Source organism: Pantoea sp. X-Soil-TKNS-1279, assembly GCF_059730565.1.
The window spans coordinates 2,642,791-2,700,461 of record NZ_AP035948.1 but is presented as its reverse complement, the minus strand read 5'-3'; the positions used below and the strand labels follow the sequence as shown (position 1 = coordinate 2,700,461).

Below are 57,671 nucleotides of genomic sequence, written 5' to 3'. Positions count from 1 at the left end.
ATCTTTCTGGCAGGCGACCGCACCGCAATTCCGTGGCGCAGCAACGGGTGCGCTGCCCGCGACCGCCTCGGTGGTGGTGATCGGCGGCGGGTTCACCGGCGTCTCGGCGGCGCTCAACCTGGCACGCAGCGGCATTGATGTGGTGCTGCTGGAGAGCGGCGACATCATGAGTCAGGCCTCGGCGCGCAACGGTGGTCACTGCAATACCGGCGTATCACAAAACTTTGCCTCGCTGGTTGCCAGCCAGGGACTGGAGCAGGCCAGCCGCTTCTACCGTGCGTTTGACGGTGCCGTGAGCTACGTCGAGCAACTGGTGCGGGAAGAACAGATCGATTGCGATTTCCGTCTGTGCGGCAAGTTGAAACTCGCCAGCAAAGCCACGCACTTTCCCGGCTTACGCAGCGCCTGGCAGTTGATGCGCGATACCGTGGACCCGGAAATCGAGCTGATTAGCAAAGATGAGATCCGCCGGGAAGTGGGCAGCGATGCCTTTCACGGTGGCCTGCTGCAAAAACGTGGCGGTCAGATGCATATGGGGAAATTTGGTGTCGGTCTGGCGGAAGCCGCGGCACGCAGCGGGGCGAAGATTTTCCCGCACCATGCGGTGACCGGGTTGACGCGTCTTGACGGCTACCGTCATCGCGTTACCACCGCTAAAGGCGAGATTGTGGCAGACAAAGTGCTGATGGCGACTGGCGTGTCCAATGAAGGTCCGTTCCCGTGGTTCCAGCGCCGTATTGTGCCAGTCGGCAGCTTTATCGTGGTGACAGAACCGCTGGGCGATGCGTTGCTCAGCCAGGTACTGCCAAAAGATCGTACCTATGTCACCTCGCTGAATATCGGTAACTACTTCCGCACCACGGCGGATCGTCGTCTGGTGTTTGGTGGCCGCGCCCGTTTTGCCGTCAGCAATCCGACCTCGGATTCGCGCAGCGGCGAGGTATTACGTGCTGCGATGACCGCGCTGTTCCCGCAGTTAGGGCAAGCGCGCATTGATTACTGCTGGGGCGGCATGGTCGATATGACCGCCGACCGGCTGCCGCGTGCCGGTGAGCACGACGGCGTGTTCTATTCCCTCGGCTACAGCGGGCATGGCACGCAAATGTCAACCTGGATGGGGCGGGTGATGGCCGATGTACTGGCAGAAAAAAGCAACGACAACCCGTGGCAGCGTGAGGCCTGGCCTGCGTTGCCCGGTTACCACGGGAAACCCTGGTTTTTGCCTCTTGCGGGCTTGTATTACAAAGCTAAGGACCGGCTCTCCTGATCGTCTGGCGCGATAAATCGCGCAGCTACAAAGCATGGCACCAACGGCATTGCGCAATTTATTGCGCAATGCCGCGAGGTGCGGGCTTTCAGTGACGATGATCGAATTAAACAACATTTCATATTGAGGGTGTGCAGATGAGTAAATTTAAGAAAGAATCTGACGCTGTAAATCCGGCCCTGACGCGCGCACTGACCGAAGGGTCGCTGTCCCGTCGTAGCCTGATGAAGTTGTTGTCCGCCGGTGCGGTGATGAGCACCGGTCTGATCGGTTTTCCGGAAATGGGTTTTGCGGCGGAAACGCCGGTTAAAGGGGGGAAACTGCGCGCGGCGATGTCTAACGCCTCGGCTACCGATACCCTCGACCCCGCTAAAGGCAACAACAGCGGCGATTACACCCGTCAGTTTATGTTTTACAGCGGCCTGACCGAGCTGGATAAAAACCTGCAAGTGCACCCCGCACTGGCCGAATCGGTGGAGTCAAGCGATGGTGTGACCTGGCAGATCAAACTGCGCAAGGGCGTCACCTTCCACGACGGCAAACCGCTGACGGCGAAAGACGTGATTTACTCCCTGAGCCGCCATAAAGATCCGGCGGTAGCCTCTAACGCCTTCAAGCTGGCGGATCAGTTTAAGACCTTCACCGCCGTCAATGACAACGAAGTACAGCTGGTGTTGAGCCAGGCTAACTTTGACGTGCCTTATATGCTGGCGGCCGCGCCGTTCCTGATCGTGCAGGATGGCACCAAAGATTTCAGCAAAGGCATCGGCACTGGCCCGTTCAAACTGAAAGAGTTTACCCCTGGCGTGCGTTCAGTGGGGGTGAAGAACCCGAATTACTTCAAACCAGGTCTGCCGCACCTCGACGAAGTGGAACTGTTGGGCGTCACCGACCAGGCTGCACGCGTCAATGCCCTGATGTCTGGCGATCTGCACATCATCTCCACCCTGGGCGCTGCCGACTGCAAACGCATCAAAGCCACCTCCGATTTCGCCGTGCTGGAGAGCAAATCCGGCATGTACACCAACCTGATTGTGCGTACCGACATGAAACCGGGTAGCAACGAAGACTTCGTGCTCGGCATGAAGTACCTGCAACCGCGTGAGATGGTGGTGAAAACCGTGTTGCAGGGCTACGGCGATGTGGCGAACGATACCCCAGTACCGCCGTGGCATCCGTTCTACAACGCCGATCTCAAGCCGCGTCCGCTGGATGTGGAAAAAGCCAAATTCCACTTCAAAAAAGCCGGAATGGTTGGAGCCAACGTCGAGATCATCACCACGCCTAACATTGAAGGCGCAGTGGAAGGCGGTCAGTTGATTCAGCAGGTGGCACGCAACACCGGCGTGAACTTTAAAGTACGCCGCGTGCCGTACGACGGCTACTGGTCCACCCACTGGACCAAAGACCCGGTCGGTTATGGCTCGATCAACCCGCGTCCAACGCTGGATATGTTGTTCTCACAGTTCTATCTCTCCAGCGCCTCCAATAACGAATCCGGCTGGAAGAACGATCAGTTTGACCAACTGGTGGTGGCAGCCCGTGGCGAACGTGACCAGGCGAAACGCAAGCAGATGTATGGCGATATGCAGACGCTGATTTATGACCACTGCGGCACCATCATCCCAACCTTTATCAGCTCAACCGATGGTTACAGCAAGAAGGTGAAAGGGGTGGAAGCCTGGCCGTCAGGCATGATGATGGGCTATCGCTTCCATGAGTTCGCCTGGCTGTCTGCCTGATCCCTAAACCGTAAGAGGAGCACGCCGATGAACCGATACATGATGTTCCTGATTGCCCGCCGCGCAGGCGCGGGCATCCTGACCTTGCTTATCGTCTCGGCGGTGGTGTTTTTTATCACCAGCCTGCTGCCCGGTGACGCGGCGCAGATGATTCTGGGGCAAAACGCCACACCGGAAACGGTGGCGGCGTTACGCCAGCAGTTGGGGCTGGATCAGCCGCTGCTGGTGCGTTATTTCAGCTGGCTGGGCGGGATGCTGCATGGCGACTTTGGCATCTCTTTTGCCAGCCATTTACCGGTAGCGCAGTTGGTGGCGCAACGTATTCCGGCCACCTTTGAACTGGCGGCGATCACCACCCTGATCTGTGTGCCGCTGGCGCTGGTGATTGGTATCGCCGCAGCGATGAACCGGGGTTCGTTGATTGACCGCTTCCTGGTGGTCAGCACGATGGCGACCGTGGCGGTGCCGGAGTTTCTCGTCGCCACCGTGGCGGTGCTGATTTTTGCCGTCAAATTGCATTGGGTGTCGGCGATGTCGTTCGGCAGTCCGAATATGGATCTGCTCAGCTACCTGAAATCCTATGCCTTGCCGGTGTTGACGCTGTGCTGCGTGCTGGTGGCGCAGATGGCACGCATGACACGCGCAGCCATCATCAACCAGCTCGACAGCCCGTATCTGGAGATGGCGCGCCTGAAGGGGGTCTCGCCGTTGCGGGCGGTACTGCGCCACGCGCTGCCGAATGCTGTCGGACCGATTGCTAACTCCATCTCACTCAGCCTGTCGTATCTGTTTGGCGGCGTGATCATTATCGAAACCATTTTCAGCTATCCCGGCCTTGCCAGTGCGCTGGTGGATGCGGTGAGCAACCGCGACCTGCCGGTGGTGCAGTTCTGCGTGATGCTGTTCGCTGCCTGTTACCTGCTGTTGTTGCTGGCGGCTGACATCCTGACCATCGCCTTTAACCCGAAATGGAGGAGCTGATGAATAGCTTGCTACTTCCCTGGCGCTTTTTTCAGTCGCTAACGATCTCTGGCCGCTTCGGCCTGCTGATCTCGCTGTTCTGGGTGTTTATGGCGATATTCGGCACCCAACTGGCACCGCACAGCGTTGAAGATATTGGTGGTGGCCCGATGCTCGGCGGTATGACCGCGGATAACTGGCTCGGCACCGACTATCTCGGGCGCGATATCCTCAGCCGCATTCTGTACGGTGCGAAGTTCTCTATCGGTCTGGCGCTGACCGCCGCGCTTGGGGCCAGCCTGATTGGCACCCTGCTGGCGCTACTGGCCGCGGTAACCGGACGTTGGCTGGAGGAAGTGCTGGGACGTGTCAACGATGCACTGCTGGTACTACCGGGCAAAGTGCTGTCGCTGATGATCGTTGCGGTGTTCGGTTCCTCATTGCCGATGCTGATCCTCACCGCCATCTTCACCTACTGGCCGGGTGCCTTCCGTATTGCCTTCGCTATGGCGAGCAGCCTGCGCAATATGGATTACGTGCGTGCGTCGAAGCTGCGTGGCGAAAGCCGCTGGTATATCGCAATCCACGACATCCTGCCCAATATGGTGCATCCGATGCTCACCGACTTCGGTCTGCGGTTCGTCTATATCGTGTTGCTGTTGAGCGGCCTGAGCTTTCTCGGCCTCGGCGTTCAGCCACCGTATGCCGACTGGGGCACGCTGGTACGCGAAAACATTCAGGGCTTGTTTGATGGATCACCGGCGGTACTGATGCCTGCGGTCGCCATCGCCAGCCTGACCATCGGTGCCAACCTGTTTATCGACAGCCTGCAAGCGATGCGTCCACTGACCCTTGCGAAGGAGGGAGCATGAACGTGACACCCCATACCGCCATGCCTGTGATTGCCGTTGAGAATCTGCGTGTCACCGCGCAGACCGACAAAGGTGAAGAGATTGATCTGGTTTCTGATGTGCGTTTTACCGTGCAGAAAGGGGAAGTGCTGGCACTGATTGGTGAGTCCGGCTCCGGCAAAACCACCATCGCAATGGCGCTGATGGGTTATGCCCGCCACGGCTGCCGCATTGCTGACGGCATGATCCATGTTGCTGGCACCGATGTACGCAGCCTGTCACCGGGGCAACTGCGTGAATTTCGCGGTAACAAAGTGGCTTATATCGCCCAGAGCGCGGCGGCGTCGTTTAACCCGGGTATGCGTATTCTTGACCAGGTGATTGAACCGGTGGTGATCCACGGCACCATGAAACGCAAAGCGGCGAAGGAGAAGGCGATAGCGCTGTTTCGCGAACTGGCGTTGCCGAACCCGGAAACCATCGGCGATCGGTTCCCGCATCAGGTATCTGGCGGTCAATTGCAACGTCTGATGACGGCGATGGCGTTGATTGGCGATCCAGATGTGGTGATCCTCGACGAACCGACCACCGCGCTGGATGTGACCACCCAGGTCGAAGTGCTGAAAGCGTTTCGCCGCGTGGTGGCCCAGCGTGGCGTGACTGCCATTTACGTCAGTCACGATCTGGCGGTGGTGGCGCAAATGGCCGACCGTATTCTGGTGCTGTTACAGGGCAAAATGGCGGAGTACGGCACCACCGAACGGCTGATTGGCGCGCCACAGGCGGAATACACCCAGTTGTTGATGAATGCGGCGCGTCAGAGCGAGCGTCCCAGTAACTGGAGCTGCGCTACCGCAGAGATGCAACCGCTGCTGGAAGTGCGCGATCTCTGCGCCGGTTATGGCCCGCGCGACAAAGAAGGTCAGCCGAAAATCCGCATCCTTGAAGATATCAACCTGAAGCTGTGGAAAGGGCAGGCGATCGGCATCATTGGGGAATCCGGTTCCGGTAAAACCACGCTGGCGCACGCCATTGCCGGGCTGAATGCCCCGAGCCAGGGACATATCCTGTTTAACGGCCATTACATCAACGGCGATATGCACAAACGGCCTGATAACGAGTTGCGCCGTATTCAATACGTCTTCCAGATGGCTGACACCGCACTTAATCCGGCACACAGCGTCGAACGCATCCTGTCACGACCGTTGGCGTTGTTTCACGGCCTGAGCGGCGCGGCGCGCGAACAGCGGCTGCATCAGCTGCTTGACCTGGTCAAGCTGCCGCGCAGCGTGTTGTGGCGACGTCCGTGGGCGTTATCAGGCGGGCAGAAGCAGCGCGTTAACCTGGCGCGTGCGCTGGCTGCCGAGCCGGATCTGATTTTGTGCGATGAAGTAACTTCCGCACTCGATACCGTGGTGGCCGCCGCCGTGCTGGATCTGATCAGCGAGCTGCGACGCGAGCTGGGATTGTCGGTGCTGTTTATCAGCCATGACATGCACGCGGTACGCGCAGTTTGCGACGATATCGTGGTGATGAAAAGTGGCCGTATTATCACCCAGATTGCACGAGCAGATTATGCCTTGCCGACCAGCGAGTTGTATTTCGAACGCCTGAAACGCGCCGTTCCCGAGCTGCGTCAGGGCTGGCTGGATGAGCATGAAGAGGTATTGAAGGCGGAGTAGGTGCGGTCTGTGGCCCTCACCCCGGCCCTCTGGGCAGGTGCGGGCTGTGACCCTCACCCCGGCCCTCTCCCATAAGGGAGAGGGAGATGTGCCATATGCTCGATCTGTTCCCTCTCCCGCTTGCGGGAGAGGGTTAGGGTGAGGGAAAACGCTCACCAACCCAAACCAAAAGAGGTCGTTAAGTTATGCCTGCGCCGATTCGCTATGTACAGGACAGTGCAAATTTCCCTGAGTCTGCCGATGTGGTGGTGATCGGTGCCGGTATTGCCGGTTCGGCCGCCACCTGGGAGCTGGCAAAGCAGGGTTTAAACGTGGTGTTAGTGGAAAAAGGGCTGGTCGGTGCCGAGCAGTCGAGCCGTAACTGGGGCTGGTGCCGCCAGCAGAACCGTGACGAGCGCGAGCTGCCGCTGATCATCTATGCGCTGCAACGCTGGGGTGAACTCAATGCGGAAACCGGTGAGGAGCTGGGCTTTCGCCGCAGCGGCCTGGTGTATGCCACGCGCAACGAAGACGATATCGCCGCCTGGGAAAAATGGGGCCAGATGGCGAAACAGTACGGCGTGCGCAGCGATATGCTCAGTGCCGAACAGGCCAAAGCGATGACGCCGGGCAGCACCACCCACTGGCTGGGCGGCGTTTCATCCCCGACCGACGGCCATGCCGAACCGCGTCTGGCGTCTGCCGGTCTGGTCATCGGTGCCCAGCGACTTGGTGCGCTGGTGTTCCAGCAGTGCGCGGTGCGCGGGCTGGATATTGCCGGTGGTGTGGTGAGCGGTGTCTGGACCGAGCGTGGTTTGATCAAAACCAGCCGGGTGATTTGTGCCGCCGGTGCCTGGACCTCGATGTTCTGCCGCCGCCACGGTATCGACCTGCCGCTTGGCAACGTGATCGGCACCGCTTTCCGAACTCAGCCGATTGAACAAGCCATCGCCATGCCGCTGTATACCCCCGGCTTTGCCTGCCGTCCGCAAATTGATGGCAGCTACACGGTGTCAGTGTCGGGACGTGGTCGTCTGGAACCCGGCGCGCAGGGCATTCGCTATGCCCGCCAGTTCTATCCGACCTTCAAAAGTCGCCGTAAAAACCTTAAATTCAGTTTGAGCTTCAAACCGTTCCTGACTGGCCCGGAAGCGCTGGGCGGCTGGGAATTCGATCGCCAGTCACCGTTTGAGCGGGTGCGAATTCTTGACCCGGCAGCGGATGCCAGCCTGGTACAGGAAGGACTGGCGGCGATGCGCAAAGAGTATCCGGCACTCGCCAACCTGAAACTGGCGCAGGCCTGGGGCGGCATGATCGACAGCACGCCGGATGCGATTCCGGTGATCTCCACCGTGGCGAAACTGCCGGGGCTGGTGCTGTCGGCGGGCTACAGTGCACACGGTTTTGGTATCGGTCCGGGGGCCGGTCGGCTGGCGGCCGATCTCGCCACGGATACGACGCCGGTGGTCGATCCGACCCCTTATCGCTATTCCCGTCTGGTTGATGGCAGCGGCCTTGACGCGCCAGGCATGATGTAAGGAGCACAGCATGAGTATCACATTACGCGCGATGACGGCAGACGACATCGAACAGGGTTTTGCCATGACGCAACACCTCAAGTGGCCGCACCGCCGTGAGGATTGGTTGCAGGCGGTGACGTTGGGTGAGGGCGTGGTGGCCGAAGAACACGGCGCTTACCTTGGCAGCGCCATTGGCTGGCGTTGGGGGGAGCAGGCCGCCACTATCGGGCTGGTGATCGTTAACGACCAGTTTCAGGGACGTGGCGTTGGCAAGCAGCTGATGCTGGCGTTGCTGGAAAAATTCCCCGGCTACAATGTGCGGCTGCATGCCACTGAAATGGGTAAAGGCTTGTACGCCAAACTGGGTTTTAACGTCACCGGCCATATCCAGCAGCACCAGACGCGTGCGCTGACGACTGTGCCGACCGTGACTATCCCAACCGGGCTGACGCTGCGTAACGCCACCGCTGCCGATGCCAGCGTGCTGACCGAACTGGACCAGCAGGCGCATGGCATGTGGCGTCCCAGGATGATTGCAACCCTGATTGCCGACAGTCAAACGGTGATCTTGCAGGATGCGCAACAACGTATTCATGGTTTTGCCAGCCTGCGCCGCTTTGGACATGGCTGGGCGATTGGCCCGGTGATTGCGCTCAACCTGCCGGTAGCACAGGCGCTGGTATCGGCGCTGATGCAGGGGTTAAACGGTGAGTTTGTGCGTATTGATACCGACGGCGCACAACCGCTGGCTGCCTGGCTGGAAACACTGGGACTGGCGCAGGTCGATGCGCCAACCACTATGATTCGGGGAACGCCGTGGTCACCGCAGGTCGGTGGCATGCAGGCGTTCGGGTTGATGACCCAGGCGATGGCCTGATGCATATCGCCTACAAATCAGATCCGGTGCGCGGTGCGCACTGGCAACGCTGGCTGGCGCAACATGCGCCAGATATTCAGCTACATATTTGGCCTGACATTGATGACGCTGAGCAGGTTGAGGTGTTGGTGGCCTGGCAGCCGCCAGACGATGTCATGGCGACCTTTCCCAACCTGAAAGCGTTGATGTCGGTTGGCGCAGGGGCAGACCAGTTTGACCTCAGCAAACTGCCGCCGGAACTCCCGGTCGTGAGGATGATCGAACCCGGCCTGACCCAGGGCATGGTGGAGTACGTTACCTTTGCCGTGTTGGGGTTGCATCGTGACATGCCGCGCTATTTCCAGCAGCAGCGTGAACAGCTGTGGCAAACCCATCGCATCTATACCGCCGGCGAACGCCGCGTCGGGGTGATGGGGCTGGGAGAACTGGGCCAGGCATCGCTAAAACAACTGGTTTCGCTTGGCTTCAATTGCGCGGGCTGGAGCCGTACACCGCGTGACATCGACGGCGTGCGCTGCTGGCACGGCAGCGAGCAACTGGCGGAGTTCCTCGCCTGGAGCGACATTCTGGTGTGTCTGCTCCCGCTTACTGACACCACCCGTGGACTTCTGAACGCCGAACTTTTCGCGCAACTGCCATCAGGAGCCGCATTGGTGCAGGTTGGGCGCGGGCCGCAACTTAACGACGATCATCTGCTGGCGGCGCTGGCGAGTGGCCAGCTCAGCGCGGCGGTGATTGACGTAACCGATCCCGAACCGCTGCCAGCCGGGCATCCGTTCTGGCACCACCCGGCTATCTGGCTGACACCGCATATCGCCAGCCAGACGCAAACCGACAGCGCTGTGGCGGCACTGGTGGAAAATCTGCGTCGCTATCAACGCGGCGAACCGATGGTCGGCGTGATCGATCGCAACCGGGGATACTGAGATGCAACTGGAACAATTAGTCGCACTGCGACGGGATCTGCACGCCCATCCCGAGCTAGGATACAAAGAAACCCGCACCAGCGACATCGTGGCGCGGGTTCTCACGGAGCAGGGCATTGAGGTGCATCGCGGTCTTGGCGGCACCGGCGTGGTAGGGGTGCTGAAACGTGGATCGGGATCGCGGGTGATTGGCCTGCGTGCCGATATGGATGCGCTACCCATGCAGGACAACGGCAGCCAGCCGTGGAAAAGCACCCATGATGGTATCTGCCATGCCTGTGGTCACGATGGACATACGGTGATGCTGCTGGGGGCCGCCATGCAACTGGCGCAACAGGGCGATTTCGATGGCACGCTGGTGTTTATCTTCCAGCCGGCGGAAGAGGGGCTGGCAGGGGCGAAAGCGATGATCGATGACGGTCTGTTCAGCCGTTTTCCCTGTGATGCGGTCTATGCGCTGCACAACTGGCCGGAACTGCCGCTGGGTGAGGTGCAAACCCGTCCGGGGCCGATTATGGCGGCGGCGGATCGTTTTGATATCACCGTGCAAGGGGGCGGCGGCCATGCTGCGCAGCCGCACCTGACGCACGACACCCTGTTGGCGACCAGCGAGCTGGTGGTGGCGCTCAACACTCTGGTGGCGCGCGCACTGGACCCCTGTGAACCGGCGCTACTTAGCGTGACGCGGATGCAGGGCGGTTTCTCGCACAACATGATCCCGGCGGAAGCCAGCATCACCGGCACCGTCCGTACCTTCAGCCCGGCGGCGCAGGACATTATCGAAAGCCGGTTGCGCGCAATGGCGCAGCACGTCAGCGCCGCGCACGGTTTGCATGCCGAGGTCAACTACCTGCGTTATTACCCGGCCACCGTGAACAGCGCGCCTGAAGCGCAGCTGGCACTGACTGCGGTACAGCAGGCCGGAATGACGGCGAGTGAAGCCAGACAACCGGCGCTCACCTCGGAAGATTTCGCCTTTATGTTGCAGGCAAAACCGGGTGCGTATCTGTGGATTGGCTCCGCGCCGAGCCAGCCGCTGCACCATTCAGCCTACGACTTTAATGATGCACTGATTCCGCAGGGTATTCAGGCGTTGACCGCCATTGCCCGCCATGCGATGCGTACAGAATTTCCCTGCTGAATGGCAGACGATTTTGACAGGAAATGCCGCTGCCCCGGCAATTACGGCAGCGTGAGAAACCAACGGGTTGCGATACTTGAGCCAACAGAACGTTACGTGGATGAGGGTTAAAAATGCAGAATGTCATGGCGGAACAGCAAACATATTCCGATAACAGCCTGTTACTGGATGCGCGTGAGCAGCATGTGCCGCGTGGCGTGGTCACCGCACATCCGCTGGTGATCGAGCGGGCTAAAGGAAGCGAAGTATGGGACGTTGAGGGGAATCGTTACCTCGATTTCGTTGGTGGTATCGGCGTACTGAACGTTGGCCATAACCATCCGGCGGTGGTAAATGCGGTTACCAAACAGCTCGGTCTGGTTTCGCACGCCTGTTTCCAGGTGGTGGCGTATCCGGGGTATATCGAACTGGCGCAGCGCCTGAATCAACTGGTGGGCAATGGCCAGCCGTTTAAGAGCGTGTTTTTCACCAGCGGTGCAGAAGCGGTAGAAAATGCGGTGAAGATCGCCCGTGCGCATACTCAGCGCTCCGGCATCATCGCTTTTGATGGCGCGTTTCATGGCCGTACCTTGCTGGGTTGTACCCTGACGGGCATGAGCCAGCCCTACAAACAGAATTTCGGTCCTTTCCCTGGCGAGGTGTATCGCCTGCCGTTCCCGAACGCGTTTTACGGCGTAAGTGATGACGATTGTCTGCAAGCGCTGGACCAACTGTTTGCGGTGCAGATTGCGCCGGAACGTGTGGCGGCGATTATCATCGAGCCGGTTCAGGGCGACGGCGGCTTCCTGCCAGCAGGTGCCAACTTTATGCAGGCGCTGCGCCGCGTTACTGAAAAACACGGCATTCTGCTGATTTGTGATGAAGTGCAGACCGGCTTTGGGCGTACCGGCAAAATGTTCGCTTTCCAGCATTCGGAGATTACCCCGGATCTGATCACCGTGGCGAAAAGCCTCGGCGGCGGCTTGCCGATTTCCGGTGTGGTAGGGAAAGCGGCGATCATGGATGCGCCATTACCTGGCGGGCTGGGCGGCACCTATGGCGGTAATGCGCTGGGCTGTGCAGCGGCGTTAGCGGTGCTCGATCTGATGGAACACGACAACCTGCTGGCGCGCAGTAATCAACTGGGCGAGAAACTCAATGCGCACCTGCATCAGCTGGCGGAAAAATACGCCTGTATTGGTGATGTCCGTGGCGTGGGCTTTATGCAGGCGGTGGAAATCATCGATTTTGAGACCAAACGTCCTGATGCGGCGATGACGCAAAAGATTCTGGATTGCGCCTGTCAGGAAGGATTGCTGTTGATTAAATGTGGTCTGCACCGCAGCACCATCCGCTTCCTGGCTCCGCTGGTCACCACCGATTCTCAGCTGGAAGAAGCGTTGCATATCTTTGATATCGCGCTGGCCCGCGCCAGTGGCCGACTCGGATAAATCCGGCTTCCTCATTGATATTGCTGGAATTATTAACAGGTTCCCCGAAAAACGTGGCGTGCGTCAGTGCTGGCGCAGCCACATTAAAGCGTGATATACCATCGGGATAACCTGCACGGTTGGTCAACAATGAGGGGTGCTATGAACGGCTTAATGAAACTCGACCGCATCGATATCAATATCCTGGTGCAACTACAAAAAGATGGCCGTATCAGCAACGTCAATCTGGCCGACGCCGTTGGACTTTCACCCAGCCCTTGCCTGCAACGGGTGAAACGTCTGGAGCAGGCTGGTTTTATCACCGGTTATGAAGCACACATCAACCTCACCAAAATTACCGACTCGGTGACGGTATTTACCGAAGTCACGCTGTCTGGTCATCGCCGCGAAGATTTTATGAAGTTTGAAAACGCCGTGCGTGATGTGGACGAGTTGATGGAGTGCCACCTGATTACCGGCGGTTATGACTATTTGCTGCGGTTTATTACCCGCAGCATTGAACATTACCAGGAAGTGATTGAGAAGATGCTGGATGCGCAAATCGGCATCGATAAGTACTTCAGTTATATCGTGATTAAATCACCGATTATGAAAAGCAGCGTGCCGTTGAGGTCGCTGATTGCGAAGCAGAATTCGGTGGAGTTTGGGGTGTGATTTCGTTCACCGTGCCGGTTTCGTTCGCCTTGGGCTGATGTAGTTTCAGCTCGCCGGTGCGGCGACCGAGCAAAGGGTGCCTTGCCGCACCCTTTGCCCGTCCGCCTGCACGTTGCAGCTGAAACTGCCTAATGCCTGGCGGGCGGAACCTTCTCGATGTCTGCCCGCAGCCCCCCACAGCATAAAATTTCCCCACCGCACAAAATTCCCTTTATCTTAGCTGTTCCGGCTCTCGCTTCAGCCGCTACGCTTGCCCGTACGCCCTTACACTCAATTTATCCCTTTACAAGGAGTTGCCATGACCGCCTTGAACCTTGCCGATCACCTGTGGCAGCGCGATGACTTCATCATCTCCACCGAACGTCAGCGCCTGGATGTTGACTGGATTCATTATCAACTGGCCGAGCGCTCTTACTGGGCCAAAGGTCAGCCGCGCGCGAAAACCGAGCGCGCAATCAACGGATCGCTGCCCTTTGGTTTGTATCAGCAGAACCAGCAAATCGGTTTCGCCCGGCTGATCACCGACTACACCCGTTTTGGCTGGCTGTGTGATGTGATCATCGATGAAAACTGGCGTGGTCACGGCCTGGGTAGTTGGCTGGCAACCTGCGTGCGGGAGCACCCGGAATTGCAAACCGTGCACCGCTGGATGCTCTCAACCAATGATGCCCATCAGCTGTATCAGCGCCTTGGCTGGCGCGTAGTGCAGGACCCGCACAAGCTGATGGAATTTCCTCTCTCCTGATAACGGATAAAAACCATGTACCGTGTTGGCGTAGATATTGGCGGTTCCTTTACTGATTTTGCCGTGCTGAATGAGCAAACCAATCAGATCCACACTTTAAAAGTTCTCTCAAGGCCAGATCAGCCCGGCAGTGAGATTCTTACCGGGTTGGCGCAACTGGAGCAGCGTGACGGTATCGCGCCGCAGCATATCGAATACTTCACGCATGGCACCACGGTGGGCATCAACGCGGTGATCCAGCGGCGTGGGGTCAAACTGGCGCTGTTTGCCACAGCAGGTTTTTGTGATGTGCTGGAACTGGCACGCCTGAAGATTCCGCACATTCATGATCTGTTCTCGCGGCGACCCGCTCCACTGATTTCCCGTGACCGGGTGTTTGCTATCAAAGAACGTACCGATCGCCACGGCGAGGTGGTGCAGGCAGTGGATCGCCAGAGCGTGCTGGAGGCCATTGCTGGTGCAAAAGCGGCGGGTTGCCAGGGGATTGTGGTGGCGTTACTGCACAGCTATCGCAATCGCCACAATGAAGCCGCCGTCAAAGCCATTATCAATGAACAGGCACCGGAACTGCTGACCTCCTGCTCAGCCGATATCTGGCCAATTATCCGCGAGTATGAACGCACCATCACCGCCACTATCAATGCCTATGTGCAGCCGATGGTGATCAACTACCTCGAATCCTTTGAACGTGCGCTGAAGACGATGGGGGTGCTGCCGCCACCGCGCATCACCAAATCCAACGGTGGGGTGATGGGGGTGGAGCAGGCGAAAAGCGAATGCGTGCAGATGGTGCTGTCCGGTACGGCCTCCGGGGTGATCGGTGCCAGCTTCCTCGCCAGCGCTTGCGGTTTTGACAAAATTCTCAGTCTGGATATCGGCGGCACCAGCGCGGATGTGGCGGTGATTATCGACGGCCAGGTGGCGCAGGGTAACGGCGAAATTATCGGTGATTTTCCCATCTACATCCCGTCCGTGGCGGTGACGTCCGTGGGACAAGGCGGCGGTTCGCTGGCGTGGATCGATAATCAGGGCGTGCTGCAAATGGGACCGGACAGCGCCGGTTCACTGCCGGGACCGGTGTGTTTCCAGCGGGGCGGTACGCAACCGACCGCCACCGATGCCTTTGCCGCCTGCGGCATGATCGGCCACGGTGATTTGGGCTACAACGCGGTGAAGGTCGATGTCGCGGCGGCGCGTGCAGCCTGGCAGCCGCTGGCAGATAAGCTCGATATTTCCGTGGAGGAGACGGCTGAAACCGCCATCGAACTGGCGATCTCCAGCATGTACAGCGATACCAGCGGTTTGCTGTCGCGTTTTGGTCTTGATCCGCGAGAATTCTGGTTCCTCGCGTTTGGCGGGGCTGGCCCGATGATGGGCTGCTTCCTCGCACGCGAATTGAATATGAAAGGGGTGATCGTGCCGCCGACGCCGGGCGTGTTGTCGGCGCTGGGTGGGCTGGTGGCGGACATCCGTAACGACTTTATCCGCACGCTGTATAGCGAACTGGACAGCACGCTGGCAGATAAACTGGCCACTGAGGCTGAGGCGCTGAGCCAGCGCGCACGCGGTTGGCTCACTGAGCAACATGGCGAGGGTATGCCGTTTACCCTGCACTACAGCGCGGATATGCGTTATCGCGGCCAGTCGTTCGAAATTGAAGTGGCACTGGAGGCGTCCTGGCTGACGGAGGCCAACGTTAATGCGCTGCATGAGGCCTTTGATCGCCAGCATCAGCAGTTATTTGGTCATTGCGATGCCAGTGCCCCGGTGCAGGTCATCAACCTGCGGCTGGTGATTGCGTCACCGACGCCGAAACCCACGCTCAATCGTCTGGCAGCGGCGCAGGGGCCGGTTGCGGTGGCGAAGCAAGTTAGTGCCTGGATCGATGGTGCACCGCATCAGGTCGATGTGGTGCTGCGTGCCAGCCTGGGCGCGGGACATCAGCTTTCCGGCCCGGTGATTATTGCCCAGGACGACTGCACCACCTGCGTGCCGCCGCAGATGGTGGTGCGGGTGGATGAATTTGGCAACTTACTGATTACCCCGCTGGAGAGCAACTAAGATGGCGATTGACGGACGTAACCTGCAAATCCTCGCTAACTACTGCGCCGCAGCGGCCGATGCGATGGCGTTTACCCTGATGCGCACCGCGCACTCCACCTTCGTGAAAGAGACGGAAGATTTCTCCTGTCAGATCGTTAGCCGCGATGGCATGGCGTTTGCCTCGCCGCGCAGTTTCGGTGCGCCCTGGTACAGCGGCATTGACTACGGCCCGGTGCTGGCGTTGATCGACCACTACGACGAGGGGGATATCTGCATCACCAACGATTCGTATGCCGGTAACGTGGCGACCCACTCACCGGATATCCATATCTGGAAGCCGGTATTTCATCAGGGGGAAATCGTCTGCTTTGTCGTCGGGCATATCCATAACACCGATGTCGGCGGGGCGGTGCCCGCGTCGCTGTCGCGTTCCCTGACGGATATCGTGCAGGAAGGCATCCGCATTCCGCCGCTGAAAATCGTACGCAATGGCGAACTGAATGAAGAAGTGGCGCGCATTATGCGCCTTAACGTGCGCGTGCCGGACCAAAACTGGGGTGATTTCAAAGCGCAACTCGCTTCGGTCAACGTGGGTGAACGCAAAATCCATGAGATCATTGCCCGTTTTGGCGTTGAAGATTTTCTTCAGGGCATCGAAGGGATTCTCGATTACGCCGAACGCCAGGCGCGCAGCATTATCGCTACCATTCCTGACGGCGAATATTTCTATGCTGACTTTGCCGATGAAGATGGTGACGGGGGCTATCCGTGCCGCGTGGCGATCACCCTGCGCGTGCAGGGAGAGACGCTGGAGCTGGATTACACCGGTAGCGATCCGCAGTTGGCCTCTTCGTTAAATATGCCTACCGGAGGACGTGAGCGTCACCCGCTGGCGTTGGTCGGCGTCACTTATGTGCTCTCGACACTGGACCGTAACCTGCTGCTGAATGCCGGAACGCTGCGTCCGACGCGCGCCATTCTGCCGCCGGGCACGGTGATGAACTGTGAAGCGCCCGCGGCGGTCGGTATGCGATCGCTGACCTGTGCGCTGTCGCAAATCGCCACCATTGGCGTATTCTCGCAGGCCATCCCGGATCGCCTGCCTGCCAACTCGCCGGGCGGTAACTCGATCATGAATATCCGCACCAGCGATGCTGCCAATCGGAGCGTCGTGGCGTCACTCGGGCCGGTCGGTGGTGGCGCGGGCGGCACGCCACGGCATGATGGCCCGGACGGTTCTGGCGGTTTATCCGCCTTTCTGAAAAATACGCCGATTGAGATCAACGAAGCCGAGGTGCCAATCCACTTCCACCGCTACGGTCTGACGGCAGACAGCGCCGGTGCCGGGCGTTATCGCGGCGGGCTGGCGACCGAGATGGTGTTCGAGATTTTCGCACCGGATACGCTGGTCACCGCGCGTAACCGCAACCGTTCGGTGTTTGCCTCGGCGGGGGTGTTGGGCGGCCAGCCTGGCGGTCTGTCTCATTTCCGCACCCTGCGCGACGGCGAGGTGATCGAGCATGGCAATACCGATGTGATTCGGTGCCAACCGGGCGACATTGTTGAAGTGCGTGGGCCGGGGGCTGGCGGCTATGGCCTGCCGGTGCAACGTGATGAACAGGCGGTGCTGGGCGATGTACGCTGTGGCTTTGTCAGTCACGAGGCCGCCCGTGCCGACTATGGTGTGGTGATCGTCAATGACCAGATTGATCAGGCAGCCACCGCGCGGCTACGCAGTGAAATGTGCCAGCAGGCCAGCGAACACTTTGATCATGGTGCAGCGCGTAACGCCTTTGAAGCGCTGTGGACGCCGGAACGTTATCAACTGCTGACCACGTTTTTGGCGGCAGCGCCGGTTGGCTGGCGTCATTTTCTCAAACAGCAGGTGTTCAGGGCGGTAGCGGCCGGAGATGACACGGACACGGCAGCGCAGATGCACGCCATCTTTGCGGATTTGCGCCAGCGCTATCCGGCAATGAACGTTTAATGAGGCACATCGCGCTAAAACCGTTACGGGTTTCCTGCCAGACTTAGTCTCTTTGCCCGCTGGCATTGCCATCGGGCCTGGATCATTTCAGGAGAGTCTCAGCATGGCAACAGCAAAACTTCCGGTATGGTTTATCTCCGGCTGCTCCACAGGCTTTGGTCGGGAACTGGCGCAGCAGGCGATTGCGCGTGGATTCAACACCGTGGTGACCGCGCGCGATCCGGCTAAAGTGCAGGATTTGGTCGAGGGCCACAGCAACGCGCTGGCGGTCGCGCTGGATGTGACGCAGCAGGCAAGCATTGATGCGGCGGTAGACAAAGCGCTGGCAACCTTCGGCAGCATCGATGTGCTGGTGAATAATGCCGGTTATGGTTACCAAAGTTCGGTGGAAGAGGGCGAGGAGCAGGAAATCCGCGCCCAGTTTGATGCTAACGTATTCGGCCTGTTCGCCCTGACACGCGCTGTGCTGCCAGCGATGCGCAAAGCGCGCAGCGGCCATATTATCAACATCACCTCGGTGGCCGGATTTATCGGTTTTGCCAGCTCGGGTTATTACTCCGCCAGCAAACATGCGGTGGAAGGCTGGTCCGATTCGTTAGCACTGGAAACCGCTCCCCTCGGCATCCACGTCACCTGCGTGGAACCCGGACCGTTCCGAACCGACTGGGCAGGGCGTTCGCTGCATCAAACGCCAAGTAAGCTGCCGGAATACGCCGAAACCGCAGCCGCACGAATGAAAGCCACCTCTGCATACAGCGGCACCCAGGCGGGTGACCCGGCTCGCGCCGCCAGCGCGATGATTGCCATCACCGAAAACGCTAACCCTCCGCGCCATCTGGTCATGGGGGCCTGGGGTTATGACGCAGTGACCAATAAATTAAAAGAGCGGCTGGCGCAGATTGAAGCGTGGAAACAGACGTCGATTGATACAGATTTTCCGCAATAAATCGCGTTAAAACACAACCACGCGATAAATCGCGCCGCTACAGAACCATGCCTTCCCCCGTTGCGGCGTGATTTATCGCGCAAAGTTTTGTTGGTCTTAAACCATCCTTTCCAGCTCTTCAAACGGCACCGCCTGGCTAAACAGATATCCCTGCAACTGATTGCAGCCAGCGTCGGCGAGGGCGCTCATCTGGCCTTCCGTTTCCACCCCTTCGGCGGTCACTATCAGTCCCATGGCATGCCCGAGCCGTACCACCGACTCAATGATCGCTGCCGAATTCTGCGCCACCCCTAACGATTGGGTGAATGAACGATCGATTTTAATTTTGTCGACCGGGAAGGTACTCAGATAATTGAGGCTGGAATAGCCGGTGCCGAAATCATCCAGCGCAATGCGGAAACCGGCGTTGCGCAAGGCGATGATGTTATTGCGCGCTTCATGTTCATCCTCAATCAGCACCCCTTCGGTAATTTCCAGCTCGAGGCGTTGCGGATCGGCCCCTTCAGATTGCGCAATTTCAATCATGCGTTCGACAAAACCGCTGGCGCGAAACTGAACCGGCGACACATTTACCGCCACAATCAACTGCGGCAGGCGCAACGAGGTTTTGCAGGCCTCGCGCAACACCCATTCCCCCAGCGGGATAATCAGCCCGGTTTCTTCGGCAATGGCGATAAACTCGCCTGGCGGCACTTCGCCGCGTTCCGGGTGTTGCCAGCGCAACAACGCTTCGACACCATCAACGCGCTGACCGCTGATCTCCATCAACGGCTGATACCACACCGCCAGCCCATCAAAATGCAGCAGCGCCTGACGCAGGTCGGCGGCAATTTGCTGGCGGGTGCGCAGCGACTCATCCATCACGCGTTCAAACTGGCGAAACTGACCGCGCCCACTATTTTTCGCTTCATACAGGGCAATATCGGCTTTGCGCATCAACTCCTGGCGGTCCAGTCCATCTTTGGGGGCCAACGCCAGACCGATGCTGGCACCAATCCACGCCTCGCTGCCAAATAGCTGATAAGGCTCGCTGAGCGCGCTGATAATGCGTTTTGCCAGCGACTGCACCTGACCAATATTCTCGACGTCCGGCATCACGATAATAAATTCGTCGCCGCCAATACGGCCCACGGTATCGCTGGCGCGCACGATACTGGTCAGGCGATGGCCCACCTGAATAATCAGATCGTCCCCTGCGTGGTGACCATAGGTATCATTGATGGTTTTGAAGCGATCCAGATCAATCAGCAACAATGCCACACGATGGTCATAGCGTGCCGCAAACGCCAACGCCTGGGAAAGACGATCCTCCACCATCGAACGGTTGGGCAGGCCGGTCAGTACATCGTGAAACGCCAGGTGCTGCGCCTGGGCTTCGCTGGCACCTAACTTCAACAGCGACTGCGACAGACTGAGCGATGACGTCCAGATTCGCCGCACCATAAACAGGCACACCAGGGTGATCATCACCACCGACAGCAGGGTCGAGGGACCGATGGTGCGCAACATCTGTGCGCCAGGGCGGTCAGGTTCCCAACTGATATATCCCACCGGGTCGCCTTGCTGCGAACTCAGGAGATAATGCGCCTTGTCATTGGGCAGCGATGTGTCACCGCTGAAATGTAATTGCCGAAGCTGGCTGCGATTCGCCAGTCCGTGCAGATAGTGGTCATCGAGATATTTTACGCTAATCAAGCGATAGCGCCCCGGTGGGCGGGTATCGCCGCTGATTTCCCCCACCGCCAGCGAAGCGGCACGATCACCAATACGGACAAAATCGGCGCGATCAGTGGTACTGGCTTGTACCAGCGTCGTGTCCAGCATCGCCTGCACCTGCGGTTCAACATGGCGGTCTGGCACCCGTTGGCCGTTACGCCATACCTCAATCAGTTGGTTATCGCGGCCCAGCACCAACACCAGTTCGTGGTCGAACATTTCATATAACCAACTGCCGACATTTTCATCCAGCCAGCTTTGGTCAGGTTGGGATAAATCCAGCTGACTGGCTAAGGGGGCCCAGCGTGTCAGGCTACGTAACTGGCGTAGATGTTCCGCCAGGCTTTGTTCGAATGAGGCCTCAATCATGCGTTGCTGCTGTTCTTGCGCTTCGTTATTGGTCAGCCGGGTGCCCCAGAACAGGCCCGCTCCCGCACCGGCAAAGGTCAGCAACAGAATCGCCGCTAACGGCAAAATCACTTCACGCACAAAATTGCGCCGAAAACCATCGGACAGTTTGATTGTATTAATCATTTTTAAAGTCGCGTAACAAGGAGGGAACATGATTTAACTTAGCAGAAGTCTGAAAAGCTGCATTGCGCAAGGGAAGTGTTAATGTTGTGAAAAAGGTAAAAAAATAGTTGAGCGTCGTCACAAAGGAAACAGTTAAAATTTTTTTATTAAAATCCCCGCCATTGTAGTCATTTCCTGCTGTCCAAAAGCAAATTCATCAGCACGTCACTGAGCCGTCACGGCATTGTCATTTGTCTGGGTCAAGGTAGTCGCCATCCCGCAGCGCCTCTGCTGCGTTTCCTCAACACTCGCGAGCGAGGTATTGATGGTGATGGAGATATCCAGACATCCGACCACTGTATATCAGGCAGTCGCCGCCCAACTGGAGCAGGCGTTGCAGCAACAATATCGCTGTGGCGATTACCTGCCTTCTGAACAACAGCTGGCTGCACATTATGCCGTTAATCGCCACACCCTGCGTCGTGCGGTAGACGAACTGGTAAACAAAGGGCTGCTGCAACGGCGGCATGGCGTCGGCATCCTGGTGCTGATGCGGCCTTACGACTACCCGTTACACGCCCAGGCGCGCTTCAGCCAGAACCTGCTGGAGCAGGGCAGCCATCCCACCAGCGAGCGTCTGCTGGCGGTGCTGCGTCCGGCCAGCCACGATGTGGCGACCGCACTGGGCGTCAATGAAGGCGATAACGTCATTCATCTGCGTACCCTGCGCCGCGTCAATGGCGTGCCGGTCTGCGTCATTAACCACTTTCTGTCCGAACTGCGCTGGTGGCCTGCGTTACAGCAGTTCCATAGCGGATCGCTGCATGACTATCTGCAACAGCATCTCGGGTTGCAACTGACCCGTTCACAAACCCGTATCAGCACCCGCCGGGCGCAGGCGAAGGAGTGTCAGCAACTGGAGATTGCCTTGCAGTCGCCGGTGTTATGCGTGCGTACCCTGAACAAAAACAGCGACGGGCAGGTGGCGGAATACTCCGTCAGCCTGACGCGCGGCGACATGATTGAACTGACTCTGGAGCACTAATGAAACAACCAACAGCCCGCCAGAACTGGCTCTCCGTGCTGGCTCACAGCGATGCCAGCGTGCTGGAAGCCCACTGGCAGCCGCTGCGCCTCGCCCCGCGTTTTGAATGCGTGCGCCCGGCGGAAACTGGCCTGACGCGTTTGCAGGCACGCATGGGCGGCAGCGGCAAACGCTTCGTAATGGGTGATGCCACGGTGACGCGCGCGGTGGTAAAGCTGCAGGACGGCACCCTGGGATTCAGCTATGTGCTGGGACGCGACAAAGCGCATGCCGAGCGCTGCGCGTTAATTGATGCCTTATTGCAGCAGCCGGAAACCCAGGCGCTGATTGCAGAAAAAGTGATTGCCCCGCTGGCGGCCCTGCGTGAGGAGCAGCGCCAGCTGCGCGCACGCGAAATCGCCAGCTCCAAAGTGGATTTCTTTACGCTGGTTCGCGGAGATAACTGATGACATTACTGGCAAGTTTTAACCATCCGGTGGCTGACGCGCAGCGTGCCTTCCGCCGAATTTTGAAAGCGATGAGCGAGCCGGGCGTGATGGTGGCGTTGCCACTGGCACAGGGCTGGGGCGATCTCTCCCCGGCGGCCACCGCGGTGCTGCTGACGCTGGTCGACCAGGAAAGCGCATTGTGGCTGGATGGCACGATGGATAACGAACTGCTGCGCAACAATCTGCGTTTTCATACCGGCGTGCCGATTGTCAGCGAGCGCGATGCGCCGTTTGCTCTGACCCATGCCAGCGCCAACCCCGATCCGGCGTACTTTGCGGCCGGTGATAACCTGTCACCGGAAAAAAGCACCACCTTGATTGTGGAAGTCCCGGCACTGAATGGCGGCCTGACCCTGCGACTCTCCGGCCCCGGCCTGCGCGAAACCCGCGCCATTGCACCGCAATTGCCGGAGGCGATTCTGCATTACCTGCGCGAACGTCCACATCCGTTCCCGCAGGGTGTCGATCTGATCTTCACCTGTGGCGAAGCAATGATGGCACTGCCGCGTACCACCGACGTGGAGGTGTGCTGATGTACGTCGCAGTGAAAGGGGGCGAAAAGGCGATAGCCAGCGCCCATCAGCTTCAGGCCGATCTGCGTCGCGGCGATCGCTCACTGGCGGAGCTGCATTGTGACCAACTGGCCGCACAACTTGGTCTGGCGGTGGACCGCGTGATGACCGAGGGCGGAATCTACGATCCTCCACTGGCGGCGCTGGCGATCAAACAGGCCAGCGGCGACTTGGTGGAAGCGATTTTTCTGCTGCGCGCTTACCGCACCACGCTGCCACGCCTTGCCGACAGTCTGGCGCTGAATACTGACGCGATGCGCATCGAACGGCGCATCTCGGCGGTGTACAAAGATCTGCCGGGTGGCCAGGTGCTTGGCCCCACCTATGACTACAGCCACCGTCTGCTGGATTTTACCCTGCTGGCGAACGGCGTAACGCCAGCGGCACCGCGTGACGACCAGGCGCTGGCCCAGCATTGCCCGCATATGTTCAGCATGATGACGGCAGAAGGGCTGGCGGCCCGCGAAGAGGACGACGGCAGTGAGCCGTGCGATATCACCCGTGAGCCACCGACGTTCCCGGCTTCGCGTGCGGCACGTCTGCAACAGTTGGTTCGCGGTGACGAAGGCTTCCTGCTGGCGCTCGGCTATTCGACCCAACGGGGCTATGGCCGCAACCATCCGTTTGCCGGCGAGATCCGCACCGGCTATCTCAGCGTGTCCATCTGCCCGGAAGAACTCGGTTTCGAGATTGAGATCGGTGAAATCCTGCTGACCGAGTGTGAGATGGTCAACGGCTTTACCACTCAGGGCGACAGCGCACCGCATTTCACCCGCGGCTACGGTCTGGTGTTTGGCCGTGCCGAGCGCAAGGCGATGGCGATGGCGCTGGTCGATCGTGCGCTGCAAAGCGGTGAATACCAGGAACGTATCACCAGCCCGGCACAGGACGAAGAGTTTGTGCTGGCGCATGCCGACAACGTGGAAGCCGCAGGTTTTGTTTCGCATCTGAAGTTGCCGCACTACGTCGATTTCCAGGCGGAGCTGGAGTTGCTCAAGCGGCTGCGCCAACAGCATCAGGAGCAGAAAGATGAGTGAACTGAGCGGCTATAACAACGGTTATCTGGATGAGCAGACCAAACGCACCATCCGCCGCGCCATCCTGAAAGCGGTGGCGATCCCGGGTTACCAGGTGCCGTTTGCCGGGCGTGAAATGCCGATGCCCTATGGCTGGGGCACCGGTGGTATCCAGATCACCGCCAGCATTATCGGCGATCAGGATGTACTGAAGGTGATTGACCAGGGGGCCGACGATACCACCAACGCGGTGTCGATCCGTCGCTTCTTCCAGCGCGTCAGCGGTGCAGCCACCACCGAGCGCACCCATGATGCCACCCTGATCCAGACGCGTCACCGCATCCCGGAAACGCCGTTAGAGGAAGATCAAATCCTGATTTTCCAGGTGCCGATCCCGGAACCGTTGCGCTTTATCGAACCGCGTGAAACCGAAACCCGTACCATGCACGCGCTGGAGGAGTACGGCATCATGCAGGTGAAACTGTATGAGGATATCGCCCGCTACGGCCATATCGCCACCACATACGCCTACCCGGTGAAGGTCAACGATCGCTATGTGATGGACCCGTCACCGATCCCCAAATTCGACAACCCGAAAATGCATATGATGCCGGCACTGCAACTGTTTGGTGCCGGGCGTGAGAAACGCATCTATGCGCTGCCGCCGTATACCAAAGTGGAAAGCCTCGACTTCGACGATCACCCGTTCAGCGTGCAGCAATGGGACCAACCCTGTGCACTGTGCGGTTCACGCCACAGCTATCTCGATGAAGTGGTAATGGATGATGCCGGTACGCGCATGTTTGTCTGCTCCGATACCGATTTTTGCCACCAGCAGCAGGAACAACAACATGCACAGTGAACAGCCGCTGCTTGCGGTCAATAACCTTACCCACCTCTACGCACCCGGCAAAGGGTTTGAAGAAGTGAGTTTTGCCCTCTATCCCGGCGAGGTGCTGGGGATTGTTGGCGAATCCGGTTCCGGTAAAACCACGCTGCTGCGTAGCCTGTCAGCCCGTCTGGCACCGCAGCAGGGCAACATTCTCTATCGCGATCGCGATCTTTATCAGTTAAGCGAAAGCGAGCGGCGTCGATTATTGCGTACCGAATGGGGTGTGGTGCATCAGCATCCGCTGGATGGTCTGCGCCCGCAGGTGACCGCGGGGGGCAATATTGGCGAGCGACTGATGGCGGTGGGGCAACGTCATTACGGCAACATTCGCGCCGAAGCGATGCGTTGGTTACAGGATGTGGAGATCCCAGCCGGGCGTATTGACGACCTGCCGACCACCTTTTCCGGCGGAATGCAGCAGCGTTTGCAGATTGCTCGCAACCTGGTCACGCAGCCGTCGCTGGTGTTCATGGATGAACCCACTGGCGGGTTGGATGTGTCGGTGCAGGCGCGCCTGCTCGATCTGCTGCGCACCCTGGTGCGTGAACTCAATCTGGCGGTGGTGATCGTCACCCACGATCTCGGCGTGGCACGGCTACTGGCCCATCGTCTGCTGGTGATGAAACAGGGCAGGGTAGTGGAGAGCGGCCTCACCGATCGGGTACTGGACGATCCGCATCATCCTTATACCCAACTGCTGGTCTCTTCGGTGCTTAACTAATGGCGGAGTCAACCATGAATACGCAACTGCGCGTGGAGAAGCTGTGTAAGACCTTTGTGCTGCACAACCAGAGCGGTGTGGCGCTGCCGGTGCTGCATGATGCCAATCTTGAGGTCAGCGCCGGGGAGTGTGTGGTGCTGCATGGCCGTTCCGGCAGCGGCAAATCCACGCTGCTGCGTGCGCTGTACGGCAACTATCAGGCCAACAGCGGCCATATCTGGTTGCAACATGCGGGGGAGTGGATCGATATGGCGCAGGCTCCGGCGCGCCAGATCCTTGCCATTCGTCGTGATACCGTCGGCTGGGTCAGCCAGTTTTTGCGGGTGATCCCACGGGTGCCGACGCTGGAAATCGTCATGCAGCCGCTGCTGGAGCGTGGCGTGGAACGTGCGTTTTGCGAAAAGCGCGCCAAAGAGCTGCTGACGCGTCTTAACGTGCCACAACGCTTGTGGTCGCTGGCACCTTCCACCTTTTCCGGTGGGGAGCAGCAACGCGTCAACATCGCGCGTGGCTTTATCGCCGACTATCCGGTGCTGCTGCTGGATGAGCCGACTGCCTCGCTGGACAGCGCCAATAGCGCCGCAGTGGTGGAACTGATTGAACAGGGGCGCGCGCGTGGCGCGGCCATCGTGGGTATTTTTCATGACGAAGCGGTGCGCGCACGCGTGGCCGATCGCCTGCACGTCATGCAGCCGGTACAAACAGGAGCAGAAGCATGATCGTCAATAACGTCCGACTGGTGCTGGAAGAGGAAGTGGTGTCTGGATCGCTGGAGATGCGCGATGGCCGTATCGCCAGCTTTAGCGACAGCAACAGTCAGCAACCCGGTGCGCTGGACGGTGAGCAGGCGTATTTACTGCCGGGGCTGGTGGAGTTGCATACCGACAACCTCGATAAATTCTTTACTCCGCGCCCGAAAGTGGACTGGCCAGCCCACTCGGCGATGAGCAGCCATGATGCGCTGATGGTTGCCAGCGGCATCACCACGGTACTGGATGCGATAGGCGTCGGTGATGTGCGTGACGGCGGGCATCGCCTCGATAACCTCAACAAAATGATCGAGGCTATCCGCGACAGCAACCGCAAAGGACTTAACCGCGTTGATCATCAGTTGCATCTGCGCTGTGAATTGCCTTATCACACCACGCTGTCGCTGTTTGAGGCGCTGGTCAGCACGCCGGAACTGTCGCTGGTGTCGTTGATGGATCACTCACCTGGACAGCGCCAGTACGCGTCACTGGAGAAGTACCGCGATTATTATCAGGGCAAATACCAGCTGAATGACCAGCAGATGGATGAATTTGAGCGTGAGCAACTGGCGCTGGCGGCGGAATGGTCACAACCGAACCGTAATGCGATTGCCGCCATGTGCCGGGCGCGTGGTATCCCGATTGCCAGTCATGACGATGCAACCGCCGCGCATGTGGCTGAATCACATGAGGTAGGTAGCGCCATTGCTGAGTTCCCTACCACGCTGGAAGCCGCAGCCGCTTCGCGCGCCTGTGGAATGCAGGTTCTGATGGGTGCGCCCAATATTGTGCGTGGCGGGTCGCACTCTGGCAACGTAGCGGCCTGGGAGCTGGCGAGTGCCGGTCTGCTGGATATTCTCTCCTCCGATTACTACCCGGCCAGTCTGCTGGATGCGGTGTTCCGGTTAGTGGCGGATGAACGCAACGCGCTGGAATTGCCCCAGGCGATGGCGCTGGTGACGCGTAATCCGGCGCGCGCGATTGGCCTGCGCGATCGCGGCATCATCGCCGAAGGGCTGCGAGCCGACCTGGTGCTGGCGCATACCGATCACGGCCACCCGCATATCCGTCATGTGTGGTCACAGGGCAGGTTGGTGTTCTGATGGCGCGCCTGATCTGGCTGACCGGGCCATCCGGCTCGGGTAAAGACAGCCTGCTCAACGCGCTGCGTGAAGCGCCGCCAGAACGTCTGGTGATCGCCCATCGCTACATTACCCGCCCGGCGGATGCGGGCGGTGAAAACCATGTGGCGCTGAGTGAGGCGGAATTCCGGCGACGTGAAGCCCTCGGGTTGTTCGCCCTGAGTTGGCAGGCGCACGGGCTTTGGTATGGCCTAGGCACCGAGATCGACCAGTGGTTGGATCGCGGGCTTAACGTGCTGGTTAACGGTTCACGTCTGCACCTGCCAGTGGCGCAACAGCGCTACGGCAGTCAGTTGCTACCGCTGGTGTTACAGGTGTCACCCGAGATTCTGGCGGCGCGTTTGCGCCAGCGCGGGCGCGAAAGCGAGGCAGAGATCGCGCGTCGGCTGGCGCGCGCGGCAGAACCTTTGCCTGCGCACAGCTTCCCGTTGAATAACAATGGGGCGCTGGCGGAGACGCTTTCTCAGCTACGTGAGTGGTTGTAACGGCGCGATAAATCGCGCCGTTACAGAACGCACTAAACCGTAACGGGTGCTGTCATCGTTTGATCATTTCCCTGTCATCAAGCCTTCATCGCCTTTGGCCGTAATAAGCGGGCAATTCACACCTCAGATGAAACGGAGCGGAAGATGGCACAGGCACTACTGAAAACCGTGATCGACAATCCTTATGTTCCGCACATTCAGCAGGGCCATAAGGTGCTGTCGGTGCAAGGACTGTGCAAGGCATACGGTGAAAATCGCGTGCTGGATAATGTCAGTTTCGATCTGCATGCGGGAGAACTGGTAGCGGTGATTGGCCGCTCTGGCGCAGGCAAATCGACATTGTTACATATGCTGAACGGCACCATCAGCGCGTCCAAAGGTGCCATTATTAGCGCGGAGCAGCATGATGTGGTGAAACTGAACAGCCGCCAGATGCGTGAATGGCGCAGCACATGCGGCATGATTTTCCAGGATTTCTGCCTGGTGCCGCGTCTCGATGTGTTGACCAACGTCCTGCTTGGCCGTCTCAGCCAGACCTCTACGCTGAAATCCTTCTTCAAAGTGTTTTCCGAAACCGACCGTGCGCAGGCGATTGAACTGTTGCAGTGGATGAACATGCTGCCGCAGGCGCTGCAACGCGCTGAGAACCTGTCGGGCGGGCAGATGCAACGTGTGGCGATCTGCCGCGCGTTGATGCAAAACCCCAAAATCCTGCTGGCTGATGAGCCGGTAGCCTCACTCGACCCAAAAAATACCAAACGCATCATGGACGTGCTGCGCCAGGTCAGCGAACAGGGCATCAGCGTGATGGTGAACCTGCATTCGATTGAACTGGTGAAAAACTACTGCACCCGCGTGATCGGCATCCAGCGCGGCAAAGTGCTGTTTGACGGACATCCTGCGCAGTTGACCGACGGTCTGCTGCACGAGTTGTACGGCGACGAAATTAACCAGCTCCACTAACTCCCACGGCAAGAGAATAACCACCAATGAAACTGACTTCTTTAGCTTTACTGACTGGCGCTCTGATGGCTTTTGGCGTTAACGCAGCGGATGCACCAAAACAGCTTAACCTCGGGATTCTGGGCGGTCAGAACGCCACCCAGCAGATTGGCGACAACCAGTGCGTGAAAACCTTCTTTGACAAAGAACTGAACGTCGACACGCAACTGCGTAACTCGTCTGATTATTCAGGCGTGATTCAGGGGCTGCTGGGTAACAAGATTGACCTGGTACTGAGCATGTCACCCGCATCTTATGCCTCGGTCTACCTGCAAAACCCGAAAGCCGTGGATATCGTCGGGATCGTGGTGGATGACAAAGACGGTTCGAAAGGTTACCACTCGGTGGTGATCGTCAAGGCCGACAGCCCGTACAAAAAGCTGGAAGACCTGAAGGGTAAATCGTTTGGTATGGCTGACCCGGACTCAACGTCGGGTTTCCTGATGCCAAATCAGGCGTTTAAGAAAGAGTTTGGCGGTACGGTAGATGACAAATACAAAGGCACCTTTTCTAACGTAACCTTCTCTGGCGGCCATGAGCAGGACATCCTCGGCGTGTTGAACGGTCAGTTCGACGGGGCGGTGACCTGGACCTCACTGGTGGGCGACTACAACACCGGATACACCTCGGGTGCCTTTGGTCGTCTGATTCGTATGGACCACCCGGACCTGATGAAGCAGATTCGCATCATCTGGCAGTCACCGTTGATCCCGAATGGCCCGATCCTGGTAAGCAACAATCTGCCGGCTGACTTTAAACAGAAAGTGGTGGATACCATCAAGAAACTGGATAAAGAGGATCATAGCTGCTTTGTTAAAGCGGTGGGCGGTGAGCAGCATATCGGCGCGGCTACCGTAGCGGATTATCAGAACATCATTGATATGAAGCGTGATCTGATGAAGGGTAGCCGCGGGTAGACCTCTGCGGTCTGTGACCCTCACCCCGGCCCTCTCCCATAAGGGAGAGGGAGATGTGCCATATGCTCGATCTGTTCCCTCTCCCGCTTGCGGGAGAGGGTTAGGGTGAGGGCAGCAACCTGCACCTCACACAACCACAGGACCACCCCTTTGACCGACTTCGAACACTACTACCAACGCATCCGACGTCAGCAAAAGCGTGACACGCTGCTGTGGTCATTGCTGCTGGTGGCGCTGTATCTCGCTGCGGGCAACATCGCAGAATTCAACCTGGTGACGGTCTGGCAATCGCTGCCGCATTTCTTTGACTACATCGGCGAAACGCTGCCGGTGCTGCATGTGCCGCTGCTTTTTGCCGATGTCAAAACCGAAGGTTCCCTGGCTTACTGGGGGTATCGCCTGAATATCCAGTTGCCGCTGATCTGGGAAACCCTGCAACTGGCAGTTTCTTCCACGTTGCTCGGCGTGGGTATCGCCGCCGTATTGGCCTTTTTCGCCGCCGATAACACTCAGTCGCCGAAGAGCGCACGCGTCGCCATTCGTGCCTTTGTCGCCTTTCTGCGTACCATGCCGGAACTGGCGTGGGCGGTGATGTTTGTGATGGCTTTTGGTATCGGCGCGATCCCCGGTTTTCTCGCCCTGGCGCTGCACACCATTGGCAGCCTGACCAAGCTGTTTTATGAAGCGATTGAGAGCGCCTCGGACAAACCGGTACGCGGCCTTGCCGCCTGTGGTGCCAGCAAATTGCAGCGGATGCGTTTTGCTTTCTGGCCGCAGGTCAAACCGACCTTTCTCTCCTACAGCTTTATGCGGCTGGAGATCAACTTCCGCTCCTCGACCATTCTTGGTCTGGTCGGCGCGGGGGGCATCGGTCAGGAGCTGATGACCAATATCAAACTGGATCGTTATGATCAGGTCAGCATTACGCTGCTGCTGATCATTGTGGTGGTGTCACTGCTGGATACGCTCTCCGGCTGGTTGCGCCGTCGCGTGGTGGAAGGAGAACGCGCATGATCGCCCTGGCCCCGGATATCAGCCGGCTGAAGCAGCAACACCCGGAACTGTTTGCGGCGCAAAATCGTTACCTGCGTCGGATCGCCCTGATCGCCCTGGCGGTGTTGTTGTACTACGTTTTTTTCTTTGAATTCTTTGGTATCGAATGGAGTCGCCTGCTGATCGGCTGCCAGCAACTGGGACGTTATTTCCTGCGCATGTTTGTCTGGCAGGATTTCGCCAACTGGCCGTTTGGTTACTACCTGTCGCAGATTGGCATCACACTGGCGATTGTGTTTGCCGGAACCCTGACCGCCACGCTGTTGGCGTTACCGATCTCCTTTCTCGCGGCGCGGAATGTCATGCACGGTTCCATCACCCGACCGATTTCCCTGCTGATGCGTCGTGTATTGGATGTGCTGCGCGGTATCGATATGGCGATTTGGGGGCTGATCTTTGTACGCGCCGTCGGGATGGGGCCGCTGGCCGGGGTGCTGGCGATTGTGATGCAGGATATCGGCCTGCTGGGCAAGCTCTACGCCGAAGGGCATGAAGCGGTGGAACGCTCGCCCAGCCGGGGGCTTGGCGCGGTCGGAGCCAACAGCTTGCAGAAGCATCGCTTCGGCATTTTTACCCAATCGTTTCCGACTTTCCTGGCCCTGAGCCTGTACCAGATTGAATCTAACACCCGTTCGGCGGCGGTGTTGGGTTTTGTCGGTGCGGGTGGCGTGGGTCTGGTGTATGCCGAGAATATGCGTTTATGGAACTGGGACGTGGTGATGTTTATCACCCTGATTCTGGCGGCCATCGTGATGATGATGGATGTCATCTCCAGCCGCCTGCGTAAACGTTATATCAGCGGGAAAGCGGTGCCGCTGTGGCAGCCTGCCGGGCGCGATTAAGCCGTTCACTGCGTTGCCAGGCGCGTTCCAGCGCCTGTACCAGTTGCGCCTGATGCCAGGGTTTTGCCAGCCGTTCACACAGCGGCAGCATTACTGGCGTCTGGCGCAGATCCTGTCCGCTAATCAACAAGGTGGCGAGATGGGGGCAGTGCTGCTGGGCCTGGCGAATCACATCCGCCCCGTTCAGGCTGCCGGGTAGCATCAGGTCGCTGATCAGCAATTCAATATCCGGTGTCTGGCGCAGCAACGCGAGGGCGCTCTCGCCATCGCCACACTCCAGCGTTAAATAACCTAACTGGTGCAGATGTTCGCACAACGTCTGGCGTACTGCGGGTTCGTCGTCGAGCACCAGCACCAGCCGGTCAGCACTGTCGCTCAGCGTGGCGGGAAGTGGCGCAGGGACGGGTTGGGCGACGGCTGGTGCGCGCGGTAGCAACAGGCGTACGGTGGTGCCCTGGCCGGGGGCGGTTTCCAGTTCAATCTGCCCGCCAGATTGCCGGACAAAGCCATACACCATTGATAACCCCAGCCCGCTGCCGCTACCCAGCGCTTTGGTGGTAAAGAAGGGTTCGAACACCTGACTGCGTACTTCCGCCGACATGCCACAGCCGTGATCGATCACTTCAATGGTGACACGATCACCTTCATCGCGGTGCTGATGCCAGATACGCAGACGGATTTCGCCGCTCTGTTTTTCCATCGCGTCCCGCGCATTGACCACCAGATTCATCAGCGCGTTTTCCAGTTGTCCGGCGTCGATCCACGCGGGCCAGCCGGGGCGCTGCGCCTCAATCACCAGTTGCTGGCCGGGCAGCAGCGAATGCTGCAACAAGCCTTGAAGGTTATCCACCAACTCCACCACCGACACGGCGCGTGGGTAGAGCGCCTGTTTGCGCGAAAAGGCCAGCAGCCTCTGGGTCAGTTGCGCCGCGCGGTCGGCGGCCTGACGGGCGCGCTCCACCCGGCTGGCGAGGGTGCCGGGCGGCAGTTGATCGACGGTCAGGGCCAGACTGCCGATAATCACCGCCAGCAGATTGTTGAAATCATGCGCCAGACCGCCGGTTAGTTGCCCGACGGCTTTCATCTTCTGGCTGTGCAGCAGCGCTTCTTCCAACGCTTTGCGTGTCGTGCGTTCCAGTACGGTATTGACCATGCCACGCCGTGGCACCGGACTGAAGCGCAACTCCAGCGTGCGGCCATCGGCCAGCCGCACTTCCTGCGCTTCACCCAGCCCATGCAGTTCAATATCCAGCCGCTTCAGCAATTGTTGGTAATGCAGGCCGCGATGTAGCTCGCGTGGCGCAATGCCGAGCAGTTGCGGGTACTGTGCATTCCATACCACCAGCTCGCCGCCGTTATCGAACAGGGCAAAGCCATCGCGCATCGCCAGAAAGGTTGATTCCAGTTGGTTACTTTTCTCTTTTAACAGGCGTGAGGTGTGCGCCAGCGATGCGGTATTGCGGGCGAAGACGTTGAAGGCGCGCGCCAGATCGCCCAGTTCATCGCGCCGTGCCAGTCCGGGAACGTTGACACTTTTCTCCCCCTGCGCCAGTTGCGTCATGGCGTGGGCGATCGCGGTCAGACTGGAGCCCAGGTTGCGATAAATGTAATAACCGGCATAACCGGTGATCAGCAGTGCCAGCAGCATAAACAGCACGATAAAACTGATGATGGAATCCAGTTCCTGATGGGTGGCCTGGCTGCGGGCGTCATTCTGCTGTGCGACCAGTTGCACGTAATGGGTGATGTCATCATTCAACATCGCCACCAGGGCTTTGATGCGATAGGTGGCATAGGCGATAGCGATATCACTCTGCTCCAGTTGGCTGGCAACCGGCAGCAGCGTCAACTCGGTGCTGACCAGTTGCTGCACTTTGTCAGCCAGTACCCCCTGCAACGGGGTGGCAGACCAGGCGGCATTGAGTGAATTCAGTTGGCGCACCGCTGCCTGTGGTGCGGTGGACTGAATCGCCACGGTCAGCAGGCGGGCGGTTTGTTGACGCAGGTCGAGGGACAGAGGCTGGCTGGTGACCAGGCTATCGATATGGTTGAGCAATAGCTGCGCCTGCCACAAGCCACTCAGCATCAGGTTACGTTGCAGATGGCGTTCGTGACCTTTCAGCAGCAGTTGATTGATACTTTGTTCCAGCATCTGGCTACGCTCGCGAATACGTTGCAACAACGCCGGTTGCTGTGCCGCCAGCGGTGCGCTTGCCAGCCGACTCAGCGACTGCTGCAACGCCTGCTGGGTTTGTTGTAGCCGCGCCGATTCGCTTTGATACTCCAGTGCCCCCACCACCTGCGACAAACGCACTGCCGCCGTTGCCACATTGGCGGTATCGCGTGCCAGTGCCAGACTGCCGTTCATATCCGCCAGGGTTTGCGCCTGGGCTTGTTCCTGAATGTGACCGGCGTGGCGAAAACCGCTAATAGCGACGAGGCCGACCGCCAGCGTAACGCACACCACCAGCAGGTTAAACAGCAGCAGGCGACCGCGTGCGCCCAGGCTCCGACTCATGTTGCACCCTCCAACCGGCCTCATTCAGCGCGAGTATAGAAGTCGGTCGGCGGTGAAATATGACAAATATAAATGGCGGCTGACATTTTCCATTTATCTGTCGCTGATTAACTCGCTGCACCCTTTGCCAGCAGGAGCGCAGCGATGACGGCCACACCGATTCTGGAAATGCGGGCAATCACCCGACGTTTTGGCAGCTTTTACGCGTTGAAAGGGGTGGACCTGACGGTCTGGCCCGGTGAAGTCCATGCGCTGATGGGGGAAAACGGCGCAGGCAAAAGCACCCTGATGAAGATCCTCGCCGGGGCTTACACCGCCAGCAGCGGGGAGATCCTGATTGATGGGCAGCCTTACGCCATTAAAGGTCCGAAAGAGGCGCTGGCGGCGGGCATCACCCTGATTTACCAGGAGATCAACCTGGCACCCAACCTGACGGTGGCGGAGAACATTTTCCTCGGCAGTGAAATCACTCGCGCCGGTTTAGTCAAACGCCGTCAAATGGCGGAAGAGGCACAACAGGTGATTGACCGCCTGGGTGCGCAGTTCAGCGCCACTGACCTGGTAAGCCGACTGAGTATTGCTGAGCAGCAGCAGGTGGAGATTGCCCGTGCGCTGCATCGCAAAAGTCGCATTCTGGTGATGGATGAACCGACCGCTGCACTCTCCAATCGCGAAACCGAGCAACTGTTTGCGCTGATCAAACGTCTGCGCAGTGAAGGCATGGCGATCATCTATATCAGCCATCGTATGGCGGAAGTGTATGAGCTTTCCGACCGGGTCAGCGTGCTGCGCGATGGTCAATACGTTGGCAGCCTGACGCGTGACCAACTGAATGCCAGTGAGCTGGTGCGCATGATGGTCGGGCGGCCCCTCAGCGATCTGTTTAACAAAGATCGATCCATTCCGTTCGGCGCCATTCGTCTCGCCGTGAATCACCTTGGCGATGGCAAAAAGGTTTATCCCAGTAGTCTGGCGGTGCGGGCCGGGGAGATTGTCGGTCTTGCCGGACTGGTGGGTGCCGGACGCAGCGAGCTGGCGCAGCTGATTTTCGGGGTGCACAAACCGAGCAGCGGGGAAATCTGGATCGATGGCGAACAGGTAAAAATTCATTCACCGCGTGAAGCCATCGCCCACGGCATCGGTTTTCTTACCGAGAACCGGAAAGAGCAGGGCTTGTTTCTCGAACTGGCGGCGCAGGAAAACATTGTGATGGCGACGCTGGAACGCGATGCCAGTTACGGTCTGCTTAATCGCCGCAAAGGGCAGAAGATAGCCAGTGAAGCGATCCAAACCCTCAACATCCGTGTCCCCCATGCGCAGGTCCGTGCCGGTGGCCTCTCCGGCGGCAACCAGCAGAAGCTGCTGGTGTCGCGCTGGGTGGCGATTGCACCGCGCATCCTGATCCTCGATGAACCGACGCGCGGTGTCGACGTCGGTGCCAAAAGTGAGATCTATCGCATGATGAGCCAACTGGCACAGCAGGGCGTGGCGATTCTGATGATCTCCAGCGAGCTGCCGGAAGTGGTGGGGATGAGCGACCGGGTTTACGTAATGCGTGCAGGCACCATTGCCGGTGAATTAAGCGCGAACGAGATCAGCCAGGAAAACATTATGACGCTGGCCACCGGCGCACAGCCGACCCATGCGTGAGGAGACGAGGATGACCAGTGAAACCACCCGAATGAAAAACCCCACGCTGAAACGGGCGCTGATGGCGGATCTGTTGCAGACCGTTGGCATCCTGCCGATTTTGATTCTGATTGTCGCGGTGTTTGGCTTTGTTGCACCGAACTTCTTTACCGAGGCCAACCTGCTGAACATTACCCGTCAGGCGTCGATCAACATCGTGCTGGCGGCGGGGATGACCTTTGTGATTCTGACCGGCGGTATTGATTTGTCGGTGGGGTCGATGCTCGGTACTACCGCGGTGGTGGCAATGGTGGTGTCGCTCGATCCGGCCTTCGCCAGCCTGACCATTCCGGCGGCGCTCGGGGCAGGGCTGATCATGGGGCTGTTCAACGGCTTGCTGGTGGCGTGGGCGGGACTGCCGCCGTTTATCGTCACCCTCGGTACTTATACCGCGCTGCGCGGTGCGGCCTACCTGCTGGCCGACGGCACCACGGTGATCAACTCCGACATCAACTTTGAGTGGATCGGCAACGGCTACATCGGGCCGATTCCCTGGCTGATTGTTATCGCCTTTGCGGTGATTGCGCTGTGCTGGTTCATCCTGCGCCGTACCACGCTGGGGGTTCACATCTATGCGGTGGGCGGCAACATGCAGGCCGCCCGGCTGACCGGTATCAAGGTTGGCGCGGTGCTGGTGTTTGTCTACGCGGTGAGCGGGCTGCTGTCCGGCTTGGGCGGCCTGATGAGCGCCTCGCGTCTCTACAGCGCCAACGGCAACCTCGGTGTTGGCTATGAGCTGGATGCTATCGCTGCGGTGATCCTCGGCGGCACCAGCTTCGTCGGCGGCATCGGCACCATTACCGGCACGCTGATTGGTGCGCTGATTATCGCCACCCTGAATAACGGTATGACGCTGATGGGGGTGTCGTACTTCTGGCAACTGGTGATTAAAGGCGCGGTGATCATTATCGCCGTGCTGATCGATAAATATCGCACCCGGCATCATGTGGGGTAGGTGCGGTCTGTAACCCTCACCCCGGCCCTCTCCCATAAGGGAGAGGGGGATGTGCCATATGCTCGATCGGTTCCGTCTCCTGCTTGCGGGAGAGAGCTTGCTCGATCGGTTCCCTCTCCCGCTTGCGGGAGAGAGCTTGCTCGATCGGTTCCCTCTCCCGCTTGCGGGAGAGGGTTAGGGTGAGGGCAAGGGCAGCAACAATACAAAACCAAAAAAAGCAGGAGAACATCGACTATGCGTTTTAATCCGATCCTTACCGGACTGCTGGCGGCCACGCTTCTCAGTGCGCCGTTGGTCCAGGCCAAAGAGTTAAAAGCCATTGGTGTTACCGTCGGCGATCTCGCCAACCCGTTCTTCGTGCAGATCACCAAAGGGGCGGCCCTGGAAGCGCGCAAGCTGGCCGGTGACGACGTGAAGGTGACGCTGGTCTCCAGCGGCTACGATCTTGGTCAGCAAGTGGCGCAGATTGATAACTTTATCGCCGCTAAAGTGGACATGATCATCCTCAACGCCGCCGACTCCAAAGGGATTGCCCCGGCGGTGAAACGCGCGCGCGATGCCGGTATCGTGGTGGTGGCGGTGGACGTGGCCGCCGAAGGGGCCGATGCCACCATCACCTCCGATAACACCCAGGCCGGGGCGATGGCCTGTAAATACATCTCCGACCGCCTGAAAAACAAAGGCAACGTGGTGATCATCAACGGACCGCCGGTTTCCGCCGTGCAGAACCGTGTCGAAGGTTGCGAGGCGGAGTTCAAAACCCATCCTGATATCAAGATTCTGTCATCGAACCAAAACGCCAAAGGCAGCCGTGAAGGGGGGCTGGAAGTGATGACCGGCCTGCTGTCAGCTAACCCGAAAATTGATGCGGTGTTCGCGATTAATGATCCTACCGCCATCGGCGCGGATCTGGCCGCCAAACAGGCACAGCGCAGCGAATTCTTTATTGTCGGCGTCGATGGTAGCCCGGACGGTGAAGAGGCGTTGAAACGCAAAGGTTCGCTGTTTGTCGCTACACCGGCACAAGATCCGCAGGTGATGGCAGCCAAAGCCGTGGAGATTGGCTACGACATCCTGCAAGGCAAGCCAGCGCCGGACAAACCGGTGCTGATCCCGGTGACGATGATCGATCGTAACAACGTCGGCAGCTACAAAGGCTGGACGGTAAAATAACCGACCTGGGCGGCGTAATGTTGTTCAGTTAAGGCTCGCGCCGCCCCAATTTCCCACTGACTGGAGACGCAGTGATGCAACGTTCGGAAGTGAATGCCATTCTACAACTGACCCGCGAATTCTTTATGCGCCAGGATGTCCACCTGCCGAGCTGGGCCGATTACGGTCTTAGCCAGTGGCGTGCGCAGGATAAATCTGTCGCCAATGAACTGCTGGCCCTGCATCTGGGCTGGGATGTCACCAGCTTTGGTGCCGAGGATTTCTTTCAGACCGGGTTAACCCTGTTCACCCTGCGCAACGGCTCACGCGGCGGTAAGCCGTGGAGCAAACCCTATGCGGAAAAAATCATGCATGTGCGCGAAGGGCAGGTGACGCCGATGCATTATCACCCGCAAAAGATGGAAGACATTATCAACCGTGGCGGTGGTAACCTGATTGTCACGCTGCACAACCGTGACGGCCAGCAACTGGCTAACACGCCGGTTAACGTTACCCTTGATGGCCTGCACCAGACCCATGCTGCCGGTTCGCAACTGCGTCTGTCGCCGGGCGAAAGCGTCACCCTTGTCCCCGGCATCTGGCACAGCTTCTGGGGCGAAGAGGGCTACGGCGATGTGCTGGTAGGGGAAGTCTCCATGCCGAACGACGACGAACACGACAATGTCTTTCTCACCCCGCTGGCACGCTTCAACCCGATTGATGAGGATGAAGATCCGCGCTGGTTGCTGTGTAACGAATATGCCCGCTGGCTGTAATGCCCATCAGAGATGATGAGCATTAGTCTGTCAGAAGCGGAAATATTGTCACCGAGGTCTGGTGTTTGACTATCAACTATAACGTTTAAGTTTTTTATCTATTTCGTCAATCGCGTTGAGCGCCTCTGGTGGATAACCGAGTTTTCTTAACAGTCCGAAAAGTTTTTCTTTTCCTTCCGGCTTAAGACGAGAGATAGTTAACAGTATTCCATCACTTCTATTTACTTTGGTTTCTGTGCTGAAAAAATCAGCATAGGGGAAACTCGTATTAAAATTATGCATGCTCAGGCGATTATGTATTTCTGAGTGAAGTTTTTGTAGTGAGTTTAAAATTTCCTTGGTGTTGTTTTTTGTTGCGCATATATCTTTTTGCAAAGATGTTATTTCATTATTTAACATTTCTTTTCTTTGCTCATTTAATGTTTTATTTATTTGTTTATTTAATGTTTTTAATTCCCCCTTCCTTCTGTCTGATTCTAAAAATAATAACATCAATGACTTGTCGACAGCGGTGAGTGTTTCCTTCAGTGTGGAGGAATCGTCATTGCTTATTTTTTCTATTTCAGATGCCATCATTTTTGTTATATTTTTGATGGGGTTTTTATCTTTTCCTTTAATGGGTGGAGATGAATATAAATCATCGGTTTTACTAAAGTGCTTATCTACAGAATTCTTGTATTCTGTTAGGGTGTCTTTATCAAAGCCGTTATTACATGCACCTGCCAGCAATCTATACATCTCATTTGACATGTATGCAGAGGCTCCTACTCTTGAATGCTGGTTACCTAATTCTGAGAGCGGGTATATTATTTCATTAAAATCCTTTTCCCTGATCTCTGCGCTAATACCATCAGATGCGAAGCGATCACCAATAAATTGAAAGAGCTTCTCGATTGCAGGCCTTATATTGTCAGTTACTGTTCCTGGGATAATCTTTTCGATTTCCATTCCAGTTTCATTTTTTTTATGATATTCAGTTATCATGCTTATCAGAGCATGTAGTTTTTCTCCGGTCAGCCTTTTCTTTTCCAGAATATTAATGAATTTTAAGCGGTCAATTGTATTAATTTCTATTTTTTTATGGCTATTTGATTTAAGGTTTGGCAAATGTTTTGAAAGTTGAGTTCTTGAGGAGGAGGACTGAGTTGAATGTGGTAGATGAGAGGTGTTAATCACAGAAGTAGCAGCTATCCTTCCTTGAGGGGGGCTGTCTACAGAACTAATCGTTATTGGAACTGTAGGGTTAGTATTTAGTGTAAGACGATTGCCCATAAAATATCTCCCGAGTAAGTTTACGTTCCATCCCATCTCCCCTGCTTCGGGGAACGCTCCGAATAATTCAAACGGATGGAGCCTGTACACGATTCTGAGTAAATACCTTTTCTCAGAGATGACCGTCCATAATGGTCACTGGGCGTGATAATAAAGCCTTTCATTGCCTCAGACCACTCGCTCTCTGGGGGATATCCATTTTTGTGATCTGGCAGGAATTATTCAGGCGATTTGTGTGACATGCACGGCAGAGGCCGGGCGCATCACATCCGCAGAGAAAACATAACCCAGACCACGGATGGTGCGGATCAGGCTCGGCTGATGCGGGTTCATCTCAATCTTGCGGCGCAACCGCATGATCAGCACGTCAATGGTACGGTCGAACACATCCAGCGTTTCGCTGTGGGTGAGCTCCAGCAACTGGTCGCGCGTCAGTACTTTGCGGGCATGACACACCAGGGCGCGCAGCAACGCATATTCACCCTGGGTTAACGTCACCGTCTCACGCTGGGGGTTAAACAGTTGGCAGCGCGTTTCATCCAGTCGCCAGCCGTTAAACTGCCAACCCTCGTCCTGGGTGCTGACGGGTTGCGCCAGCCGACCACAACGGCGTAATGCTGCACGCGCCCGCGCAACAACCACGCGGGGATTAAACGGTTTGGCGATATAATCGTCAGCGCCCATCTCCAGACCCACCACCATATCCGCTTCTGATCCCATGCCCGTTAGCATGATCACCAGCAGCTCAGGCCGTTGGCGCTGCATTTGCTGTAGCACCAGCAGACCATTGGTGTCCGGCAGCATCATATCCAGCATCACCAGCGAGATTTCCGGGTGTTTATCCAGCAACGTCAGCGCATCTTTTCCCTGATGGCAGCTGAATACGGTAAAAACATGTTCACTCAATACATCGTGCAGCAGTTCGCACACCGCGCGATCGTCATCCACTACCAGAATTGCGGGCTTCATTACGGGCCTCTTTTGTTATGGAAGGGTTAACGAGAGTGTATACCGACCACTTTTGCCTGCTTAATCAGGCAACAGAAACGTGAGCGGCATCGCCTGACAGAGTTTGAAAGCGTGCGTTACCGCAATCTTTTTTCGCTACCCGGTTGACGGATGGGAAAACGATTGCGCGCACATGGTGCAATGCACCATAATCGCGCCTCGTTCTGGTTCAGAATTGTCTGAGTCTAAGATACAGTCGTGAAGGTAAACGATTGCGTCCTGTTATGGCATAGCAATTGCTATGAGGACAGGGGGAAAGGAGTTTAGTAACAAGGCGGATTGATGGCCGAGCATGCAGCCGTCTGCCTTTTCCCGCAACAATAACGCGCATGCACACCCCATTGGCAAGAGAACGCACGTCAGTGACGTCTCCCCATCACGAGAGATGATGATGTTAGAAAAACTATTCAAGCTAAAAGCGCACAACACAACGGTCCGCACCGAAGTTATCGCGGGCATAACCACCTTCCTGGCTATGGCCTATATCCTGTTTGTTAACCCAAGCATTTTGGGTGCGACAGGTATGGATAAGGGCGCGGTTTTCGTGGCCACCTGTCTGGCGGCGGCAATCGGCTGCGTGCTGATGGGCCTGATTGCGAACTACCCGATTGCGCTGGCGCCGGGTATGGGCCTCAACGCCTTCTTTACTTACACCGTGGTGCTGCACATGGGCTACACCTGGCAAATCGCGCTGGGTGCGGTGTTCCTGTCAGCCTGTATCTTCTTTGCGTTGTCGGTGTTCAAAATCCGTGAATGGATTATCGCCAGTATTCCGCTGCCGTTGCGTGCCGGGATTGCTGCCGGTATCGGCCTGTTCCTGGCGCTGATTGCGCTGGAAGGCGCGGGTATCGTGGTGGATAACCCGGCGACCCTGGTGGGCCTGGGCGATCTGACCAAACCTGGCCCGCTGCTGGCGCTGCTGGGCTTCGTCATCATCGTGGTACTGGAAGCACGTCGCGTGACCGGCGCGGTGCTGATCGGCATCCTGATCGTGACATTCCTGTCGATGGGTATTGGCCTGACGCCGTTTGGTGGCGTGTTCTCTGCACCGCCGTCTATCGCTCCGACCTTTATGCAACTGGACATCGCCGGTGCCTTTAACGTGGGCCTGGTGAGCGTGATTTTCGCCTTCCTGTTTGTCGACGTGTTCGACAACACCGGTACGCTGCTGGGTGTGACCAAGCGTGCGGGTCTGGCGGATGAGCAGGGCAACGTGCCGAAAATGGGCCGTGCGCTGATCGCCGACAGTGCGGCTGCGCTGTTTGGTTCTCTGCTGGGGACTTCAACCACCACCAGTTATGTTGAATCGGCAGCGGGCGTCAGCGCCGGTGGCCGTACCGGTCTGACCGCGATTGTCGTGGCTATTCTGTTCGTGCTGAGCCTGTTCTTCTCGCCGCTGGCGGGTAGCGTGCCGGTATTCGCCACTGCGCCTGCGCTGCTCTTCGTGGCGGTGCTGATGGCTTCTGGCCTGGCGGAGATTGACTGGAAAGACATCACCACGGCTGCGCCGGTGACGGTCACTGCGCTGACCATGCCGCTGACTTACTCGATTGCTAACGGTATCGCGTTTGGGTTTATTACCTGGACGGTGGTGAAGCTGCTGAGTGGCCGTACCAAAGAGGTGAATGCGGCGCTGATTATTATGTCGATCCTGTTTGTGATTAAGCTGGGTTGGTTGAGCGCGTAATTAACCTCACCCTGGTCCCTCACCCTAACCCTCTCCCGCAAGCGGGAGAGGGAACCGATCGAGCAAGCAATCTCTCCCGCAAGTGGGAGAGGGAACCGATCGAGCATATGGCACATCTCCCTCTCCCTTATGGGAGAGGGCCGGGGTGAGGGTCACAGACCGCACCTGCCCAGAGGGCCGGGGTGAGCGTCACCAACCGCACCTGGTCCTACCTGAACGGCGGTTCATTAAAGGTGCGTAATTTGCGCGAATGCAACTTATCACCCTCCGCCCGCAGCAACTCCACCGCACAAATCCCAATCTGCAAATGCTCCGAAATCGCCCCTTCATAGAAGCGATTCGCCTGGCCTGGCAGCTTGATCTCCCCGTGTAGCGGCTTATCTGAAACGCACAACAAAGTGCCATACGGCACACGGAAGCGGTACCCTTGCGCCGCGATAGTCGCGCTCTCCATATCCACCGCCACAGCGCGACTCAGGTTAAAGCGCAACGCCGAAGCGGAGTAACGCAGCTCCCAGTTACGGTCATCGGTGGTCACCACGGTGCCGGTACGCAGGCGTTGTTTGACCTCTTCACCTGGCATGCCGCTCACCGCTTTGGTGGCGTCGTACAACGCGCGCTGTACTTCGGCAATGCTGGGGATCGGGATATCCGGCGGCAATACACTGTCCAGCACATGGTCGTCACGCAGATAGGCGTGGGCCAGCACATAATCGCCAATGGTCTGGCTTTCGCGCAGGCCGCCGCAGTGACCAATCATTAACCACGCATGGGGACGCACCACCGCCAGATGGTCGCAGATGGTTTTGGCATTGGATGGCCCCACGCCGATATTCACCAGCGTAATGCCGCGACGATTGGGTGACGTCAGGTGCCAGGCGGGCATCTGGTGCTTCTTCCACGCCAGGTCCGACATCATCGCTTCCGGATCCTGGGTTTCTTTAGTGATCACCACATCGCCAGCACAGGCAAGGCTGTCGTAAGGTGTGTTCGGATCCTGTACTTGCTCAATCGCCCAGCGCACAAACTCATCGACATAACGCGTGTAGTTAGTGAACAGCACGAACGGCTGAAAGTGCTCAACGGCGGTGCCGGTGTAGTGACGCAGACGCGCCAGCGAGAAGTCGGTACGCAGCGCATCAAAATGCGACAGCGGGAACTGCGCGTCGGCGTTGAACAGGCCATCGGCGGTTTCATCACCAATCTGCGACAACTCGGTGGTGGGGAAATGACGGGCGATGCTGGCGCTCATGGAACGATCCAGCGACAGGTCCGAACCGTCGATCACGTAAGGGTAGGGGATCTCCTGCTGAGAGGGACCGACCTCAATCACCACCTCGTACTCTTTCTCAATCATCGACAGTTGCTCGCTCAGGTAATGACGCAGCAAAGCCGGACGGGTAATGGTGGTGCTGTAGCTGCCGGTATGGGTGAAGCGGCCCCAGGCACGGGTGCGGTTCTGCTGCGGGCCATCGCCCGCCCAGGTAAGGCGCAGTTCCGGGTAAACAAACAATCCCTGCTGCCGTGCCGTTTCATCCGGCAGACGTCCCTGTTCGGTAAAGTCACGAATTGCGCTGCGTAAAGCCGCAACCGCGTTGTCGTACAGGCGTTCCAGTTCATCCAGCGCCTGCTGGCTGCTGATACCGTTCCGTTGTGTAGTCATAGGTTCTCCCTCCGAAATTTGGGCCGATTTGGCTATAGCATAGCGGGTAAACCCCTCAGCACCATGAAGAATCTGTGATCGACCGCATTCTGCACCATCAGAGTGCTGGTGTGTCGGCAAACGCTGGCTATGGTTAAGATCAGCAGACGTGTTCCCGCCGCTTTAACGCGCTGTCGGTGCAAAAATTTGTCACCAATGCTTACCTTTGGCGAGGTTTTTGCTTAATCGTTAACCGTGGCCCTGCTGGCCACTCATCGCACTTCGTTAAGTTTCAGAAATTGATTTCTCCCAGGCCGTGGTATGGCTCCGTTCCTGACCCGTTGAGGATTGAAAGCATGTCTTTGAAATTCATACAAGTACCATTGAAGGTCGTGATTGCTGGTTGCCTGAGTGCGGCGTTTTATGCCCAGGCTGACATTAAAATTGGTGTAGCCGGACCCTTTTCCGGCCCTAATGCCACTTACGGCGCACAGTATTGGAAAGGTGCCACTCAGGCGGCGGATGATATCAACGCTGCCGGAGGCATTAACGGCGAGAAAATTGTGCTGGTGCAGGGCGATGACGCCTGTGAACCAAAACAGGCGGTGGCGGTAGCCAACCGTCTGGTGGATCAGGACAAGGTGCTGGCAGTGGTCGGCCACTTCTGCTCCTCCTCCACCATGCCCGCCTCTGAAGTGTATGACGATGCCGGTGTGCTGGCGATCACCCCCGGTTCCACCAACCCACAAATCACTGAACGCGGCATGAAAACCATGTTCCGTATGTGTGGCCGTGACGACCAACAAGGGGCGATTGCGGCTAACTACATCATCGATAAGTTGAAGGCCAAACGCGTGGCGGTGATCCACGATAAAGACACCTACGGTCAGGGGCTGGCTGATGCGACCAAAGCGGCACTGGAAAAACGTGGCGTCAACGAGGTGTTATATGAAGGTCTGTCGCGTGGTGAGAAAGACTTCAACGCGCTGGTTACCAAAATCGCCTCGGTGAAACCGGATGTGGTCTACTTTGGCGGTTGCCACCCGGAAGCGGGGCCTCTGGTGCGTCAGATGCGTGAACAGGGCGTTACGGCTGCTTTCTTCTCCGGTGACTGCATCGTGACGGAAGATATGGTGACTGCTGCCGGTGGCCCGCAATACACCAAAGGGGTCTACATGACCTTTGGTCAGGACCCGCGTCAGATCCCGGATGGTAAAGCGGTGATCGCCAAGTTCCGCGCGGGTGGTTTTGAGCCGGAAGGTTACACCCTGTATGCCTACGCCTCGGTGCAGGCTCTGGCCGCTGCGTATAAAGCCGCAGGGAAAGATAACGCCAAAGCCAGCGACTGGCTGAAAGCGAATAGCGTCGATACCGTAATGGGTAAAAAAGCCTGGGATGGCAAAGGCGACCTGAAAGTCTCGGATTACGTGGTCTACCAGTGGGACGATAAAGGCAAATATCACCAGCTGTAAGCTGACACGCGGCCCCGCGTGCAGCGGGGCCATTCGCGATTGGGCGCGAGGTTTGCGCTCCCCTTAAGCACGGGACTTGCATATGGACGCCTTCTTTCTTCAGCAACTGGTGAACGGCCTGACGCTGGGCGCGGTTTACGGGCTGATTGCTATCGGCTACACCATGGTGTACGGCATTATCGGCATGATCAACTTCGCCCACGGCGAGGTGTATATGATCTCCGCCTATCTTTGTGCCATCGGGCTGGGCCTGCTCAGCTTCTTCGGCATCCACTCCTTTCCACTGCTGATTTTCGGCACCCTGATCTTCACTATCGTCATCACCGCCGTGTATGGCTGGACCATTGAGCGCATCGCTTATCGCCCGTTACGCAACTCCACCCGTCTTGCGCCGTTGATTTCGGCGATTGGGATGTCGCTGATTTTGCAGAACTACGTGCAATTGAGCCAGGGACCGAATCAGCAGGGCATCCCCACGTTGATGAGTGGCGTGCTGCGTATGGAGATTGATGGTGGCGTGGTGCAAATCACCTGGACCAAAGTGTTTATCCTGATTGCCGCTCTGTGCGGCATGGCGCTGCTGACGTGGATTATTCAGTACACACGGCTGGGGCGGATTTGTCGTGCGGTGCAGCAGGATCGGCGCATGGCCGCGATTCTCGGTATCAACACCGATCGGGTGATCTCGCTGGTGTTTATGATTGGTGCGGCAATGGCCGGGCTGGCCGGGGTACTGGTGACCATGAACTACGGCACCTTTGATTTCTACATTGGCTTTGTCATCGGCATTAAGGCGTTTACCGCTGCGGTACTGGGCGGTATCGGTTCGCTGCCTGGGGCGATGCTCGGCGGTCTGCTGCTCGGGGTGGCGGAAGCGCAATTCGCCGGACTGGTGAACTCCGATTACAAAGATGTTTTCTCTTTTGCCCTGTTGGTGGTGATTTTGATCTTCCGGCCACAGGGGCTATTGGGACGACCGCTGGTTGCCAAAGTGTGAGGACGCCGAAATGAGTGCAATGACGCAATCTGTGGATGTGCGCCAGTCGCTGCTGGATTGTCTGATGGCCGGGCTGGTGGCGCTGGTGGTGTTTGGACCGATCGTCGGCGTGGTGCTGGATGGCTACAGTTTTCATCTGTCGCCACTGCGGGTCGCACTGCTGGTGGGGGTGGTGATGGTGGGGCGACTGCTGCTCAGCCTGTTGCTGCAAACTCCGACCGGACAACGCTTCGCCCGCAAGTTCGAAGGCAGCGATGACGGGGTATATGTCCGTGAGCCGGGCCACCGCTCAGCGCTGCGCTGGGTCCTGCCGCTGGTGGTGGTGGTGGCGTTGGCCTTTCCGTTCCTTTCCAGTAAATACCTGCTGACGGTAGCGATCCTGGGGTTAATTTATGTGTTGCTCGGCCTCGGGTTGAATATCGTGGTGGGGCTTGCCGGGTTGCTGGACCTCGGTTATGTGGCGTTTTACGCCATCGGCGCTTATGGACTGGCGTTAGGTTATGAGTATCTCGGCCTGGGTTTCTGGAGCATGTTGCCACTGGCGGCCTTGATGGCGGCCTTTGCCGGGGCGCTACTCGGTTTTCCGGTGTTGCGGATGCACGGTGATTACCTGGCGATCGTCACCCTCGGTTTTGGTGAAATCATCCGTCTGATCCTCAACAACTGGCTGGCCTTTACCGGCGGTCCCAATGGTGTCTCGGTGCCGGCACCGACCTTTTTTGGTCTGGAGTTTGGCCGTCGCGCACGCGAGGGCGGTGTCCCCTACAACGAGTTTTTCCATCTCGACTACAACCCGAACATGAAGTTTATCTTCATCTATGTGGTGCTGGTTCTGGTGGTGTTGCTGGTGTTGTGGATCAAACATCGCCTGACGCGTATGCCGATTGGCCGCGCGTGGGAAGCGCTGCGCGAGGATGAGATCGCCTGTCGCGCAATGGGGCTGAATCATGTGCTGGTCAAGCTGTCGGCGTTTATGCTCGGCGCATCCACCGCCGGGATCGCCGGGGTGTTTTTCGCCACCTATCAGGGCTTTGTCAATCCAACCTCGTTCACCTTCTTTGAATCGGCGCTGATCCTCGCCATTGTGGTGCTGGGCGGGATGGGGTCGACGCTCGGCGTGGTGCTGGCGGCTTTTGTGCTGACGGTCGCCCCGGAACTGTTGCGCAGCTTTGCCGAATATCGCGTGTTGTTGTTTGGCATGTTGATGGTGCTGATGATGATCTGGCGACCGCGTGGCCTGGTACGTACCGCGCGCGTGGGTGTACCGCTGCGTAAAGGAGTGCGCCATGAGTGATGCGATTTTGCAGGTGAATAACCTGATGATGCGCTTCGGCGGTATTAAGGCGTTGAACGACGTCAGCCTGGCAGTGGAGCGTGGTTCGGTGACATCGTTGATCGGCCCGAACGGCGCGGGTAAAACCACGGTATTTAACTGTCTGACCGGTTTCTATCGCGCCACTGGCGGGCGCATCACTCTTAACGCCAATCAGCGATCGACCGATGTGATCCAGGTATTGGGGCAGAAAATTCATCCCGGTGACTGGCTGCATCCGGCGCGGCTGGGTTCACGTATCTGGTACAAAATGTTTGGTGGCGCGCATCTGGTGAACCGCGCCGGGCTGGCGCGTACCTTTCAGAATATCCGCCTGTTTCGCGAGATGTCGGTAGTGGAGAACCTGCTGGTGGCGCAGCATATGCAGGTTAACCGTCAACTGATCGCTGGCATCCTGAATACCCGTGGTTATCGCGAAGCGGAGAATCGCGCGCTGGACCGGGCATTTTACTGGCTGGAGAACGTTGACCTGGTGGGCAGCGCTAACCGACTGGCGGGCACCTTATCTTATGGGCAGCAGCGGCGACTGGAGATTGCCCGTGCCATGTGTACCCGCCCGGAGCTGATCTGCCTTGATGAACCGGCGGCTGGCCTGAACCCGGTGGAGACCGAGGCGTTAAGCCAGATTCTGCATCGGCTGCGCGCCGACCATCGTATCAGCGTGTTGTTGATTGAACACGATATGCCGATGGTGATGCGTATCTCCGATCATATCGTGGTGTTGGATCACGGCGACGTGATTGCGCAAGGCACGCCGCAGCAAATCCGTCATGACCCACGGGTGATTGCCGCCTATCTCGGCGCGGAAGAGGAGGATGACCATGTCTGAACCGATGCTGAGCTTTGAACAGGTGGACGTATTTTATGGCCCGGTGCAAGCACTGAAGCAGGTGTCGCTGACGGTTAATGAAGGCGAAACCGTGGCGTTGATTGGTGCCAACGGGGCGGGTAAATCGACGCTGCTGATGTCAATTTTCAGCCAACCGCGCATCGCCGCTGGCGAGATTCGCTTTCGCGGCGAGGCCATCAGTCACCGATCCACCCATTTTATCGCCGCCAGTGGTATCGCGCAGGCGCCGGAGGGCCGGCGCATCTTCCCGGATATGACGGTGGAGGAAAATCTGCTGATGGGCACCATTGCCATCGGCGACCGCTTTGCGCGCGAAGATAAGGATCGCATGTATCAGCTGTTTCCCCGACTGCTGGAAAGGCGTAAACAGCGCGCGATGACGCTATCGGGCGGTGAGCAGCAGATGCTGGCGATTGCCCGTGCGTTGATGAGCCGCCCGAAATTGCTGCTGCTGGATGAACCCAGCCTCGGGCTGGCACCGCTGGTGGTGAAGCAAATCTTTGCCATCCTGCGTGAGCTGACGCAGCAGGGCATGACGCTGTTTCTGGTGGAGCAGAACGCGCGCCATGCGCTGCAACTGGCGGATCGGGGTTATGTGATGGTTAACGGCGAGATACGACTCAGCGGCAGCGGCGAGGAATTGTTGCATAACGAGGAGGTGCGCAGTGCCTATCTGGGAGGCGCAGTCGAACATCCTGCCGTCTCGGGGACAAAAAGTTTGTAATAATGATTAAATGTTGACGGGAAACATTTTGCATAATTGTTAGCGTCCTATCATTATTATTCTTCTTGTCCAAAGTGATTTGGTATTCCCTTGCAAAATCCTGGCGTAGCAGTGATGCGTGCGATCAGAAATACGGCGTGGTATCCGAAACGCCGTTCTTATCGCACGCTGTTATGGCGTGAGATCACGCCGCTGGCCGTGCCCATCTTTATCGAAAACTTATGTGTGATGCTGATGGGCGTCCTCAGTACCTTCCTGGTCAGCTGGCTGGGTAAAGAAGCGATGGCAGGCGTAGGTCTGGCCGACAGCTTTAATATGGTGATCATCTCATTCTTCGCCGCTATCGATCTCGGCACCACGGTGGTGGTGGCGTTTAGCCTTGCCAAACGCAACGGCAAACGGGCGCGCGCGGCAACCCGCCAGTCGCTGGGATTGATGACGGTGCTGGCGTTTGTGTTGGTGATCGCCATTGAGGTTTGGGGCCACCTGATCATTGATGTCATCGCCGGTAGCGCCGAACCCAAGGTTAAGGCGCTGGCGCTCAGCTACCTGCAAACCTCGGCGTGGAGTTACCCGGCGGCAGCGATTGCCTTGATTGGCAGCGGGGCGCTGCGTGGGGCAGGAAATACCAAAATCCCGATGCTGATTAACGGCGGGATGAACATCCTCAATATCGTCATCAGTACCGTGCTGATCTATGGCTGTCTCGGTTGGGAAGGGTTGGGCTTTATTGGTGCCGGGCTGGGGCTGACTATCTCACGCTATATTGGGGCGATTGCGGCTATTTATGTGCTGTATCTCGGTATCAACCCGGCGCTGAAAATCTCCATCCAAAGCTACTTCCGGCGCTGGAACTACGGCATTTTGATGGAGGTGCTAAGTATCGGTGTTCCGGCCAGTATTGAGTCGGTGCTGTTTAACGGCGGTAAGCTGCTGACGCAGATTTTTGTCGCCGGAATGGGGACCAACGAAATCGCCGGCAACTTTATCGCCTTCTCCATCGCCACGTTGATTAACCTGCCGGGCAATGCCCTGGGGTCGGCGTCGACCATTATCACCGGCAAACGTCTTGGACGTAACCAGGTGATGCAGGCGGAACGGCAAATCAAACATGTATTCTGGCTGGCGATGATTGGCTTATGTAGCCTGGCGGCGATTACCGTGCCGATAGCCGGGTTGCTGGCGAAGTTCTATACCCGCGACCCGGAGGTGATTTCGGTGACCAAACACCTGATCTGGCTGAACGCCGCGTTTATGCCAATCTGGACCGCCTCCTGGGTGCTACCTGCCGGGCTGAAAGGTGCACGCGATGCGCGTTACACCATGTATGTCTCGATGTTCAGCATGTGGGGCGCGCGCGTGGTGGCCGGTTATCTGCTTGGCATTGTGCTGGGTATGGGGGTGATTGGCGTATGGCTTGGCATGTTCCTCGACTGGACCGTGCGCGGTATCTGCTTCTGGTGGCGTCTGACCAGCGGCAAATGGCTGAATAATTATCGCCGGATGATCGCCAAAAGCGGGGGCTAATGCCCTCACCCTAACCCTCTCCCGCAAGCGGGAGAGGGGACTGATGCGTGCACCGGCTACCATTTTGCACTACCTCCCTCTCCCGCTTGCGGGAGAGGGACGGGGTGAGGGTATCAGCGTAAACCACCGCCCAGGCAAATAAGTAAAACCTATTATTTATTCTCAACCTTTCTGTGTCATTTTCCCTTCTTAATTTAAAAATTAAATTCATCCTGCTGGTCAATTCCGTTATTTAACCGCTGGCTTAGATACTGAAAAAATTATTTTTCTGTGCAACCAGGAGCGTCAATATGGAAAAGCCTGACAACATCGCCCCATTATTTTCCGTGCGCCAACTTTCGGTGGCGCTGCCCGCCGGGATGGACCGTCGCTTTGCGGTGGAAAATCTCAGCTTTGATCTGTGGCCGGGAGAAATTCTCTGCATTATCGGTGAATCCGGCTCGGGCAAATCCGTGACCGCCCATGCTGCTATGGGCCTGTTACCCAAAGCCCTGCGTGTGCAGGGTGGCGAGATCCTGTTGCGTGGCACCAATCTGCTGCAACAAACGCCGGAACAGTTGCGCCAGCTCCAGGGCAAAACCCTCGCCATCATTTTCCAGGACCCGCTGTCGGCCCTCAACCCATTGATGACCATCGGCGAGCAGATCGCGGAGGTGATGCTGGCGCACAACGTTGGCACTGCCGCGTCACGCCAGCAAAAAGTGCTGGCACTGTTGGAAGAGGTGGGGCTGCCGGAGCCCGATAAAATCCAGCATCAACATCCGTTTCGCCTCTCCGGCGGGCAGCGTCAGCGGGTGATGATCGCCATGGCGCTGGCGCTCGACCCCGATGTGCTGATTGCGGATGAACCCACCACGGCGCTCGACGTCACCACACAGGCACAAATTCTGCGTCTGATTCGTGGCCTGCAACAGCGCAAGGCGATGAGCGTGATGTTTATTACCCACGATTTTGGCGTGGTGGAAGAGATTGCCGATCGGGTGATTGTGATGGAGAAGGGCCATATGGTGGAGTCCGGCCCAGCGCAGCAGGTGCTTAACGCGCCGCAACATCCCTATTCGCAGAAGCTGATTGCCGCCGTGCCCCGCATGCATGCCGGGGAAAAAGACATACGCAATACGCCAACGGTATTGCAGGTGAAAAACCTGGTAAAAACCTACCGCAGCGACGGCGGCTGGCTGAGCCGCAGCCGCGAAGTGAAGGCGCTGAACAACGTCAGCTTCAGCCTCAATAAGGGTGAAACTCTCGGTATTGTCGGGGAGTCCGGTTCGGGCAAATCGTCGCTCGGGCGGGTGCTGCTGAAGCTGTTGGCGGCCGATAGTGGCGAAATCCTGTTTGATGGCCGTGATATCCAGCCAATGAAAGAGAACGAATTCCGCCCGCTGCGCCGCTATATCCAGATGATTTTTCAGGATCCGTTTGCCTCGCTCAACCCACGGCACACCATTGGCACCATTCTTTCGGCTGGGCCGCTGGCGCTGGGTGGCATGACACCGCACGAAGTCGAACGCAAGGCGAAACAACTGCTGCAACGGGTTGGGCTGGATGCCAGTGCCTGGAACCGCTTCCCGCATGAGTTCTCCGGTGGCCAGCGCCAGCGTATCGGCATTGCGCGTGCGCTGATGTTCGATCCGGTGCTGCTGGTGGCTGATGAGTCGGTATCGGCGCTGGATGTGTCAATTCAGGCACAGGTGCTGGAATTGTTGCGCAGCATTCAACAGCAAACCCAGGTGGCGATGATTTTTATTACCCATGATTTGCGCGTTGCCAGTCAGATTTGTGACCGCATCGCGGTGCTGTTCAAAGGTGAAATTGTCGAGCAGGGCACACCACAGGCGGTGTTCCGTGAGCCGCAGCATCGCTATACCCAACAGTTGGTGAGCGCCATTCCCGGTCATGCCGAAGAGCGGGTGGCATCTTAAGTGAAATTGGAAAAAGCTATGACAAAAGTCGTTGTCATTGTCCACTATCTCACCAATACTGGAGGAAAGTTTGTACTGCCCTAATCCCTTCTTCTGAGACGTTTTTTTTCAGTTATGTGGAGCGCAGAATGACAAAACCAGCCGTACCTGCCGTTCCGCAACAGGCCACCGACGTGGATTTGGGACCCTTGGGTAATATGCTGAGTTTTTACATTCGCAGCATCAATATCGCCGTGTCGCGCGACCTCGACCAGCAACTGGCCGGACTCGAAGTGGCGCGCGGCACCGGAAAAATCAGCACCCTGCTGGTGGTCGACCGCCACCCCGGTATTCGGCCTTCGGTGATTGCCGATGTGATCCAGCGCGACCGTTCCGCTATGGCGCGCCTGCTCGACCAGATGGAACAACAACAGTTGCTGAGGCGCGAAGCTGATCATAGCGATAACCGCTCTCAGGCATTGTTTCTTACCGAACATGGTCAGGCGCTGGCACAGCGTGTACGTGAGCTGACACAGCTACAGGAAGATCGTTTTTTTCAACGGCTGACGGCGAGAGAAAAACAGACCGTCATCCGTTTATTAAAAAAAGTCTTACAGCCGTAACGCAGTAATAAAATCGGATAATTACGGTGGGGGAGAAATTAATTTTCCCCGCACGGTGAACTGTTGCCGAAATATCGCTGCGTGCGTCTGATGTCGGAAATTAATAACCGTCAATAACCTGTGGGAATAATTATGCCAGGTCCGTTTGTAGTACCCGTGCACGGCGATGTGACATTACCGGGAAAAGTCGATGTGGTGGTGATTGGCGGCGGCATTATTGGCTGCGCTACCGCGCTGGAAATTGCTGAGCAGGGCGTCAGTGTCGCGCTGTGCGAAAAGGGCGGCATTGGTCATGAGCAGTCAAGCCGCAACTGGGGATGGGTGCGACTGGCACGGCGTGATCCGCGTGAAGTGCCGCTGATGGCTGAATCGCTGCGACTCTGGCAGCAACTGGATCAGCGTTTACAGGCGGATACCGGTTATCGGCGTGCAGGCATCACCTTTAACTGTGCTAACGACCAGGAATTCAGTGAACTGCAAAACTGGTCGCGCCATATGGATGGCACCGGCTTTCGTGCTGAGATGCTGGATCGTGACGGGGTCGCGAAACTGTTTCCCGGCCATAAAGTGCAGGGCGTTGGTGCACTCTACACCCCGGATGATGGCCGCGCCGAGCCGCAGAAAGCGGCCCCGGCCATTGCCGAAGCGGCGCGTCGCCACGGCGCTCATATTCTGACGGAGTGCGCGGTGCGCGGCATTGAAACCAGCGGTGGGCGGATTTCCGGGGTGGTAACCGAACGCGGTGCCATCGCCTGCCAGACGGTGGTGCTGGCAGGAGGCGCCTGGTCCAGTTTGATGGCACAACGTTTTGGCCTTTTTCTGCCGCAGCTCAAGGTATTAAACAGCGTGGTGCGCACTGAGCCACTGCCCGGTGGCCCGGAAGCGGCATTCTGGACACGCGATTTTGCCATTCGCAAACGTCAGGACGGCGGCTACTCCATCGCCTCCGGTCATGAAAGTGAAGTGGATATTGTGCCGGACAGCTTCCGCTTTGCGCGTAACTTCCTGCCTGCGCTTCGCCATGAATGGGGTTCGTTGCGGCTGCGGCTGACCGGACGTTTCTATGACGAGTGGCGGATGGCACGCCACTGGCATCTGGATGAACCCAGCCCGTTTGAGTACTGCCGCGTACTGGACCTGCCGCCGTCGAAAAAACTCACCAATAACGTACTGGAGCAACTGAAGCAGCAACTGCCGGCACTGGCCGGACTGAAAGTGGCGCAACGCTGGGGCGGATGCATCGATGTGCTGCCCGACGCCATTCCGGTGATTTCCCATGTTGACCGCTATCCCGGCCTGGTGATGGCGACCGGCTTCTCGGGTCACGGCTTTGGCATTGGTCCGGGAGCCGGGCGTCTCACCGCCGATCTGGTGCTGAACCGCACGCCGGTGGTGGACCCGAAAGCGTTCCGTTTTTCACGTTTCACTGATGGTTCGAAGATTGAAATTATGACCGGCTACTAACTCTGATTGCCGCTGCGCGGCGTTGTGTTTCTGTTCACCTGAGGAAAAACGATGAGTGATAAGTTTGCAGATTCCCTGCCAAAAATTTCCCGTCGGCAGGCGCTGGTGTATCTGGCCTCCGGCACCGCCGCGATGGCGCTGCCAGGGCTGTTTGGCAGCAATGTCGCACGCGCGGCGATGACCGGGGCGGGCGGTAGCGGTGGACAGATGGTAGTCGGATTCTCGCAGGAACCGACGGTGTTCAACCCGTTGATGCCGCATATCGAGGTGGATGACGGTCTGCATTTCAGCCTGTTTGATCCGCTGTTCGGCGTTGATGAGAAAGGTAACTTCACCCCGGCACTGGCGACCGAAGTGCCAACCCAGGCCAATGGCGGCATCTCTGCCGATGGGCTGAATTTTCATCTCAAACTGCGCGATGGCGTGAAGTGGCACGATGGCCAGCCGTTCACTGCGGAAGACGTGAAGTTCACCCTTGAGTTGCTGGTGGACCCGAATTTCCGCAGCTGGAGCCGTTCCGGACATGAACTGGTGCGTGATATCACCATTGTCTCACCGACTGAAATCAAATGGCGGATGGAGAAACCCTATTCGCCTTACACCTCGATCCTCGCCGCCACCTTTATCATTCCCAAACACGGCTTTGCCAACGTGCAGGACAAAAACACCGCGCCGTTTAACAGCGCGCCGATTGGCACCGGGCCGTTCAAGTGGCAGCAGCGCGTGCCGGGCGATCATATCGAACTGACCGCTAACAAAGAGTACTACGGTGATGGACCGAAGCTCGACCGTCTGATTTATAAGTACATCCCGGATCTCAACGTGATGTATACCCAGTTTGTCTCAGGCGATATCGATATCGCCGGGTTGCAGTGGATTTCAGCCGACCACTACGACGAGGCGAAAAAATTGCCGGGGAAAGTGGTGGACGTATTCCAGAGCGCCACCATTGAGAACTTTGCGTTTAACCTCGCCCGTCCTCAGTTCCAGGACCCGGCCGTGCGAGAGGCGTTGTATTACGCCATTGATAAACAAACCATTATTGATGCGCTTTACTACGGACTGCCGAAACCGACCGAAACCTATATGCCGCGTCAGTCGGCCTATTTCAACGCCACCCTCCCGGCACACGAATTCAATCTCGACAAGGCCAAAGCCCTGCTGGATAAAGCGGGCTGGAAACCGGGAGCGGGCGGTATTCGCGAAAAGAATGGCGTCAAACTGTCGTTTACCAACTCCACCACCGCTGGCAACCATCTGCGCGAACAGATGCAGCAGTTTATGCAGCAGAGCTTCCAGGAGATTGGTGTGGAGATGAAGATTTCCAACCTGCCGCCGGCGGTGATGTGGGGGGATTACTGGATGCTGTCGAAGTTTGACAGCGCCATTGTCGGCCTGAATTACCTCACCGGCTCTGATCCCGATACCGCCACGTATATGCGTTCTGATGCCATCCCGGCGCAGGGGGGCGCGGGGCAGAATGTGTTCCAGTACAAAAATCCCGAAGTGGACAAACTGCTGGCGCAGGGCAGTGCCGAGTTCGCGCCGGAGCAACGCAAAGCAGCTTACCTGCAAATCCAGTCGCTGGTGCGGAAGGACATGCCATTCCTGACGCTGTTCAGCTTTGCCAACGTGCGCGGGCACAAAGAGGGCGCGGAGAATATCACGCCCAACATCAACGTGCGTATCGATAGCTGGAACGCCAACACCTGGTACTGGGATAAGAAAGCCTGATTCCATTCACAACGTGCGTGACGGGCAGGAAGCCGTCACGCCGGGGAGGAGAGCCGTGGGCGCATTTCTGTTACGACGTTGCGGTCAAAGCATCATTTTGTTGTTCCTGGTATCCATTATCGGTTTCGCTGCCCTCAATCTGGCACCGGGCGGGCCGTTGTCGCAATACGCCTTAACACCGGGGATGACCCAGGAGGCGATGCAGCGTATCGCCACACAGATGGGGCTGAACCGACCGTTGCCGGTGCAATATTTCGACTGGCTCAGTCATCTGCTGCGCGGTGACTGGGGGCGTTCATATCGCGACGGTCAGCCGGTCCTGAGCATCATTTTTTCGCATCTACCGGCGACGTTGTTGCTGATGTGCACCTCGATGGTGTTCTCGATCGCCATCGGTGTGTGGATCGGTATTCAGAGCGCCATCAAGCGCGATAGCCTGTTTGA

The 57,671-nt window shown here is 57.7% G+C and carries 49 protein-coding genes (2 of these 49 only partly in view); 44 read left to right on the top strand and 5 right to left on the bottom strand.

The annotated features are described in order from the left end of the window. The 15 genes from AC6I8N_RS12730 to AC6I8N_RS12660 form a co-directional block, all read left to right on the top strand. Window positions 1–1,267: the 3' portion of an NAD(P)/FAD-dependent oxidoreductase gene (locus tag AC6I8N_RS12730; RefSeq protein WP_208724064.1), read on the top strand. The gene continues 11 nt to the left of window position 1, outside the view; 1,267 of the gene's 1,278 nt are visible here — the last part of the coding sequence; its start codon lies off the left edge, out of view; its stop codon occupies window positions 1,265–1,267. A 137-nt stretch (window positions 1,268–1,404) separates the two neighbouring features. Continuing rightward, a complete protein-coding gene (locus AC6I8N_RS12725; RefSeq protein WP_497829179.1) occupies window positions 1,405–3,009 on the top strand; it encodes an ABC transporter substrate-binding protein in 1,605 nt (534 codons plus the stop codon). A 27-nt stretch (window positions 3,010–3,036) separates the two neighbouring features. Then, complete coding sequence (locus AC6I8N_RS12720; protein WP_013509639.1) at window positions 3,037–3,990, top strand: ABC transporter permease; 954 nt, start codon at window positions 3,037–3,039, stop codon at window positions 3,988–3,990. Beyond that, a complete protein-coding gene (locus tag AC6I8N_RS12715; RefSeq protein WP_021182780.1) occupies window positions 3,990–4,841 on the top strand; it encodes an ABC transporter permease in 852 nt (283 codons plus the stop codon). The genes AC6I8N_RS12720 and AC6I8N_RS12715 overlap by 1 nt, the downstream gene beginning before the upstream one ends. Further along, a complete protein-coding gene (locus AC6I8N_RS12710; RefSeq protein WP_497829178.1) occupies window positions 4,838–6,502 on the top strand; it encodes an ABC transporter ATP-binding protein in 1,665 nt (554 codons plus the stop codon). The genes AC6I8N_RS12715 and AC6I8N_RS12710 overlap by 4 nt, the downstream gene beginning before the upstream one ends. Before the next feature lie 185 nt (window positions 6,503–6,687). Further along, window positions 6,688–8,019 (top strand): NAD(P)/FAD-dependent oxidoreductase, encoded by a 1,332-nt coding sequence (locus tag AC6I8N_RS12705; RefSeq protein ID WP_021182782.1) that lies wholly within the window; start codon window positions 6,688–6,690, stop codon window positions 8,017–8,019. A gap of 10 nt (window positions 8,020–8,029) precedes the next feature. Next, window positions 8,030–8,878 carry a GNAT family N-acetyltransferase gene (locus AC6I8N_RS12700; RefSeq protein WP_021182783.1) on the top strand — a complete coding sequence of 283 codons (849 nt, stop codon included), beginning with the start codon at window positions 8,030–8,032 and terminating at the stop codon, window positions 8,876–8,878. Further along, entirely contained in the window at window positions 8,878–9,804 is a 927-nt protein-coding gene (locus tag AC6I8N_RS12695) for a 2-hydroxyacid dehydrogenase (RefSeq protein WP_021182784.1), read from the top strand. The genes AC6I8N_RS12700 and AC6I8N_RS12695 overlap by 1 nt, the downstream gene beginning before the upstream one ends. Before the next feature lie 7 nt (window positions 9,805–9,811). Next, on the top strand, window positions 9,812–10,945 hold the full coding sequence (locus AC6I8N_RS12690; protein WP_497830690.1) for a M20 aminoacylase family protein: 1,134 nt from the start codon (window positions 9,812–9,814) through the stop codon (window positions 10,943–10,945). Window positions 10,946–11,058: 113 nt separating this feature from the next. Then, a complete protein-coding gene (gene gabT, locus AC6I8N_RS12685) occupies window positions 11,059–12,375 on the top strand; it encodes a 4-aminobutyrate--2-oxoglutarate transaminase (RefSeq protein WP_013509632.1) in 1,317 nt (438 codons plus the stop codon). 141 nt (window positions 12,376–12,516) lie between these two features. Next, complete coding sequence (locus tag AC6I8N_RS12680) at window positions 12,517–13,029, top strand: Lrp/AsnC family transcriptional regulator (RefSeq protein WP_021182786.1); 513 nt, start codon at window positions 12,517–12,519, stop codon at window positions 13,027–13,029. A 298-nt stretch (window positions 13,030–13,327) separates the two neighbouring features. After that, window positions 13,328–13,774 (top strand): GNAT family N-acetyltransferase, encoded by a 447-nt coding sequence (locus AC6I8N_RS12675; protein WP_021182787.1) that lies wholly within the window; start codon window positions 13,328–13,330, stop codon window positions 13,772–13,774. A gap of 15 nt (window positions 13,775–13,789) precedes the next feature. Further along, complete coding sequence (locus AC6I8N_RS12670; protein ID WP_497829177.1) at window positions 13,790–15,835, top strand: hydantoinase/oxoprolinase family protein; 2,046 nt, start codon at window positions 13,790–13,792, stop codon at window positions 15,833–15,835. A 1-nt stretch (window position 15,836) separates the two neighbouring features. Then, window positions 15,837–17,804: a hydantoinase B/oxoprolinase family protein gene (locus AC6I8N_RS12665; protein WP_497829176.1), complete on the top strand. Its 1,968-nt coding sequence runs from the start codon at window positions 15,837–15,839 to the stop codon at window positions 17,802–17,804. A 103-nt stretch (window positions 17,805–17,907) separates the two neighbouring features. Continuing rightward, the gene (locus AC6I8N_RS12660) at window positions 17,908–18,750 is read left to right on the top strand and encodes an oxidoreductase (RefSeq protein ID WP_021182790.1); all 843 of its coding nucleotides are present in this window, start codon (window positions 17,908–17,910) and stop codon (window positions 18,748–18,750) included. 96 nt (window positions 18,751–18,846) lie between these two features. Here the strand turns inward: AC6I8N_RS12660 and AC6I8N_RS12655 are convergent, their stop codons facing one another. Further along, window positions 18,847–21,000 (bottom strand): putative bifunctional diguanylate cyclase/phosphodiesterase, encoded by a 2,154-nt coding sequence (locus tag AC6I8N_RS12655; protein ID WP_497829175.1) that lies wholly within the window; start codon window positions 20,998–21,000, stop codon window positions 18,847–18,849. A gap of 310 nt (window positions 21,001–21,310) precedes the next feature. Between AC6I8N_RS12655 and phnF the strand changes: the two genes are divergently transcribed. From phnF to phnE (AC6I8N_RS12590), 13 genes are all read left to right on the top strand, one after another. Continuing rightward, entirely contained in the window at window positions 21,311–22,024 is a 714-nt protein-coding gene (phnF, locus tag AC6I8N_RS12650) for a phosphonate metabolism transcriptional regulator PhnF (RefSeq protein WP_497829174.1), read from the top strand. After that, window positions 22,024–22,470, top strand: coding sequence for a phosphonate C-P lyase system protein PhnG (phnG, locus tag AC6I8N_RS12645; protein WP_497829173.1), 447 nt, complete (start codon window positions 22,024–22,026; stop codon window positions 22,468–22,470). The genes phnF and phnG overlap by 1 nt, the downstream gene beginning before the upstream one ends. Further along, window positions 22,470–23,045, top strand: coding sequence for a phosphonate C-P lyase system protein PhnH (gene phnH / locus AC6I8N_RS12640; RefSeq protein ID WP_497829172.1), 576 nt, complete (start codon window positions 22,470–22,472; stop codon window positions 23,043–23,045). The genes phnG and phnH overlap by 1 nt, the downstream gene beginning before the upstream one ends. Further along, window positions 23,045–24,121: a carbon-phosphorus lyase complex subunit gene (locus AC6I8N_RS12635; RefSeq protein WP_415173578.1), complete on the top strand. Its 1,077-nt coding sequence runs from the start codon at window positions 23,045–23,047 to the stop codon at window positions 24,119–24,121. Before phnH ends, AC6I8N_RS12635 begins: the two co-directional genes overlap by 1 nt. Further along, on the top strand, window positions 24,114–24,962 hold the full coding sequence (locus AC6I8N_RS12630; protein WP_021182798.1) for an alpha-D-ribose 1-methylphosphonate 5-phosphate C-P-lyase PhnJ: 849 nt from the start codon (window positions 24,114–24,116) through the stop codon (window positions 24,960–24,962). The genes AC6I8N_RS12635 and AC6I8N_RS12630 overlap by 8 nt, the downstream gene beginning before the upstream one ends. Next, window positions 24,952–25,713, top strand: a complete 762-nt coding sequence (gene phnK, locus AC6I8N_RS12625) for a phosphonate C-P lyase system protein PhnK (protein WP_497829171.1) — start codon at window positions 24,952–24,954, stop codon at window positions 25,711–25,713. Before AC6I8N_RS12630 ends, phnK begins: the two co-directional genes overlap by 11 nt. Window positions 25,714–25,727: 14 nt before the next feature. Next, the gene (gene phnL, locus AC6I8N_RS12620) at window positions 25,728–26,432 is read left to right on the top strand and encodes a phosphonate C-P lyase system protein PhnL (RefSeq protein ID WP_497829170.1); all 705 of its coding nucleotides are present in this window, start codon (window positions 25,728–25,730) and stop codon (window positions 26,430–26,432) included. Beyond that, the gene (phnM, locus tag AC6I8N_RS12615) at window positions 26,429–27,565 is read left to right on the top strand and encodes an alpha-D-ribose 1-methylphosphonate 5-triphosphate diphosphatase (RefSeq protein ID WP_415173575.1); all 1,137 of its coding nucleotides are present in this window, start codon (window positions 26,429–26,431) and stop codon (window positions 27,563–27,565) included. Before phnL ends, phnM begins: the two co-directional genes overlap by 4 nt. Next, complete coding sequence (phnN, locus tag AC6I8N_RS12610) at window positions 27,565–28,089, top strand: ribose 1,5-bisphosphokinase (protein ID WP_497829169.1); 525 nt, start codon at window positions 27,565–27,567, stop codon at window positions 28,087–28,089. Before phnM ends, phnN begins: the two co-directional genes overlap by 1 nt. A 144-nt stretch (window positions 28,090–28,233) precedes the next feature. After that, window positions 28,234–29,052, top strand: coding sequence for a phosphonate ABC transporter ATP-binding protein (gene phnC, locus AC6I8N_RS12605; protein ID WP_497829168.1), 819 nt, complete (start codon window positions 28,234–28,236; stop codon window positions 29,050–29,052). A gap of 26 nt (window positions 29,053–29,078) precedes the next feature. Then, window positions 29,079–30,008, top strand: coding sequence for a phosphonate ABC transporter substrate-binding protein (phnD, locus tag AC6I8N_RS12600; protein WP_021182804.1), 930 nt, complete (start codon window positions 29,079–29,081; stop codon window positions 30,006–30,008). A 150-nt stretch (window positions 30,009–30,158) separates the two neighbouring features. Next, a complete protein-coding gene (gene phnE / locus AC6I8N_RS12595; RefSeq protein WP_497829167.1) occupies window positions 30,159–31,022 on the top strand; it encodes a phosphonate ABC transporter, permease protein PhnE in 864 nt (287 codons plus the stop codon). Next, a complete protein-coding gene (gene phnE / locus AC6I8N_RS12590; protein ID WP_021182806.1) occupies window positions 31,019–31,903 on the top strand; it encodes a phosphonate ABC transporter, permease protein PhnE in 885 nt (294 codons plus the stop codon). The genes phnE (AC6I8N_RS12595) and phnE (AC6I8N_RS12590) overlap by 4 nt, the downstream gene beginning before the upstream one ends. Here the strand turns inward: phnE (AC6I8N_RS12590) and AC6I8N_RS12585 are convergent. Further along, on the bottom strand, window positions 31,857–34,421 hold the full coding sequence (locus tag AC6I8N_RS12585) for an ATP-binding protein (protein WP_497829166.1): 2,565 nt from the start codon (window positions 34,419–34,421) through the stop codon (window positions 31,857–31,859). The genes phnE (AC6I8N_RS12590) and AC6I8N_RS12585 overlap by 47 nt on opposite strands. Before the next feature lie 144 nt (window positions 34,422–34,565). Here AC6I8N_RS12585 and AC6I8N_RS12580 point away from each other — a divergent pair, with 144 nt between their 5' ends. The 4 genes from AC6I8N_RS12580 to AC6I8N_RS12565 all read left to right on the top strand — a co-directional run bounded on the left by AC6I8N_RS12580 (window position 34,566) and on the right by AC6I8N_RS12565 (window position 38,993). Next, on the top strand, window positions 34,566–36,071 hold the full coding sequence (locus AC6I8N_RS12580) for a sugar ABC transporter ATP-binding protein (RefSeq protein ID WP_497829165.1): 1,506 nt from the start codon (window positions 34,566–34,568) through the stop codon (window positions 36,069–36,071). 10 nt (window positions 36,072–36,081) lie between these two features. Continuing rightward, window positions 36,082–37,065, top strand: coding sequence for an ABC transporter permease subunit (locus AC6I8N_RS12575; protein WP_021182809.1), 984 nt, complete (start codon window positions 36,082–36,084; stop codon window positions 37,063–37,065). A 234-nt stretch (window positions 37,066–37,299) separates the two neighbouring features. Next, window positions 37,300–38,238, top strand: coding sequence for an ABC transporter substrate-binding protein (locus tag AC6I8N_RS12570; RefSeq protein WP_021182810.1), 939 nt, complete (start codon window positions 37,300–37,302; stop codon window positions 38,236–38,238). Window positions 38,239–38,312: 74 nt separating this feature from the next. Further along, window positions 38,313–38,993, top strand: a complete 681-nt coding sequence (locus AC6I8N_RS12565) for a D-lyxose/D-mannose isomerase (protein ID WP_497830689.1) — start codon at window positions 38,313–38,315, stop codon at window positions 38,991–38,993. A 72-nt stretch (window positions 38,994–39,065) separates the two neighbouring features. On the opposite strand, the gene AC6I8N_RS12560 is transcribed toward AC6I8N_RS12565, so the two are convergent. Then, complete coding sequence (locus AC6I8N_RS12560) at window positions 39,066–40,265, bottom strand: hypothetical protein (protein WP_497829164.1); 1,200 nt, start codon at window positions 40,263–40,265, stop codon at window positions 39,066–39,068. A 222-nt stretch (window positions 40,266–40,487) separates the two neighbouring features. Continuing rightward, entirely contained in the window at window positions 40,488–41,234 is a 747-nt protein-coding gene (locus AC6I8N_RS12555) for a response regulator (RefSeq protein WP_036624905.1), read from the bottom strand. Between the two features lie 427 nt (window positions 41,235–41,661). Between AC6I8N_RS12555 and AC6I8N_RS12550 the strand changes: the two genes are divergently transcribed. Next, window positions 41,662–42,960: an NCS2 family permease gene (locus tag AC6I8N_RS12550; protein WP_021182816.1), complete on the top strand. Its 1,299-nt coding sequence runs from the start codon at window positions 41,662–41,664 to the stop codon at window positions 42,958–42,960. 208 nt (window positions 42,961–43,168) lie between these two features. Here the strand turns inward: AC6I8N_RS12550 and AC6I8N_RS12545 are convergent, their stop codons facing one another. Then, the gene (locus AC6I8N_RS12545) at window positions 43,169–44,623 is read right to left on the bottom strand and encodes an AMP nucleosidase (protein WP_021182817.1); all 1,455 of its coding nucleotides are present in this window, start codon (window positions 44,621–44,623) and stop codon (window positions 43,169–43,171) included. 335 nt (window positions 44,624–44,958) lie between these two features. Between AC6I8N_RS12545 and AC6I8N_RS12540 the strand changes: the two genes are divergently transcribed. From AC6I8N_RS12540 to AC6I8N_RS12490, 11 genes are all read left to right on the top strand, one after another. Beyond that, complete coding sequence (locus AC6I8N_RS12540; protein WP_036624907.1) at window positions 44,959–46,074, top strand: branched-chain amino acid ABC transporter substrate-binding protein; 1,116 nt, start codon at window positions 44,959–44,961, stop codon at window positions 46,072–46,074. 82 nt (window positions 46,075–46,156) lie between these two features. Next, the gene (locus AC6I8N_RS12535) at window positions 46,157–47,071 is read left to right on the top strand and encodes an ABC transporter permease subunit (RefSeq protein WP_021182819.1); all 915 of its coding nucleotides are present in this window, start codon (window positions 46,157–46,159) and stop codon (window positions 47,069–47,071) included. A gap of 10 nt (window positions 47,072–47,081) precedes the next feature. Next, a complete protein-coding gene (livM, locus tag AC6I8N_RS12530; protein ID WP_497829163.1) occupies window positions 47,082–48,365 on the top strand; it encodes a high-affinity branched-chain amino acid ABC transporter permease LivM in 1,284 nt (427 codons plus the stop codon). Continuing rightward, a complete protein-coding gene (locus AC6I8N_RS12525) occupies window positions 48,358–49,233 on the top strand; it encodes an ABC transporter ATP-binding protein (protein ID WP_208724087.1) in 876 nt (291 codons plus the stop codon). Before livM ends, AC6I8N_RS12525 begins: the two co-directional genes overlap by 8 nt. Then, entirely contained in the window at window positions 49,226–49,978 is a 753-nt protein-coding gene (locus AC6I8N_RS12520; RefSeq protein ID WP_497829162.1) for an ABC transporter ATP-binding protein, read from the top strand. Before AC6I8N_RS12525 ends, AC6I8N_RS12520 begins: the two co-directional genes overlap by 8 nt. A gap of 114 nt (window positions 49,979–50,092) precedes the next feature. Further along, complete coding sequence (locus tag AC6I8N_RS12515) at window positions 50,093–51,505, top strand: EmmdR/YeeO family multidrug/toxin efflux MATE transporter (protein ID WP_497829161.1); 1,413 nt, start codon at window positions 50,093–50,095, stop codon at window positions 51,503–51,505. A gap of 290 nt (window positions 51,506–51,795) precedes the next feature. Then, window positions 51,796–53,427, top strand: a complete 1,632-nt coding sequence (locus tag AC6I8N_RS12510) for an ABC transporter ATP-binding protein (protein WP_208724090.1) — start codon at window positions 51,796–51,798, stop codon at window positions 53,425–53,427. A gap of 128 nt (window positions 53,428–53,555) precedes the next feature. After that, a complete protein-coding gene (locus AC6I8N_RS12505) occupies window positions 53,556–54,029 on the top strand; it encodes a MarR family winged helix-turn-helix transcriptional regulator (protein WP_021182825.1) in 474 nt (157 codons plus the stop codon). A 132-nt stretch (window positions 54,030–54,161) separates the two neighbouring features. Continuing rightward, a complete protein-coding gene (locus tag AC6I8N_RS12500; RefSeq protein WP_497829160.1) occupies window positions 54,162–55,493 on the top strand; it encodes an NAD(P)/FAD-dependent oxidoreductase in 1,332 nt (443 codons plus the stop codon). 51 nt (window positions 55,494–55,544) lie between these two features. Further along, the gene (locus AC6I8N_RS12495; protein WP_497829159.1) at window positions 55,545–57,227 is read left to right on the top strand and encodes a peptide ABC transporter substrate-binding protein; all 1,683 of its coding nucleotides are present in this window, start codon (window positions 55,545–55,547) and stop codon (window positions 57,225–57,227) included. A 55-nt stretch (window positions 57,228–57,282) separates the two neighbouring features. Further along, window positions 57,283–57,671: the 5' portion of an ABC transporter permease gene (locus AC6I8N_RS12490; protein WP_021182828.1), read on the top strand. 562 nt of this gene lie beyond the right edge of the window; 389 of the gene's 951 nt are visible here — the first part of the coding sequence; it begins with the start codon at window positions 57,283–57,285; the stop codon falls past the right edge of the window.

What these genes read in the sequence shown, in the direction of transcription:
- AC6I8N_RS12720 (WP_013509639.1), top strand. Translation starts at nt 3,037, where the DNA reads ATGAACCGATACATGATGTTCCTGATTGCCCGCCGCGCAGGCGCGGGC.
- AC6I8N_RS12570 (WP_021182810.1), top strand. Translation starts at nt 37,300, where the DNA reads ATGCGTTTTAATCCGATCCTTACCGGACTGCTGGCGGCCACGCTTCTC.
- gabT (WP_013509632.1), top strand. Translation starts at nt 11,059, where the DNA reads ATGCAGAATGTCATGGCGGAACAGCAAACATATTCCGATAACAGCCTG.
- AC6I8N_RS12675 (WP_021182787.1), top strand. Translation starts at nt 13,328, where the DNA reads ATGACCGCCTTGAACCTTGCCGATCACCTGTGGCAGCGCGATGACTTC.
- phnG (WP_497829173.1), top strand. Translation starts at nt 22,024, where the DNA reads ATGAAACAACCAACAGCCCGCCAGAACTGGCTCTCCGTGCTGGCTCAC.
- AC6I8N_RS12660 (WP_021182790.1), top strand. Translation starts at nt 17,908, where the DNA reads ATGGCAACAGCAAAACTTCCGGTATGGTTTATCTCCGGCTGCTCCACA.
- AC6I8N_RS12655 (WP_497829175.1), bottom strand. Translation starts at nt 21,000, where the DNA reads ATGATTAATACAATCAAACTGTCCGATGGTTTTCGGCGCAATTTTGTG.
- AC6I8N_RS12680 (WP_021182786.1), top strand. Translation starts at nt 12,517, where the DNA reads ATGAACGGCTTAATGAAACTCGACCGCATCGATATCAATATCCTGGTG.
- phnK (WP_497829171.1), top strand. Translation starts at nt 24,952, where the DNA reads ATGCACAGTGAACAGCCGCTGCTTGCGGTCAATAACCTTACCCACCTC.
- AC6I8N_RS12560 (WP_497829164.1), bottom strand. Translation starts at nt 40,265, where the DNA reads ATGGGCAATCGTCTTACACTAAATACTAACCCTACAGTTCCAATAACG.
- phnD (WP_021182804.1), top strand. Translation starts at nt 29,079, where the DNA reads ATGAAACTGACTTCTTTAGCTTTACTGACTGGCGCTCTGATGGCTTTT.
- phnL (WP_497829170.1), top strand. Translation starts at nt 25,728, where the DNA reads ATGAATACGCAACTGCGCGTGGAGAAGCTGTGTAAGACCTTTGTGCTG.
- AC6I8N_RS12500 (WP_497829160.1), top strand. Translation starts at nt 54,162, where the DNA reads ATGCCAGGTCCGTTTGTAGTACCCGTGCACGGCGATGTGACATTACCG.
- AC6I8N_RS12545 (WP_021182817.1), bottom strand. Translation starts at nt 44,623, where the DNA reads ATGACTACACAACGGAACGGTATCAGCAGCCAGCAGGCGCTGGATGAA.
- AC6I8N_RS12505 (WP_021182825.1), top strand. Translation starts at nt 53,556, where the DNA reads ATGACAAAACCAGCCGTACCTGCCGTTCCGCAACAGGCCACCGACGTG.
- AC6I8N_RS12725 (WP_497829179.1), top strand. Translation starts at nt 1,405, where the DNA reads ATGAGTAAATTTAAGAAAGAATCTGACGCTGTAAATCCGGCCCTGACG.
- AC6I8N_RS12670 (WP_497829177.1), top strand. Translation starts at nt 13,790, where the DNA reads ATGTACCGTGTTGGCGTAGATATTGGCGGTTCCTTTACTGATTTTGCC.
- AC6I8N_RS12665 (WP_497829176.1), top strand. Translation starts at nt 15,837, where the DNA reads ATGGCGATTGACGGACGTAACCTGCAAATCCTCGCTAACTACTGCGCC.
- AC6I8N_RS12510 (WP_208724090.1), top strand. Translation starts at nt 51,796, where the DNA reads ATGGAAAAGCCTGACAACATCGCCCCATTATTTTCCGTGCGCCAACTT.
- AC6I8N_RS12535 (WP_021182819.1), top strand. Translation starts at nt 46,157, where the DNA reads ATGGACGCCTTCTTTCTTCAGCAACTGGTGAACGGCCTGACGCTGGGC.
- AC6I8N_RS12515 (WP_497829161.1), top strand. Translation starts at nt 50,093, where the DNA reads ATGCGTGCGATCAGAAATACGGCGTGGTATCCGAAACGCCGTTCTTAT.
- phnE (WP_021182806.1), top strand. Translation starts at nt 31,019, where the DNA reads ATGATCGCCCTGGCCCCGGATATCAGCCGGCTGAAGCAGCAACACCCG.
- AC6I8N_RS12635 (WP_415173578.1), top strand. Translation starts at nt 23,045, where the DNA reads ATGTACGTCGCAGTGAAAGGGGGCGAAAAGGCGATAGCCAGCGCCCAT.
- AC6I8N_RS12550 (WP_021182816.1), top strand. Translation starts at nt 41,662, where the DNA reads ATGATGTTAGAAAAACTATTCAAGCTAAAAGCGCACAACACAACGGTC.
- AC6I8N_RS12495 (WP_497829159.1), top strand. Translation starts at nt 55,545, where the DNA reads ATGAGTGATAAGTTTGCAGATTCCCTGCCAAAAATTTCCCGTCGGCAG.
- AC6I8N_RS12575 (WP_021182809.1), top strand. Translation starts at nt 36,082, where the DNA reads ATGACCAGTGAAACCACCCGAATGAAAAACCCCACGCTGAAACGGGCG.
- AC6I8N_RS12695 (WP_021182784.1), top strand. Translation starts at nt 8,878, where the DNA reads ATGCATATCGCCTACAAATCAGATCCGGTGCGCGGTGCGCACTGGCAA.
- AC6I8N_RS12705 (WP_021182782.1), top strand. Translation starts at nt 6,688, where the DNA reads ATGCCTGCGCCGATTCGCTATGTACAGGACAGTGCAAATTTCCCTGAG.
- phnF (WP_497829174.1), top strand. Translation starts at nt 21,311, where the DNA reads ATGGAGATATCCAGACATCCGACCACTGTATATCAGGCAGTCGCCGCC.
- phnC (WP_497829168.1), top strand. Translation starts at nt 28,234, where the DNA reads ATGGCACAGGCACTACTGAAAACCGTGATCGACAATCCTTATGTTCCG.
- AC6I8N_RS12630 (WP_021182798.1), top strand. Translation starts at nt 24,114, where the DNA reads ATGAGTGAACTGAGCGGCTATAACAACGGTTATCTGGATGAGCAGACC.
- AC6I8N_RS12710 (WP_497829178.1), top strand. Translation starts at nt 4,838, where the DNA reads ATGAACGTGACACCCCATACCGCCATGCCTGTGATTGCCGTTGAGAAT.
- AC6I8N_RS12715 (WP_021182780.1), top strand. Translation starts at nt 3,990, where the DNA reads ATGAATAGCTTGCTACTTCCCTGGCGCTTTTTTCAGTCGCTAACGATC.
- AC6I8N_RS12585 (WP_497829166.1), bottom strand. Translation starts at nt 34,421, where the DNA reads ATGAGTCGGAGCCTGGGCGCACGCGGTCGCCTGCTGCTGTTTAACCTG.
- AC6I8N_RS12565 (WP_497830689.1), top strand. Translation starts at nt 38,313, where the DNA reads ATGCAACGTTCGGAAGTGAATGCCATTCTACAACTGACCCGCGAATTC.
- AC6I8N_RS12520 (WP_497829162.1), top strand. Translation starts at nt 49,226, where the DNA reads ATGTCTGAACCGATGCTGAGCTTTGAACAGGTGGACGTATTTTATGGC.
- AC6I8N_RS12580 (WP_497829165.1), top strand. Translation starts at nt 34,566, where the DNA reads ATGACGGCCACACCGATTCTGGAAATGCGGGCAATCACCCGACGTTTT.
- AC6I8N_RS12525 (WP_208724087.1), top strand. Translation starts at nt 48,358, where the DNA reads ATGAGTGATGCGATTTTGCAGGTGAATAACCTGATGATGCGCTTCGGC.
- phnM (WP_415173575.1), top strand. Translation starts at nt 26,429, where the DNA reads ATGATCGTCAATAACGTCCGACTGGTGCTGGAAGAGGAAGTGGTGTCT.
- AC6I8N_RS12700 (WP_021182783.1), top strand. Translation starts at nt 8,030, where the DNA reads ATGAGTATCACATTACGCGCGATGACGGCAGACGACATCGAACAGGGT.
- phnN (WP_497829169.1), top strand. Translation starts at nt 27,565, where the DNA reads ATGGCGCGCCTGATCTGGCTGACCGGGCCATCCGGCTCGGGTAAAGAC.
- livM (WP_497829163.1), top strand. Translation starts at nt 47,082, where the DNA reads ATGAGTGCAATGACGCAATCTGTGGATGTGCGCCAGTCGCTGCTGGAT.
- phnH (WP_497829172.1), top strand. Translation starts at nt 22,470, where the DNA reads ATGACATTACTGGCAAGTTTTAACCATCCGGTGGCTGACGCGCAGCGT.
- AC6I8N_RS12555 (WP_036624905.1), bottom strand. Translation starts at nt 41,234, where the DNA reads ATGAAGCCCGCAATTCTGGTAGTGGATGACGATCGCGCGGTGTGCGAA.
- AC6I8N_RS12540 (WP_036624907.1), top strand. Translation starts at nt 44,959, where the DNA reads ATGTCTTTGAAATTCATACAAGTACCATTGAAGGTCGTGATTGCTGGT.